At 69.3% G+C, this 56,255-nt stretch carries 53 protein-coding genes (1 of these 53 only partly in view); 20 read left to right on the forward strand and 33 right to left on the reverse strand.

The window, feature by feature from the left end; all coding sequences use genetic code 11:
- Positions 1-724: the 5' portion of an N-acetylornithine carbamoyltransferase gene (locus MNQ95_RS00280; protein ID WP_162409282.1), read on the reverse strand. Its footprint begins 284 nt before the window's first position; only the first 724 of its 1,008 coding nucleotides appear in the window; it begins with the start codon at positions 722-724; its stop codon lies off the left edge, out of view.
- Between the two features lie 325 nt (positions 725-1,049).
- Complete coding sequence (locus tag MNQ95_RS00285; RefSeq protein ID WP_241953461.1) at positions 1,050-1,583, reverse strand: ribonuclease E domain-containing protein; 534 nt, start codon at positions 1,581-1,583, stop codon at positions 1,050-1,052.
- 180 nt (positions 1,584-1,763) lie between these two features.
- On the opposite strand from MNQ95_RS00285, the gene cysS reads away from it, so the two are divergent.
- The 3 genes from cysS (at position 1,764) to MNQ95_RS00300 (ending at position 4,945) form a co-directional block, all read left to right on the forward strand.
- Complete coding sequence (cysS, locus tag MNQ95_RS00290; RefSeq protein ID WP_241953462.1) at positions 1,764-3,140, forward strand: cysteine--tRNA ligase; 1,377 nt, start codon at positions 1,764-1,766, stop codon at positions 3,138-3,140.
- A 124-nt stretch (positions 3,141-3,264) separates the two neighbouring features.
- Entirely contained in the window at positions 3,265-3,702 is a 438-nt protein-coding gene (locus MNQ95_RS00295) for a SufE family protein (protein ID WP_162409278.1), read from the forward strand.
- A 1-nt stretch (position 3,703) separates the two neighbouring features.
- Positions 3,704-4,945: an MFS transporter gene (locus tag MNQ95_RS00300; protein ID WP_241953463.1), complete on the forward strand. Its 1,242-nt coding sequence runs from the start codon at positions 3,704-3,706 to the stop codon at positions 4,943-4,945.
- Positions 4,946-5,113: 168 nt separating this feature from the next.
- Here MNQ95_RS00300 and dksA read toward each other — a convergent pair whose 3' ends face one another.
- A complete protein-coding gene (gene dksA, locus MNQ95_RS15850; protein WP_425501313.1) occupies positions 5,114-5,476 on the reverse strand; it encodes an RNA polymerase-binding protein DksA in 363 nt (120 codons plus the stop codon).
- A gap of 199 nt (positions 5,477-5,675) precedes the next feature.
- On the opposite strand from dksA, the gene MNQ95_RS15855 reads away from it, so the two are divergent.
- From MNQ95_RS15855 to MNQ95_RS00320, 4 genes are read left to right on the forward strand one after another with little or no spacing between them, the layout of a single operon-like run.
- Positions 5,676-6,296, forward strand: a complete 621-nt coding sequence (locus tag MNQ95_RS15855) for a pentapeptide repeat-containing protein (protein ID WP_425605688.1) — start codon at positions 5,676-5,678, stop codon at positions 6,294-6,296.
- A 47-nt stretch (positions 6,297-6,343) separates the two neighbouring features.
- Positions 6,344-6,580, forward strand: a complete 237-nt coding sequence (yidD, locus tag MNQ95_RS00310; protein ID WP_238390297.1) for a membrane protein insertion efficiency factor YidD — start codon at positions 6,344-6,346, stop codon at positions 6,578-6,580.
- Positions 6,577-7,926 carry a dihydroorotase gene (locus MNQ95_RS00315; RefSeq protein ID WP_241953464.1) on the forward strand — a complete coding sequence of 450 codons (1,350 nt, stop codon included), beginning with the start codon at positions 6,577-6,579 and terminating at the stop codon, positions 7,924-7,926. Before yidD ends, MNQ95_RS00315 begins: the two co-directional genes overlap by 4 nt.
- Entirely contained in the window at positions 7,926-8,783 is an 858-nt protein-coding gene (locus MNQ95_RS00320; RefSeq protein WP_241953465.1) for a M23 family metallopeptidase, read from the forward strand. Before MNQ95_RS00315 ends, MNQ95_RS00320 begins: the two co-directional genes overlap by 1 nt.
- Positions 8,784-9,362: 579 nt before the next feature.
- On the opposite strand, the gene folE2 is transcribed toward MNQ95_RS00320, so the two are convergent.
- From folE2 to efp, 8 genes are all read right to left on the reverse strand, one after another.
- Positions 9,363-10,301, reverse strand: coding sequence for a GTP cyclohydrolase FolE2 (folE2, locus tag MNQ95_RS00325; protein ID WP_241953466.1), 939 nt, complete (start codon positions 10,299-10,301; stop codon positions 9,363-9,365).
- A 221-nt stretch (positions 10,302-10,522) separates the two neighbouring features.
- Positions 10,523-11,254: an isoprenoid biosynthesis enzyme family protein gene (locus MNQ95_RS00330; protein WP_241953467.1), complete on the reverse strand. Its 732-nt coding sequence runs from the start codon at positions 11,252-11,254 to the stop codon at positions 10,523-10,525.
- A 30-nt stretch (positions 11,255-11,284) separates the two neighbouring features.
- The gene (locus MNQ95_RS00335; protein WP_241953468.1) at positions 11,285-11,986 is read right to left on the reverse strand and encodes a hypothetical protein; all 702 of its coding nucleotides are present in this window, start codon (positions 11,984-11,986) and stop codon (positions 11,285-11,287) included.
- A complete protein-coding gene (locus tag MNQ95_RS00340; protein WP_241953469.1) occupies positions 11,983-12,561 on the reverse strand; it encodes a hypothetical protein in 579 nt (192 codons plus the stop codon). Before MNQ95_RS00340 ends, MNQ95_RS00335 begins: the two co-directional genes overlap by 4 nt.
- Positions 12,562-12,684: 123 nt before the next feature.
- Positions 12,685-13,365 (reverse strand): phosphoglycolate phosphatase, encoded by a 681-nt coding sequence (locus MNQ95_RS00345; protein WP_241953470.1) that lies wholly within the window; start codon positions 13,363-13,365, stop codon positions 12,685-12,687.
- Between the two features lie 16 nt (positions 13,366-13,381).
- Positions 13,382-14,125, reverse strand: a complete 744-nt coding sequence (gene ubiG / locus MNQ95_RS00350) for a bifunctional 2-polyprenyl-6-hydroxyphenol methylase/3-demethylubiquinol 3-O-methyltransferase UbiG (RefSeq protein WP_241953471.1) — start codon at positions 14,123-14,125, stop codon at positions 13,382-13,384.
- Positions 14,126-14,148: 23 nt separating this feature from the next.
- On the reverse strand, positions 14,149-15,519 hold the full coding sequence (locus MNQ95_RS00355) for a TRZ/ATZ family hydrolase (RefSeq protein ID WP_241953472.1): 1,371 nt from the start codon (positions 15,517-15,519) through the stop codon (positions 14,149-14,151).
- Between the two features lie 4 nt (positions 15,520-15,523).
- Positions 15,524-16,090 carry an elongation factor P gene (gene efp / locus MNQ95_RS00360; RefSeq protein WP_241953473.1) on the reverse strand — a complete coding sequence of 189 codons (567 nt, stop codon included), beginning with the start codon at positions 16,088-16,090 and terminating at the stop codon, positions 15,524-15,526.
- Between the two features lie 106 nt (positions 16,091-16,196).
- Between efp and epmB the strand changes: the two genes are divergently transcribed.
- On the forward strand, positions 16,197-17,243 hold the full coding sequence (epmB, locus tag MNQ95_RS00365) for an EF-P beta-lysylation protein EpmB (protein WP_241953474.1): 1,047 nt from the start codon (positions 16,197-16,199) through the stop codon (positions 17,241-17,243).
- Positions 17,244-17,406: 163 nt separating this feature from the next.
- Here epmB and MNQ95_RS00370 read toward each other — a convergent pair whose 3' ends face one another.
- A complete protein-coding gene (locus MNQ95_RS00370; protein ID WP_162409248.1) occupies positions 17,407-17,814 on the reverse strand; it encodes a type 2 periplasmic-binding domain-containing protein in 408 nt (135 codons plus the stop codon).
- 14 nt (positions 17,815-17,828) lie between these two features.
- A complete protein-coding gene (locus MNQ95_RS00375) occupies positions 17,829-18,959 on the reverse strand; it encodes a porin (protein ID WP_162409246.1) in 1,131 nt (376 codons plus the stop codon).
- A gap of 185 nt (positions 18,960-19,144) precedes the next feature.
- On the opposite strand from MNQ95_RS00375, the gene MNQ95_RS00380 reads away from it, so the two are divergent.
- Positions 19,145-21,331, forward strand: coding sequence for a methyl-accepting chemotaxis protein (locus MNQ95_RS00380; protein ID WP_162409244.1), 2,187 nt, complete (start codon positions 19,145-19,147; stop codon positions 21,329-21,331).
- Positions 21,332-21,378: 47 nt separating this feature from the next.
- Here the strand turns inward: MNQ95_RS00380 and rlmD are convergent, their stop codons facing one another.
- Positions 21,379-22,728: a 23S rRNA (uracil(1939)-C(5))-methyltransferase RlmD gene (gene rlmD, locus MNQ95_RS00385; RefSeq protein ID WP_241953475.1), complete on the reverse strand. Its 1,350-nt coding sequence runs from the start codon at positions 22,726-22,728 to the stop codon at positions 21,379-21,381.
- 138 nt (positions 22,729-22,866) lie between these two features.
- On the opposite strand from rlmD, the gene MNQ95_RS00390 reads away from it, so the two are divergent.
- Positions 22,867-23,556 carry an Hpt domain-containing response regulator gene (locus tag MNQ95_RS00390; RefSeq protein WP_241953476.1) on the forward strand — a complete coding sequence of 230 codons (690 nt, stop codon included), beginning with the start codon at positions 22,867-22,869 and terminating at the stop codon, positions 23,554-23,556.
- 60 nt (positions 23,557-23,616) lie between these two features.
- On the opposite strand, the gene creD is transcribed toward MNQ95_RS00390, so the two are convergent.
- The 3 genes from creD to creB form a co-directional block, all read right to left on the reverse strand.
- The gene (gene creD, locus MNQ95_RS00395) at positions 23,617-25,023 is read right to left on the reverse strand and encodes a cell envelope integrity protein CreD (RefSeq protein WP_241953477.1); all 1,407 of its coding nucleotides are present in this window, start codon (positions 25,021-25,023) and stop codon (positions 23,617-23,619) included.
- A gap of 421 nt (positions 25,024-25,444) precedes the next feature.
- On the reverse strand, positions 25,445-26,881 hold the full coding sequence (gene creC, locus MNQ95_RS00400; protein ID WP_241953478.1) for a two-component system sensor histidine kinase CreC: 1,437 nt from the start codon (positions 26,879-26,881) through the stop codon (positions 25,445-25,447).
- On the reverse strand, positions 26,882-27,589 hold the full coding sequence (gene creB / locus MNQ95_RS00405; RefSeq protein WP_241953479.1) for a two-component system response regulator CreB: 708 nt from the start codon (positions 27,587-27,589) through the stop codon (positions 26,882-26,884).
- 45 nt (positions 27,590-27,634) lie between these two features.
- Here creB and MNQ95_RS00410 point away from each other — a divergent pair, with 45 nt between their 5' ends.
- Positions 27,635-28,492, forward strand: coding sequence for a 23S rRNA (adenine(2030)-N(6))-methyltransferase RlmJ (locus tag MNQ95_RS00410; RefSeq protein ID WP_162409224.1), 858 nt, complete (start codon positions 27,635-27,637; stop codon positions 28,490-28,492).
- A gap of 36 nt (positions 28,493-28,528) precedes the next feature.
- On the opposite strand, the gene MNQ95_RS00415 is transcribed toward MNQ95_RS00410, so the two are convergent.
- The 3 genes from MNQ95_RS00415 to MNQ95_RS00425 form a co-directional block, all read right to left on the reverse strand.
- Positions 28,529-28,987: a carboxymuconolactone decarboxylase family protein gene (locus tag MNQ95_RS00415; RefSeq protein ID WP_162409222.1), complete on the reverse strand. Its 459-nt coding sequence runs from the start codon at positions 28,985-28,987 to the stop codon at positions 28,529-28,531.
- Between the two features lie 68 nt (positions 28,988-29,055).
- Positions 29,056-29,973, reverse strand: coding sequence for a TIR domain-containing protein (locus tag MNQ95_RS00420; RefSeq protein ID WP_241953480.1), 918 nt, complete (start codon positions 29,971-29,973; stop codon positions 29,056-29,058).
- An 82-nt stretch (positions 29,974-30,055) separates the two neighbouring features.
- Positions 30,056-30,976: a cation diffusion facilitator family transporter gene (locus MNQ95_RS00425; RefSeq protein WP_162409218.1), complete on the reverse strand. Its 921-nt coding sequence runs from the start codon at positions 30,974-30,976 to the stop codon at positions 30,056-30,058.
- A 102-nt stretch (positions 30,977-31,078) separates the two neighbouring features.
- Here MNQ95_RS00425 and MNQ95_RS00430 point away from each other — a divergent pair, with 102 nt between their 5' ends.
- Together MNQ95_RS00430 and mfd are read left to right on the forward strand one after the other, a co-directional pair.
- A complete protein-coding gene (locus MNQ95_RS00430) occupies positions 31,079-31,624 on the forward strand; it encodes a GNAT family N-acetyltransferase (protein ID WP_162409217.1) in 546 nt (181 codons plus the stop codon).
- A 552-nt stretch (positions 31,625-32,176) separates the two neighbouring features.
- On the forward strand, positions 32,177-35,710 hold the full coding sequence (gene mfd, locus MNQ95_RS00435) for a transcription-repair coupling factor (RefSeq protein ID WP_241953481.1): 3,534 nt from the start codon (positions 32,177-32,179) through the stop codon (positions 35,708-35,710).
- 128 nt (positions 35,711-35,838) lie between these two features.
- Here mfd and MNQ95_RS00440 read toward each other — a convergent pair whose 3' ends face one another.
- The 8 genes from MNQ95_RS00440 to gpmA form a co-directional block, all read right to left on the reverse strand.
- Entirely contained in the window at positions 35,839-37,662 is a 1,824-nt protein-coding gene (locus MNQ95_RS00440; protein ID WP_162409215.1) for an SLC13 family permease, read from the reverse strand.
- Between the two features lie 22 nt (positions 37,663-37,684).
- Entirely contained in the window at positions 37,685-38,734 is a 1,050-nt protein-coding gene (locus MNQ95_RS00445; protein WP_162409214.1) for an Lnb N-terminal periplasmic domain-containing protein, read from the reverse strand.
- A gap of 156 nt (positions 38,735-38,890) precedes the next feature.
- Positions 38,891-40,453, reverse strand: a complete 1,563-nt coding sequence (locus MNQ95_RS00450; protein WP_162409212.1) for a phospholipase D family protein — start codon at positions 40,451-40,453, stop codon at positions 38,891-38,893.
- Between the two features lie 534 nt (positions 40,454-40,987).
- On the reverse strand, positions 40,988-41,317 hold the full coding sequence (locus MNQ95_RS00455) for a DUF3325 family protein (protein ID WP_238390290.1): 330 nt from the start codon (positions 41,315-41,317) through the stop codon (positions 40,988-40,990).
- Positions 41,310-42,983, reverse strand: a complete 1,674-nt coding sequence (locus tag MNQ95_RS00460; RefSeq protein WP_162409208.1) for a PepSY-associated TM helix domain-containing protein — start codon at positions 42,981-42,983, stop codon at positions 41,310-41,312. Before MNQ95_RS00460 ends, MNQ95_RS00455 begins: the two co-directional genes overlap by 8 nt.
- A 28-nt stretch (positions 42,984-43,011) precedes the next feature.
- Complete coding sequence (locus tag MNQ95_RS00465) at positions 43,012-43,341, reverse strand: iron uptake protein (RefSeq protein WP_202922834.1); 330 nt, start codon at positions 43,339-43,341, stop codon at positions 43,012-43,014.
- 39 nt (positions 43,342-43,380) lie between these two features.
- On the reverse strand, positions 43,381-45,591 hold the full coding sequence (locus MNQ95_RS00470; protein ID WP_241953482.1) for a TonB-dependent siderophore receptor: 2,211 nt from the start codon (positions 45,589-45,591) through the stop codon (positions 43,381-43,383).
- A gap of 275 nt (positions 45,592-45,866) precedes the next feature.
- A complete protein-coding gene (gene gpmA, locus MNQ95_RS00475) occupies positions 45,867-46,616 on the reverse strand; it encodes a 2,3-diphosphoglycerate-dependent phosphoglycerate mutase (protein WP_162409206.1) in 750 nt (249 codons plus the stop codon).
- Between the two features lie 143 nt (positions 46,617-46,759).
- On the opposite strand from gpmA, the gene nfi reads away from it, so the two are divergent.
- The 4 genes from nfi (at position 46,760) to MNQ95_RS00495 (ending at position 50,710) form a co-directional block, all read left to right on the forward strand.
- Positions 46,760-47,476, forward strand: a complete 717-nt coding sequence (gene nfi, locus MNQ95_RS00480) for a deoxyribonuclease V (protein WP_162409204.1) — start codon at positions 46,760-46,762, stop codon at positions 47,474-47,476.
- Positions 47,477-47,569: 93 nt separating this feature from the next.
- Positions 47,570-48,433: a pirin family protein gene (locus MNQ95_RS00485; RefSeq protein WP_162409202.1), complete on the forward strand. Its 864-nt coding sequence runs from the start codon at positions 47,570-47,572 to the stop codon at positions 48,431-48,433.
- A gap of 152 nt (positions 48,434-48,585) precedes the next feature.
- Entirely contained in the window at positions 48,586-49,308 is a 723-nt protein-coding gene (gene aqpZ / locus MNQ95_RS00490; protein WP_162409200.1) for an aquaporin Z, read from the forward strand.
- Positions 49,309-49,465: 157 nt separating this feature from the next.
- Positions 49,466-50,710: a polyhydroxyalkanoate depolymerase gene (locus MNQ95_RS00495; RefSeq protein ID WP_162409198.1), complete on the forward strand. Its 1,245-nt coding sequence runs from the start codon at positions 49,466-49,468 to the stop codon at positions 50,708-50,710.
- A 69-nt stretch (positions 50,711-50,779) separates the two neighbouring features.
- Here the strand turns inward: MNQ95_RS00495 and MNQ95_RS00500 are convergent, their stop codons facing one another.
- Positions 50,780-51,721, reverse strand: coding sequence for a sensor domain-containing protein (locus MNQ95_RS00500; RefSeq protein ID WP_241953483.1), 942 nt, complete (start codon positions 51,719-51,721; stop codon positions 50,780-50,782).
- Positions 51,718-52,083, reverse strand: coding sequence for a PadR family transcriptional regulator (locus tag MNQ95_RS00505; RefSeq protein ID WP_241953484.1), 366 nt, complete (start codon positions 52,081-52,083; stop codon positions 51,718-51,720). Before MNQ95_RS00505 ends, MNQ95_RS00500 begins: the two co-directional genes overlap by 4 nt.
- 201 nt (positions 52,084-52,284) lie before the next feature.
- On the opposite strand from MNQ95_RS00505, the gene MNQ95_RS00510 reads away from it, so the two are divergent.
- Positions 52,285-53,190 carry a peptidylprolyl isomerase gene (locus tag MNQ95_RS00510; RefSeq protein WP_241953485.1) on the forward strand — a complete coding sequence of 302 codons (906 nt, stop codon included), beginning with the start codon at positions 52,285-52,287 and terminating at the stop codon, positions 53,188-53,190.
- 6 nt (positions 53,191-53,196) lie between these two features.
- Here the strand turns inward: MNQ95_RS00510 and MNQ95_RS00515 are convergent, their stop codons facing one another.
- Positions 53,197-54,096 carry a DMT family transporter gene (locus MNQ95_RS00515; RefSeq protein WP_162409190.1) on the reverse strand — a complete coding sequence of 300 codons (900 nt, stop codon included), beginning with the start codon at positions 54,094-54,096 and terminating at the stop codon, positions 53,197-53,199.
- The gene (locus MNQ95_RS00520; RefSeq protein WP_241953486.1) at positions 54,093-54,314 is read right to left on the reverse strand and encodes a cyclase; all 222 of its coding nucleotides are present in this window, start codon (positions 54,312-54,314) and stop codon (positions 54,093-54,095) included. Before MNQ95_RS00520 ends, MNQ95_RS00515 begins: the two co-directional genes overlap by 4 nt.
- Positions 54,315-54,442: 128 nt before the next feature.
- Here MNQ95_RS00520 and MNQ95_RS00525 point away from each other — a divergent pair, with 128 nt between their 5' ends.
- On the forward strand, positions 54,443-55,399 hold the full coding sequence (locus MNQ95_RS00525) for a LysR substrate-binding domain-containing protein (RefSeq protein ID WP_241953487.1): 957 nt from the start codon (positions 54,443-54,445) through the stop codon (positions 55,397-55,399).
- A gap of 77 nt (positions 55,400-55,476) precedes the next feature.
- On the forward strand, positions 55,477-55,770 hold the full coding sequence (locus tag MNQ95_RS00530) for a hypothetical protein (protein WP_162409184.1): 294 nt from the start codon (positions 55,477-55,479) through the stop codon (positions 55,768-55,770).
- A gap of 17 nt (positions 55,771-55,787) precedes the next feature.
- Here the strand turns inward: MNQ95_RS00530 and MNQ95_RS00535 are convergent, their stop codons facing one another.
- Positions 55,788-56,144: a GFA family protein gene (locus MNQ95_RS00535; RefSeq protein ID WP_162409165.1), complete on the reverse strand. Its 357-nt coding sequence runs from the start codon at positions 56,142-56,144 to the stop codon at positions 55,788-55,790.
- Between the last annotated feature and the right edge of the window lie 111 nt (positions 56,145-56,255).

Genomic DNA, 56,255 nt, shown 5'->3' on the forward strand with positions numbered 1-56,255 from the left:
CGCTGTCGATGTCGTGGCTGACCTGGAACGAGCCGCCGTTCTCGGCCACGTTGCGCTCGGCCCAGCCCATGTAGCGCTCGTCGAGGATGTATTCCGGTGTCGGGCACAGCAGGGTCACGTCCATGCCCATGCGCGTGGCGATGGTCAGCGCCGAGTTGGCCACCGCGGTGTTCAACGGCTTGGGGTGGTAGGTCCAGGTCAGCACGTACTTCCTGCCGCGCAGGTCCGGGGTGCCGAAGTGCTCCTGCAGCGCCAGCGCATGCGCAAGCTCCTGGCAGGGATGGGTGATCGTCTCCATGTTGATCACAGGCACGGTCGAGTACTTCGCGAAGGCCTTGAGCACGTGGTCCTCGCGGTCGTAGCTCCAGTCCTTGAACTTCGGGAATGCGCGCACGCCGATCAGGTCGACGTAGCGGGCCAGCACCCGCGCCACTTCGGCGATGTGTTCCTCGGTATCGCCATCCATCACCGTGCCCAGCTCGAACTCGATCGGCCACGCGTCCTTGCCCGGCTGCAGCACGATCGCGTGGCCACCGAGCTGGAACGCGCCCAGCTCGAAACTGGTGCGCGTGCGCATGGACGGGTTGAAGAACACCAGTGCGATCGACTTGCCCTTGAGCTCGCCGCCCAGCTTGTTGCGCTTGAACAGCGCAGCCTGGGTCAGCAAGGCATCCAGTTCGGGACGGCTCCAGTCCTGGGTGTTGAGGAAGTGCTTGAGCGACATCGATCGTTCCCTTGCAGTGGTGGCGGCCGCGACCGTGGTCGCGCGTGGACGGGTTCTACCGGACAGGCCGGGCTTGGAGCGGTGTTCTCTTGCGGGTGAAACTTTTGCCAGGCCGGAAATGAAAAAACCCAGCCTCAGAGCTGGGTTTTCCGAACGGACAGCACGACGCTCCGGTCACCCAGCTGAAAGGTGGGGTTCCGGTCGGCGCGCACGCGACGTCATCCCGGAGGCCATCCGGGCGGCGCTTGCGGCGTGCGGCTGAAGGTCGGTGTTCATTGGTCACGCATGTTCGCACGCAGGCGCGGGCAGGCGCAAGCGCGCGGGGTCAGGGCGGCGGCAGGGGCGGCGCTTCGGCTTCCCAGGGCGTGACTGCGACCCGGACGCGCAGGCGGTTGCCCGGATCCTCGGCCAGGCGCGACCGGTACTTGGTGCCCTTGTAGACATAGTCCACGTCGTAGGCGATCGGACGCTGGAACTGCCGGTCCACCTGGACCAGGCGACAGTTCTCGCGCTTGGCCGGTGCAGCCGGTGCGGCCGGCACCGGCGTGGTGGCGGCCTCGTCACTGGAGAACACGCCCTTGACCGAATCGAACATGCGGGTGAACACGCCGGGCTCGTGCGGCTTGGCAGCGGGCTTGTCCTGCGGCGCTGGCGATGGCTCGCAGTGTTCCTCGGTGCGGGAGGCTCGCAGGGTCTGGTAGACCGGCTCCACGCGCAGGACCTGGGCATAGTCGATCTTGACGTTCTCCGCCGGTACTACCCGGATCCGGCCATCGGCCTGGCCCGCCTCCTGGGCGGCCGCAGGCTGCAGCGCGCAGCAGGCCATGCCCAGCAGTGTGGCTTCGAGCAAGCGGCGCATCGGGACCGGAGGTGACAGGAACAGGCTCACAGTTTAGGCGGCGCGCCTTGCAGCCCGCTGAACCGCACCACACGGGCACTCGATCGACACGCCCGGAAAGCCTCGCGGAGGGGTCGCCCGGCCGACTCCGGGGCACGTCGAGCTAGAATCCCCCGTCTCCGTCACCACCCCACCGTGCCGATGCCCCTGCGCCTGTACAACAGCCTGACGCGCCGGGTCGAGCCGTTCGACCCGCTCGACCCCGCTTCCCCGACGATGTACGTGTGCGGACCGACGGTCTACAACTACGTGCACATCGGCAACGCGCGCGGCCCGGTGGTGTTCGGCGTACTGGCCGCTTTGCTGCGGCGGCGGCACGGCGGCCTGCGCTACGCGCGCAACATCACCGACGTGGACGACAAGATCAACGCCGCGGCCGCCGCGCAGGGCGTGCCGATCACTGCGATCACCGATCGCTTCGCGGCCGCGTACCGCGAAGACATGGCCGCCCTGGGGGTGACCGGGACCTTCGCCCCGGACATCGAACCGGAAGCAACAGCCCACATCGGCACGATCATCGCGATGATCCAGCGCCTGATCGAAAGCGGCCATGCCTACGCGGCCGAAGGCCACGCTCTGTTCTCGGTCGGCAGCTTCGCCCAGTACGGCCAGCTCTCGCGCCGCGATCCGGAGGAAATGCTCGCCGGCGCGCGCGTCGAAGTGGCCCCGTACAAGCGCGACCCCGGCGACTTCGTGCTGTGGAAGCCCTCCACCCCCGACCTGCCCGGCTGGGATTCGCCGTGGGGTCGCGGCCGACCCGGTTGGCACATCGAATGCTCAGCCATGGCCGAGGCCCACCTCGGGCCGACCATCGACATCCATGCCGGCGGCATCGACCTGCAGTTCCCGCACCACGAGAACGAAGTCGCGCAGAGCCAGTGCGCGCACGGCGGCGCGACCTTCGCCCGCTTCTGGCTGCACAACGGCATGCTCAACTTCGGCGGCGCCAAGATGAGCAAGTCGCTGGGCAACGTGGAAAAGGTCCATGACCTGGTCCGCGCGCATCCGCCCGAAGCACTGCGCTACGCCCTGCTCAGCGCGCACTACCGGCAGCCGCTGGACTGGTCCGATGCGCTGATCGAACAGTCGCTGCGCACACTGGACCGGCTGTACGGGACGTTGCGCGACCTGGGCGATGTCGCCGCCACGCCGGTGATCCCGCGCGCGGTCGAGGACGCCCTCGAGGACGACCTCAACACCCCGCTGGCGTTGGCCGAAGTGGCGCGCATCGCCAGCGAGGCGCGCAGGGCCACCGATGCGGCCGAGCGGGCACGCCTGAAGGGCGAGCTGCTCGGTGCCGGGCTGGCCCTGGGCGTGCTGCAGCAGCCCGCGGCGGAGTGGTTCAACCGTGGCGCCTCCGGCGACGACGATGCGCGCATCCAGGCCCTGGTCGAGGAACGCGCGGCCGCGAAGCAAGGCCGCGATTTCGCCCGTGCCGATGCCATCCGCGACCAGCTTGCCGGCGAGGGCATCCTGCTGGAGGACACGCCCCAGGGCGTGAGATGGAAGCGGGGCTGAGCCGGCACGCCCCAGGCATCCCGCGCGGGAAGCGCCGCGGCAGCCAGGACAACGCAAAGGATCCACCGTCGGCGTATGGCCGGCCGGATCCTCCCATGAAAGCAGCAAGGCAAGAATCGACAACGTGAGCGAAACCACTTTCCCCCTCGAACCCACCGCTGTGGCCGCACAAGCCGCGATCAAGGAAGAGTTCGCCTTCTTCGGCGACTGGTCCGAGCGCTACCAGTACCTGATCGACCTGGGCCGCAAGCTGCCGCCTTTTCCCGATGCGTGGAAAGCCGAGGAGCACCGCCTGCTGGGCTGCCAGTCGCTGGTCTGGATCGTGCCGCAGGGCAACCGCGAGCGCCTGGACTTCCATGCCATCAGCGACTCGGCCATCGTCTCGGGCCTGATCTTCCTGGCGCTGCGGGTGTATTCGGGCCGGTCCGCCGCCGAGATCCTGGCCACCGAACCGGACTACATCGCCGACATCGGCCTGGCCAGGCACCTCTCGCCAACCCGCAGCAACGGCCTGGCCTCGCTGCTGGCCTTCATCCGCGACACCGCGCGCCAGCAGGCCTGAAGTGGCGGGCGCGCCGGGCCTGGCGGTGCCCTCGCCCCTGCGCGAGCCCGGCTACCGGGTCCTGCTTGGCTACCGGCTGTGCGCGATCCTCTCCTACCAGATCGTCGCGGTCACCGTCGGCTGGCATGTCTACGAACTGACCCGCAATACATTCGCGCTGGCCCTGGTCGGCCTGGCCGAAGTGCTGCCGTTCATCGGCATGGCCCTGTTCGCCGGCTACCTGGTCGACCACCTGCCCAAGCGGCGCCTGGGTGCGACCGCCTGCGCCGGGCTGGCCACCACCGCGTTGCTGCTGACCCTGATTTCCACCGGCCACCTGGCCCCGGGCCAGACCTGGCCGATCTACGCGGCGATCGTGCTCACCGGCCTGGTGCGTTCGTTCCTCACCCCTGTCTATACCGCCCTGTTCGCCCAGGTACTGCGTCGCGAGCAGTTCGCGCGCGGGGCCAGCATCGGCAGCATCGCCTTCCAGACCGCGCTGGTCTGCGGACCGGCACTGGGCGGAGTGATGGTCGGCTGGGCCGGGAAAACCGCGGCCTACGCGCTGGCCGCGGTACTGGCCCTGGTCGCCGGCGCCGTGCTGCTGTCGTTGCGGGTGGCCGAGCCGCGCGCGGAAGGACCGCGCGCGCCGGTGTTCACCAGCATTGGGGATGGCCTGCGTTTCGTGTTCAACAACCAGATCATGCTCGCCGCGCAGGCGCTGGACCTGTTCGCAGTCCTGTTCGGCGGTGCAATCTCGCTGGCGCCGGCGTTCATCGCCGAGATCCTGCACTACGGACCGGAAGGACTGGGCATCCTGCGCGGCGCACCGGCGCTGGGCGCGGTCGCGGTCGGCATCGTGCTCGCCCGCAGGCCGCCGGGACGCCACGCCGGGCGCCTGTTGCTGTGGGCCGTGGCCGGGTTCGGCGTGTGCATCATCGGTTTCGGCCTGTCGCGGCACTTCTGGCTGTCGGCCCTGTTCCTGCTGCTATCGGGCATCTGCGATGGCGTCTCGGTGGTGATGCGCACGACGATCATGCAGCTGGTCACCCCGGATGGCATGCGCGGCCGGGTCGCCTCGATCAACGGCATCTTCATCGGCTCGTCCAACGAGCTGGGCGCGTTCTACGCTGGCTCGATGGCCCGCTTGCTGGGCCTGGTCCCGGCGGTGGTGCTGGGCGGCTTCGTCACGCTGGGCGTGGTCGCCACCACCGCGGTCAAGGCGCCGAACCTGCGGCGGCTGGACCTGAAGGACCTGCAATGAGGACCACGACCAGGCACGTGCGCACCAGGACCTGACCTTACCGGCGCCCCGGACGGTCACCAACGGGACCATGCGTGGGAGCGGCTTGCGCGCGATGCCGAAAGACGCAGGCCGGAAATGACGAAGCCCGCCGGAGGGCGGGCTTCGTGGATCGCATCGCGGCGGGGCTTATTCGCCCTGCTGCTTCTGCATGTGCTCCCAGCGTTCCTGCGCGTCGATGGTGCGCTCGGCGGTCAGGCGCGCCTCCAGGCGCTCCAGGCCGATCTCCTCGCCGGTATCCACGCAGAAGCCGTAATCGCCAGCTTCCAGCCGCTTGAGCGTGCTGTCGATCTTGCCGATCAGCTTGCGGTAGCGGTCGCGGGTGCGCAGTTCGAGCGAGTTCTCGGTCTCGCGGGTGGCGCGCTCGGCCTCGTCGCCGATGTCGCGCACTTCGTCCTTGAGGTTCTCGATGGTCTGCTTGGATTCCTCGACCAGGTCCGCCCGCCATTGCAGCAGGCGCTGGCGGAAGTATTCCTGCTGCAGCGGGCTCATGTACTCCTCGTCCGCCTTGGGCTTGTAGCCCTTGGGCAGCTGCGGGCGACCGGTGGTTTCATCCACCTTGTAGTCGATGACACGGGCGGTATTGCGCAGGGACGGTGCTTCGGACTTCTTGGACACGATGGCCACGGCGACCTTGCCCTTCGGCCTCGGGGCCGTCTGCGAGGGCGAGACGACCAGGGTGGAGGGCTTGATGGGATTCTTGGCGGGGGATTTCTTTGCGGACACGGGCTTCGATGTGGCTGGAGCGGCCGCCTGCGCCGGCTTTGCAGGAGCAGGCTTCACGGAAGCTGACTTTGCAGGTGCTGGTTTTGCGGGGACCGACTTGGAGGGGACCGGTTTGGCGGGAGCGGACTTGACCGGCGCGGCCTTGGCCACGGCGGACTTCGCCGGAACCGGCTTGGACACCGGCTTTGCGGCCGGCTTGGTGACGGGTTTCGCGGGAGCCTTCTTCGCCGCCGGCTTGCTCGCCGGGGCTGGCTTGGCGCCCTTCTGCGGGGCCTTGGCAACCTTCTTCGCCGCAGGCTTGGCAACGGGCTTGGCCTTGACCGGCGCCTTCACCACCTTCTTGGCAGCCGGCTTGGCCGCCTTCGCGGCTGGCTTGGCCGGAGCAGCCTTGGCCCCCTTTTGCGGGGTCTTGGCCGCCGGCTTCTTGGCGACGGCCTTCTTGGCAGGAGCAGCGGGCTTCTTGGCCGGCTTCGCGGCCTTCTTCACGGGTTTCTTGGCAGCCACGTACGAAGGTTCCTCTCTGGATTTCCCCGTTACCGGGAAAGCGCGCCTTTATAGCTCACCCCACCCTACGCGGCAACCTTGAACGCCGCCGGGTATCATGTCCCGGTGATCGAACGCCTGCTCATCGCGATGTTGCGCGGCTACAAGCGCTTCATCAGCCCCCTGCTCGGCCCACGCTGCCGTTTCGTGCCCAGCTGTTCGGAATACGCGATGCAGGCCATCGCCCTCCACGGCGCCCCGCGTGGCTCCTGGCTGGCCATGCGCCGGCTGGCGCGCTGCCATCCGTTGCATCCGGGAGGCTTGGATCCGGTTCCCGAGCGCCAAGGCCATCCCCCCTCCTGCTCCTGCCCAGGACACCATCGATGAGCACGCTGATCGTCAACGCCCGCCTGGTCAACGAAGGCCGTGAATTCGATGGCGACCTGCGCATAGACAACGGCCGCATCGCGCAGATCGGCCAGGGCCTGCAGGCGCGCGGCGGCGAGAAGGTGGTCGATGCCGCCGGCCGCTGGCTGCTGCCGGGCATGATCGACGACCAGGTCCACTTCCGCGAACCGGGGCTGACCCACAAGGGCGACATCGCCAGCGAATCGGCCGCGGCGGTGGCCGGCGGGCTGACCAGCTTCATGGACATGCCCAACACCAACCCGCCCACGCTCGATGCGGCGGCGCTGGAAGCCAAGTACGCGCTGGCCCGGGGCCGCGCCTGGGGCAACCACGGCTTCTACCTGGGTGCCAGCAACGACAACCTCCAGGCGGTGCGCACGCTGGACCCGAAGACGGCACCGGGCATCAAGGTGTTCATGGGCGCCTCCACCGGCAACATGCTGGTCGACAACCCGGAAACGCTGGACGGCATCTTCCGCGAGGCGCCGACGCCGATCATCACCCACTGCGAGGACACGCCGACCATCGACCGCACCCTCGCCGAGTTCAAGGCGAAGTACGGCGAGGAAGGCCTGACGCCGGAGATGCATCCGGACATCCGCTCGCGCGAGGCCTGCATCAAGTCCACCGAGCTGGCTCTGTCGCTGGCGCGCCGGCACGGCACCCGCCTGCATGTCCTGCACATCTCCACCGCCGACGAGCTGGCGCTGTTCGAGCGCGGGCCGCTGGTGGACGCGGCCGGCAAGGTGCGCAAGAAGATCACTGCCGAGACCTGCATCCATTTCCTGCGCTTCGACCGCGCCGACTACGCGCGACTGGGCAACCTCATCAAGTGCAACCCGGCGATCAAGGACGCTTCCGACCGCGAAGCCCTGATCCAGGCCCTGGTCGAGGACGTGGTCGACGTGCTGGCGACCGACCACGCGCCGCACACCCTGGAAGAGAAGCAGAAGCCCTTCCTGCAGGCGCCTTCGGGCCTGCCGCTGGTGCAGTACGCGCTGCTCGCGGCGATCGAACTGGTCCACGAGAAGCGCATGGACATCACCCGCGTGGTGCAGAAGGTCTCGCATGCGCCGGCGCAACTGTTCGACGTCAAGGAGCGCGGCTATCTGCGCGAGGGTTACTGGGCCGACCTGGTCCTGGTCGACGACGAAGCGCTGACGGTGCGTCGCGAAGACGTGCTGTCCAAGTGCGGCTGGTCGCCGTTCGAGGGCACCACCTTCCGCTCGCGGATCGGCGCGACCTGGGTCAACGGGCGCCTGGTCTGGAATGGCCGCGAACTGATCGGCACCCCGGCCGGGCATCGACTGGAATTCGACCGCTGATGCCATTGCGGATCGTTGCCGGCCTGCGCCGGTTGCGTGCCCTGGCAGGAGCGTCCACGCTGGCCGCGGCGCTGGTTCCGGCCGCCGTCACGGCCCAGTCCGACGACCGCGTCGTGTTTCCCGCCAGCGTGCCGCAGGGCGCCATGGTCCTGGGCAAAGTGCCGCCGGGCAGCCGCGTGGAGTACGCAGGCCGCTCGTTGCGAACCACCGGCTACGGCAGCGTGGTGTTTGGCATCGGCCGCGACGAGAGTGGACCGGTGCAGGTCACGGTCATCCGACCGGACGGGAGCCGTCGCGACGCGAGCATCGCCGTCACTGCGCGCGACTGGCCGGTGCAGCGGGTGGACGGCGTCCCGCCGAAGACGGTGGATCCGCCGCCGGTGATCGCCGAGCGGATCCGGCGCGAACAGGCACAAGTCACCGCCGCGCGCGCGCGCGACGACGATCGCGCCGACTTCGCCAGACCTTTCACCTGGCCGGTGCAGGGCCGGATCAGCGGTCGCTTCGGCAACCAGCGCGTCTACAACGGCAAGCCGGGATCGCCCCACTCGGGCATGGACATCGCCGCGCCCACCGGCACGCCGGTCCTGGCGCCAGCGGCCGGCGTGGTCACCTTCGCCGCGCCGGACCTGTACCTGACCGGCGGCACCGTGCTGCTGGACCATGGCTTCGGGATCAGCTCCAACTTCCTGCACCTTTCGCGGATCGACGTGAAGGTAGGCGACCGTGTCGAGCAGGGCCAGGTGATAGGCGCCGTGGGCGCGACCGGGCGTGCGACCGGGCCGCACCTGCATTGGGGGATGAACTGGTTCGACGTGCGCATCGACCCGCTACTGGTGCTCGAGCGCCCGAAGTAGCGTCGTCGCTTTACCGCCGCAGCGCGCGGCGGCGCGTCTTACGCCCTTGCAACCACCAACGCATCATGGCGCGGTTCGACGTGCGCATCGACCCGCTACTGGTGCTCGAGCGAACGCAGTAGCGTCGTCGTTTTACCGCCGCAGCGCGCGGCGGCGCGTCTTACGCCCCGCAACCACCAACGCATCATGGCGCGGCTCGACGTGCGCATCGATGCGCTCTGGTGCTCGGGCGGACGCAGTAGCGGTGCGCGGCGGCTATTTTGAGGTTCTTCCCCCGACTCCGTGGAGGGTCGCCCGGATCTGGAGTGGCCACGACCGGTGGAGCGGGTCGGCCGTATGCCTGTCCTTCACTGGGGAGTAGAACCTCTTGGGGTCCTGTTCCGTTTCGGTGAGGCCGGGATCTTGGCCTCGCCGCGACCTGCGGTCCACTACGGGGCTATCGGATCGCTGGCGTACATCGGGCTCCTTGTAGGAGCGGGCATGGCCGCGACACCGACGTCATCGGCATGGACGACGTCCGGAGGTTCCGGCGGCCTCGGTGTCGCGGCCATGCCCGCTCCTACAAGGGCACAGCCACGCTCAGGCGGCCGGACCGCTGCCGCTGACCGTGGCGACCGCGTCGTGCGGATGCAGGCTCTCGAAGTGCGAGACGGTGGCCTGGTAACGCTCGATCCGCGGGTCGGCCGACAGCACCGAGGCCACGCGTCGCGCGGCGTCCTCGCAGAACATCAGGTTGTCCGCGTTGAGCATGGCAAAGGCCTGCTCGTCCTCGCGCTTGACCGCGGTCTGCACAGGCGTGCCGAGCGCGGCCTCCAGCGCGTCGACCAGCGCCACCAGCGGCAGCTCGTCGAACTGCGGACGAAGTTCCACCTTCACCTTGGCTTCGCTGCGCTGCGCATGCGGGGTCGCGGCCATGCCGCGCTCCGAAGCCAGCCAGTCCCTGACCACGCCGGTGGAGATGGGATGGGTGCCGGCGAAATCCCCGGCGAAACGTTCGGCATTGGCCTGGCGCGACAGCGCCGCCGAGCACGGGCAGGTGCTGGAGTATTCGACCCCGAAACCGAGCACCAGCTTCAGGTGGCCGTTCTCGAGCAGCGCCTCGATCTCGACCGGATAGCGCTTCCAGCCCGCGTTGTCGCTGCGCAACGCACGGCGCAGCAGCAGCGCCTCGTAGCGCAGGCGCAGGCGCGCGCTGCCGGACAGGCCAGCCTGCGAATCGACGCTGGCCTGCAGGATGTGGCGCAGCCCGGCGGGGGTGACTTCGTGCCGGGCGAGTTCCTCCTGCAGCCGCATGTACAGGCGCGACATGTGGATGCCGCGCTCGCCGGCCTGCTTCAGGTCGACCGACAGGTCGACCTGGGCGGCGACCTGCACGTGCCCGCCGGCGCCGTCGGAGACGCGCACGGGAATGGCGATGCCTTCCATGCCGACCCAGTCCAGCGGCCGCGCCAGGATGGCGGGCTGGTGGGCGACGTCAGGCAACGAGGCGGCGTGGGAACCGGGAACGGGAACGGACATGGGTTTTCGCTTGCGAAGTCGGGGGAGGCTGCAATGCCAGCACCGCACGGCGGCGGGCGCATCGGCGGCGGAATCGTCCCGGGAACCGGGACCCGACCGGGACGGATTCAGGCGGCAATTGTAGCCGCTGCGGTGCTGATGGCCGCCTCGACGGCGTGCAACGGACTGTCGCACGCAGGGGTAAAGCGCCCGCCGGGGAGAATTCCGGGCACCCCCTGCCCTCAGCCCTGCGCCGCGCGCCAGGCCTGCCAGAGCGTGCGTAGCGGCCAGCGGGAAGCCGGTCGTGGCAGCTGCTGGCCGTCCGCGAAGCGGGCCAGGCGGTGGCGCGCGAACGCCGCCCACATGCGGCGCGCCGGCGCCCCCTCCACCCGTGCCGGCCACACGGCAAGCAGCTCGCCCGCCCAGTCGCGCTGGGCGCTTTCACGCCCCGCCGCGGCTTCCGTATCGACCGGCTGGCGGGCCTGCGGCACGGCCTGCAGGCCCGCCTCGGCCAGCCGCGCGGCCAGGACCTGTGCGGCCAGCGCGCGCGGTTCGGCGCGGGGACCGCCCAGCACCGCGGCCTCGACCGCCACCACGGCCTGTGCATAGCCGGCCAGGGCCGCCAATGCCGCGCCGCCGTCGGCCGCGCGCGCGCGCGCCGCGACCAGCGCCGGCAGCGCATCGGCGAGCGCCGACCAGGGCGCCTCCACCGGCTCGAGCAGGCGCCCGAGCGGATGGCGCGAGCGGTGCCCGGCCCAGTCGCGCAGCTCGGTGCCCCACCAGCCCAGCTTGGCGTCCGCCGGCAGCGGGTCGCCAGCGATGTTGAGGATGTCGTCGAACTCCTGCAGCAGCGCGAACCACGCCACGACCCGCTCACGCTGCTCCGGCGGCACGAACACCTCGGCCAGGCGCCACTCGGGCCAGCGTGCGCGCCACTTCTCCAGGAAACCACCCAATGCATCGGATCCGCTCATGCGCCCATTGTAGATGCGCCCCGCAGAAGGTCAGTCCTCGATCCTGTACTTGGTCTTGACCAGGCTCAGGTAGATCGCGGCGTAGCGGCCGAACCAGCGGTCGTCGCCGGCATGTTCGGCCTCGCACTGGCCCAGCTTCTGCATCGAAGCCTCCAGTCCTTCGATGTACGCGTCGTACTTGCCGCGATAGGTATTGCGCAGGCCCTTGAGCGACTGGGTGATCGGTGGCCGGCCCTGCAACTGCCAGCTGAGCCCGGCCACGCCATGGACGCCCGACGCCGAGTCGCCGAAGGCCATCGCCCCCTCGGCGAACTTGCTGTACTGGCTGGTGATCGACCAGGCCCGATGCAGGTAGTAGCGGTTGAAGTCCAGCTTCTCCATCGCCTGCTGGTAGCACTGCTGGCAGTCCTCGTCGTCGCCGCAGGCCGAGGGCGCCTGGAATCCGTCGTCCAGGCCCAGCGGATCGTACTGGCCGTCGTTGGCGTCCAGTCCCTCGTAAAGCTCGGCCAGGTCATCCGCGGAGCGCAGCGCCCTGATCCCCCAGCCCGCGGTCTTGCCGACCTCGCCCGTCTCGCCGGCGACGATGTCCGTCACGCCCTGCACGTCGATGCCGGTGAAGTCCTCCAGGTTGCCGATGAACTGGCTCTGGGCCATCACACTCCCGTGCACCGCGCAGGCAGCCAGCACCAGCACGCGCCAACCCGCCCGCCTGATTCCCGTGTGTGCGTTCATGCGCGCTTCCTCCTCCAGGCCAGGTACGCCAGCGCCAGCAGCACCAGCACCACGCCGGCGACGACCGCCAGCCACACGCCGCGCCCGGGACCGGCCGGCCCCTGGTACTGCGACTGCGGCACCACCACCGGCTTGAGCACCGGCTTGATCTCGTCCCCGACCCAGACCATCAGCTTGTAGGCGGTGCCCGGGTCCGGGCTGCTCACCGCGACCTGGAACTCGCCCTGGGTGCGGAAACGGAAGCTCACCTGCTCGCCCTTCTCCGCCCGCCCCTGTCGCACCGGCGGCTCCCACGGGTACTTGCCGACCGCCAGGTCCAGCCGCGCATCGGGCTGCAGCGGCCGCAGGGTGACCACCACCGGCACCATCATGTGCATGTGCTCGAGGTAGAAGCGGTGCGGCCCGGCAGCGGTCTTGCCGCGCACCAGCGCGGCCCGGCCGTCGGCCAGGTCGGGCACCTTCTTCGGCTCAAGGCGGTAGGCCGTGGCCGGCGGGTCGGCCGCCTGCACGGCGGGCACGCTGGAAAGGGCCAGGCAAACGGCCAGGCAACAGGCGAACGGCAGGCGTACGTGCATGGGAGCCCCTCGAAGGCCGGCGGCAGCGTGCCGCCCACCCGCACGTACGCAAGGACCGGCCCGCAACTGCCACTCCCGACGCCACGATGACGCCATCGCCCCGGAGCCCGTCCGGGGATCGCCTCAGCCGCGGCCGGGACCCGGCCAGGCCGCCGGTGCGAGCAGCTCCTGCGGCTGGTGGGCCATCGCATCGGCCTGCCAGGTTTCCGGATCCTCGCCATCCAGGCGATAGCCCCAGGTCACCGCGATCGACGGCATGCCGGCGGCGCGCGCGGCGACCACGTCGCGCTCGTCATCGCCCACGTAGACGCAGTCGCGCGGATCCACGCCCAGCTGCCGCGCCGCTTCCAGCAGCGGCAGTGGATGCGGCTTCTTCTCCGCGAAGGTGTCGCCGCCGACCAGTACCGCGCAGCGCGACTGCCATTCCAGCCCGGCGACCACGTCGCGGGCCAGGTATTCGGCCTTGTTGGTGATGATGCCCCAGCGCACGCCGTCGCCTTCCAGCGCCTGCAGCATCGCGGCGATGCCGTCGAACAGCACGCTGTGGCGACCGAGCTCCTCGCGGTACACCTTCAGGAATTCGGGCACCAGCGCATCACGCCCGGCCTCGTCCAGTTCGGGGAAGGTCGCGGCCACCATCGCCCGTGCACCCTTGGACACGTGCTGGCGCAGCACGGCCAGCGTCGTCGGCGCGCGGTCGCGCGCGGCGAGCATGCGGTTGGCGGTGGCGAGCATGTCCGGCGCGCTGTCCAGCAGCGTGCCGTCGAGGTCGAACAGCGCCACGCGCGGAAACCGCGGCGTCATCGCGGCATCGGCCACCTCAGGCCTCCGCCTTGACTGCACAGGCCAGGTAATTGACCTCGGTCCGCTTCGACAGGCTCGCCCGCTGGCGCAGCGGATCGTAGAACAGGCCGCTCACGTCCTCGACCTGCAGGCCGGCATCGCGCAGCCAGGCCGCCAGCTCGGACGGCTTGATGAACTCGGCGTAGCGGTGCGTGCCCTTGGGCAGCAGTCGCGCCACGTACTCGGCGCCCACGATCGCCAGCGCGAACGCGGCTGGCGTGCGGTTGAGCGTTGACAGGAACAGGCGCCCACCCGGACGCAGCAGCGTCGCGCAGGCGGCGATGATCGAAGCCGGATCCGGCACGTGCTCGAGCATCTCCATGCAGGTGATCGCGTCGAAACTGCCGGGACGCTCGGCGGCAAGCACTTCGACCGCCTTGACCTGGTAGTCGACCTGCACGCCGGACTCCAGCGTGTGCAGGCGCGCGACCTTGACCAGCTCCGGCGCCAGGTCGAGCGCGGTGACCTGGGCGCCGGCACGCGCCAGCGCCTCGCTGAGCAGGCCGCCACCGCAACCGACGTCGAGCACGCGCTGGCCCGCCAGCGCGGCCGGCGCGAGGCGCTGCTTCACGTAATCCAGTCGCACCGGATTGAGCACGTGCAGCGCGCGCTGCGGACCGTCCGGGTCCCACCAGCGGTTGGCCAGCGCGGCGAACTTGTCCAGCTCGGCCTGGTGGTAGTTGTGCGGCGCCTCGTCGGCGACCGATGGGGTTTCGCTCACGGGTTCCTCCTGCGCGCGCCGGGTCAGCGGCCCAGCGCGGCGATGCGTGCGCGCCACTGGCGCGCGTTGGCGATCAGGGCGGCGGTGTCGATGTCGACCAGCTCGCGCTGGTCCAGCTTGCGGCGCCCGGCGATCCACACGTCGGTCACCTGCTGGCGGCCGGTGGCGTAGACCAGTTGCGACAGCACGTGGTGCAGCGGCTGGGTTTCCAGCACGGACAGGTCCACGCAGACCAGGTCGGCTTCCTTGCCCGGCTCGATCGAACCGGTGCGCTCGCCGAAGCCCAGCGCACGCGCGCCGCCCAGGGTGGCCGCGCGCAGCGCGGTGGCCGCATCCAGCGCGGTGGCGTCGTTGGCCACGGCCTTGGCCAGCATTGCCGCGGTGCGCATCTCGCCGAACATGTCCAGGTCGTTGTTGCTGGCGCAGCCGTCGGTGCCGATGGCCAGGTTCACGCCCGCCCGCTGCAGCGCGCAGGCCGGGCAGAAGCCCGAAGCCAGCTTGAGGTTGGACTCGGCGCAATGAGCCACGTGCACGCCACGTTCGGCGCACAGGTGGATTTCCGCGTCGGTCAGCTGGGTCATGTGCACCGCGATCAGGCGCTCGCTGACCAGGCCGAGCCGGTCCAGGCGCGCCAGCGGGCGCTGGCCGTATTCCTTCAGCGAGTCGCTGATTTCCTGCGCGGTCTCGTGCGTATGCAGGTGGACCTGCATGTCCAGCTGGTCGGACAGCATGCGCACGCGCTCGAAGTTGGCGTCGCTGACCGTGTACGGCGCGTGCGGCGCGAACGCGGTGGCCACCAGCGGGTCGTCGCGCCAGGCGTCGTGGACCTCGCCGGCCTTGTCGAAGTACTCGTCGTCGCTGCGCGCCCACGCCGTCGGGAAATTGATCACCGGCAGGCCGACCAGCGCGCGGAAACCGTGGCGCTTGTAGACCGCGGCCTGCACGTCGGGGAAGAAGTAGTTCTCGTTGGCGCAGGTGGTGCCACCGCGCAGCATCTCGGCGATCGCCAGGGCCATGCCGTCGGCCACGAAATCCGGCCCGATCACCGCCGCCTCGACCGGCCAGATGTGCTGCTGCAGCCAGGTCATCAGCGGCAGGTCGTCGGCGATGCCGCGCAGCAGGGTCATCGGATTGTGGGTGTGGGCGTTGACCAGGCCCGGGATCAGCACCGCATCCGGACGCTGCACCACTTCGGCCGCGGCGAACAGCATCCGCGCCTGCGCGGTCGGCAGCACGGCGACGATGCGCCCGCCGGAAACGGCAACGGCGTGATCCTCCAGGACCACGCCGTGCGGTTCGACCGGGACCACCCAGCCGGCTTCGATGAGCAGGTCGCAGGCCTGCAGGTCACGCGCTTGCAGATCACCCGTCTGGCGCAGGCCGGCTTCGCTCATCGGCTTACTTCACGCGCGAGACGTACTCGCCCGAACGGGTGTCGACCTTGATGACCTCTTCCTGGCCCACGAACAGCGGCACGCGGACCACCGCGCCGGTCTCCAGGGTGGCCGGCTTGCCGCCGCCACCGGAAGTGTCGCCGCGGACGCCCGGATCGGTCTCGGTGATCTTCAGTTCGACGAAATTCGGCGGCTGCACCGCGATCGGCGATCCGTTCCACAGGGTCACCACGCAGGGCTCCTCGCCCTTCAGCCACTTCTCGGCGCCGGCCATGCCGGCCTTGTCGGCCTGCACCTGCTCGAAGGTGTCCTGCTGCATGAAGTGCCAGTACTCGCCATCCGAATACAGGTACTGCATGTCGGTATCGACCACGTCGGCGGCCTCGACCGAGTCGGTCGACTTCATCGTCACTTCCTGCACGCGGCCGCTCTTGATCAGGCGGTACTTCACGCGGGTGAAGGCCTGGCCCTTGCCCGGCTTGACGTACTCGGTGTCGCTGATGATCGCCGGCTCGTTGTTGATCAGGATCTTCATCCCGTTCTTGACGTCGTTCATGCCGTAAGAGGCCATGGGAACTCCTTGGGGTATGGCAGGGCCGCCGCAGGACACCGCGGCCTGGCAGTTAGAATGTGGGGAGCCCGCCGGAGCCCGGCGGGTGTGTCTTCTCAGGCCCCACATGATACCTGCAGCCCCCCTGCCCCTGCAGCCGGAAACCGCTCTGGCCCCCACACCCGCCACGCTGCCCCCTGCTCCGCACTGGCAGCGGCTGTGGCGCGAGGCCGTGCGCGACCCGCGCGAGCTGCTGGCCGGGCTGGGCCTGGACGCCGCCGCAGCCGGAATTTCCGACGCGGCCGCTGCCAGCTTCCCCCTGCGAGTGCCACGCGGTTTCATCAAGCGGATGCGGCCCGGCGACCTGAACGATCCGTTGCTGCGCCAGGTGCTGCCGGTCGGCCTGGAGGAGCGGGTCGTCCCCGGCTTCGGCCTGGACGCGGTCGGCGACGGCGCGGCGAAGAAGGCCGAGGGCGTGATCCAGAAATACCGCGGCCGGGCCTTGCTGGTGGCCACCGGCAGCTGTGCCGTGCACTGCCGCTACTGCTTCCGCCGCCATTTCCCCTACGCCGAGGAGACCGCCGCGCGCGACACCTGGTCTGCCGCAGTGGAGGCGATCGCCGCCGATCCGACGATCGACGAAGTGATCCTGTCCGGTGGCGATCCGCTGTCGCTGGCCACGCCCAAGCTGGCCGAACTGACCGCGCGGCTGGCCGGCATCGCGCACCTGAAGCGCCTGCGCATCCACAGCCGCCTGCCGGTGGTGCTGCCCGAACGGGTGGACGGCGAACTGCTGCAGTGGCTGTCCGCCCTGCCCTGGCCGGTGGCGTTCGTGATCCACGCCAACCACGCCAACGAGTTCGATGCCCAGGTCGATGCCGCGATGGCACGCCTGCGCGGCGCCGGCGTGCAACTGCTCAACCAGGCCGTGCTGCTGCGCGGCGTCAATGACAGCGTCGAGGCCCTCGCCGGCCTGTCCGAGCGCAGCTTCGCCGCCGGCGTGCTGCCCTACTACCTGCACCAGCTGGACCGGGTCGAAGGCGTGGCCCATTTCGAAGTGCCCGACGACGAGGCGCTCAGCCTGCATGCCGCCCTCGTGGCACGCCTGTCCGGCTACCTGGTGCCGAAACTGGTCCGTGAGGTCCAGGGCGATACCGGCAAGCGTCCGCTGTAGCACGGGACCGCCGCGCGACCGGAACGCGGCAACCCGCGTCCCACGCGCGCCGTCGTGATCGCCCGAAGCACCAGCAGGTATCGCAGGAGAGCAAACGAAAACGCCACGGCCCAGGCCGTGGCGTTTTCGTGTTGAGAGTGACAGGCTTCGCGCCCGTGCCGGCTCAGAACTTGAACAGCACCTTGACCGTGCCATCCACCGCGGCGTCGTCGATGTAGCCGACCGCGCCCGGGGTCGAGGCGACCTTCGCCTTGACCGCCGCATCGCTGGCCAGCTCTTCCGGCGCCTTGGCCTTGCCGGTGAAGATCAGCTTGGACCAGTAGCCAGAGAGGTCGGCGCCGGAACGGCCCAGCACCTTGCCCTCGAACGCCTGCTTGGTCGCGCCGGCCTTCTGGTAGACCACCACGGCCGGCTTGCCGCCGACGGTGGCTTCACGACCGAGGAACACGCGCTTGACTGCCTCGGCATCCAGCGCGCCGGCCGGTGAATCGGCACCGACCACGACCGAACCGGCCAGGCAGGGGAAGCTCAGCGCGCACAGCGCCACGCCCACGAAGAACTTGCGATTCATGATCTGCTCCCGGCTCAGTAGGTGAAGACCACGCCGGCCGCGACCAGGTCCGCATCGGAACCGGCAGCGACGGTGCTCTTGAAGTGGGTGTAGTCCACCTTCACCGCGATGTTGGCGTTGACGTCATAACGCACGCCGACGCTGGTGTACTCCTTGTCGCCGTCCTGTCCGGCCAGCAGGCCTGCGACGGTCTGGTACAGCGGATGCGCCGGCGGCACCGGCAGCAGGCCCAGCACGGTCTTGTCCGATTCGCTGCGGCTGCGCGACCAGCTGGCGTTCGGGGTCCAGGCGCCGGCACGGTACGCGGCGTTGACCGCCACGGCCTTCTGCCCGCCGATGTAGTTGTCGCCGTAGTCGATGTCGGTGAACTCGACGCCGACGGTGGCGCCGCCGCGGTTGATTTCCGCGCTCAGGCCCAGGAACGACGCGTCATCGCGGTCGAACGCCAGCGCCGCGCCGGCCTGCGGGTTGACCGCCATGACCGCCGCGACCAGCGGCTCGGCCGCGTTGACCTGCACCGAAGCCTCGCCGACCACGTAGCTGCCGCGCAGCGACAGCCACTCGTCGTACTGCGCTTCGAAGGTGACGCCACCCTGGTCGCGGACTTCCACGTGCAGGGTGTCCTGTTCCTCGTCGACGGTGCCGTAGATCAGCTGGGTGCGCAGGCTCCACTTGTCGAAGTTGCGGCTGCCGATCACGTTGACGCCGTTGTAGTTGCTGTACGGCAGGTTGTAGACGCCCAGCGGCACGCGCATGAACGGATAGGCCGCACCGACTTCCAGGTAGTCCGAATAGTGGAAATACGGCGTGCGCTGGCGACCGGCCTTGACCGACCACGACGGGCTGAACTGGTAGCGCACGTAGGCCCAGGCGAACTCCGGCTCCCAGCCTTCGTCGCCGCGGGCGACGACCTGCGCCACCGCGTCGGCGCGGTCACCCAGGGTGGCCGTGGCCTGCAGGGCGAACAGGGATTCGGGATCGAAGCTGATGCTGTCGTCGTACGACAGGCCGGAGACGGTGCTGCCGTCGTCGAACGTGGCGCCGCCGACCACCTGGCCGAACCCGTTGAAGGTGACTTCGGCGTAGGCGGCGGGAGCCACGGCCAGCGCGAGCAGCGCCACCGCGGGGAAATGCTTGGTCTTCACTTCGTGCTTCCTGACTTGAGGGAGAGGCCCCGGCGGGGCGTCCCCGGTATCGGCGCCTCCCCTCGCGGCTTTAACGGCTTCCTAACGCGTTCATGAACCGCACCCTCAAGACCCGGCCTTCCCTCGCCGATAGCTGGATGCCGGATCGCCCCTGCCCCGGCCGTTCGTCCTATCCGGAGTTACCCATGTCCTCCACGCATGGAAGCAAGAAGAAGCTTCCGCTCCCGAACCTTCGCATCGCCCCGCTGGTGGCCTCGGCCTCGCGGCGCCTGCGCTACCTGTCGATCCGCAGCAAGATCCTGCTGTTGCCGGCGATCGCGCTGGCCGGCCTGCTCGGCTACTTCGTCTATTCCGCCGCGGTGCTGCGTGCGAACACCGGCACCCTCGAAGGCTTCGCCGAGCGCACCCTGCCGGTAATGACCCTCTCCGCCCAGGCCAACCAGGGCCTGATCGAGACCCAGGGGCTGTTCACCCAGGCCCTGGGCGACCGCGACGAATTCCTGATCGAGGACGCCAACAAGCAGGCCTCGATCACCCGCGAGCGGCTGCTCGAGATCAAGGCCACCGATGCGGCCTATGCCAAGCGCGTCGACGCGCTCGCCGCGCTGTGGGACCGCTACGTCGAGCGCAGCGGAACGGCCGTGACCGGCATGATCGCCGGCAACGGCGACATGGAAGCCTTCCAGGCCCTGGCCGCGGAAAAGCAGGCCGCGTTCGAGCAAGTGCGCAACGAACTGGCACGGCTGGCCAAGGACAGCGAGGCGTCCTCGCAGGCCGCGATTGCCGGCGCCACCGCGCGTTCGCGCAGCGCGCTCAAGGTCGGCCTGGGTATCGTCGTCGTCCTGTCGCTGCTGGCGCTGGTCACCGTGCTGCTGGTCGACGCCGCCATCCGCCATCCGATCGAACGCCTGGACCAGGCGATCGCCGAGGTGGCGCGCGGCAACTTCAGCGTGCGGGTGGAAGCCGAAGGCCGCGACGCGATCAGCGCGATGTGCCATTCCTTCAACGCGCTGCTGGTGGCGTTGAACGCCGCCATCGCCGAATCCAACGATGTGCTCGCCGCGGTCGGCCGCGGCGAGTTCGGCCGCCGCGTGGACGCGGACCTGCCCGGCGACCTGGCCCGGCTCAAGAGCGGCGTCAACGCCAGCGCCGACAGCGTGCAGAAGACCATGGACGCGCTGGATGCGGTGATGGACGCGATGGCCCGCGGCGACTTCTCCGCGCGCATGAGCAACGAGGTGCAGGGCGAGTCGCGCGGCAAGGTGGACCGTGCGATGGGCCTGCTGCAGCAGTCGCTGGCGGCGCTGGAGCACAGCCTCAGCGGCGCGGCCGAAGGCGACTTCTCGCGCCGCATCGATACCGAACTCCCCGGCGAACTGGACCAGCTCAAGCGCGCGGTGAACCGCTCGCTGTCCGCGCTGGAAGCGGCGTTCGACGAGATCGGCGCCACCACCCAGGCACTGGCCGAGGGCGACCTCACCCGGCGCATCCGCAGCGACTACGCCGGCACCCTGAAGACCCTGACCGACTCGCTCAACAGCGCGCTGGACAGCGTGTCGCAGGTCATCCTCGAAGGCATGTACAACGCCGAGGAAGTGGGCGTGGGCGTGGAGGAGATCGCCCGGGGCAACGCCGACCTGTCCGGTCGCACCGAACGCCAGGCCAATGCCTTGCAGGACAGCGCGGCCAGCATCGAGCAGCTGCTCGTGGCGGCGCGGAATGCCGCGGACAACAGCCGCCAGACCAGCGGCCTGACCCACGGCGCATTGGACAACTCGCGCCAGGGCGTGGACGTGGCCGCGCAGGCCAGCAGCTCGATGGTGTCGATCACCGAGGCCAGCCGCCGCATCGGCGAGATCATCTCGCTGATCGATTCGGTGGCCTTCCAGACCAACATCCTGGCGCTCAACGCCGCGGTCGAAGCCGCGCGCGCCGGCGAGCATGGCCGCGGCTTCGCCGTGGTCGCCACCGAAGTGCGCAGCCTAGCCCACCGCACCGGCACCTCGGCCAAGGAGATCCGCGACCTGATCGCCGACGCCATCAGCCGGGTCGGCGAAGGCAGCGGCCTGGTCGACGAGTCGCGCCGGCAGCTGCAAGCGATCGCCGAGTCCAACGAAACCATCGCCGGGCTGGCGCAACAGGCCGCCGATTCGGCGCAGGAGCAGTCACAGGGCCTGCAGCAGCTGAGCCGCTCGGTCGGCGACCTGGAGTCGGTGAACCAGCAGAACAGCGCACTAGTGGAGGAAGTGGCCGCGGCCAGCGCCTCGCTGCGCGAGCGCGCCCAGGCGCTGCGCGCGGCGATGGGGCGGTTCCGCGTGCAGCCCGGCTCGGCCGGCGACGCGCACGATCCGTACTTCGCCCAGGCGAGCTGAGCGAACCGGGGCCGTCCTTCAACGGGCGGCCCCTTGCGCACGGGTGATCAGCGCTCGAACAGCGCGATGCTCTCCACGTGCGCGGTATGCGGGAACATGTCCATCACGCCGGCCGACACCAGTCGGTAGCCGCGCTCGTGGACCAGGAACCCGGCGTCGCGCGCCAGCGAGCCGGGATGGCAGCTGACATAGACGATCCGCTCGATGTCCTTGAGCGGCAGCTGCTTGAGCACCTCGTCGGCGCCCGAGCGCGGCGGGTCCAGCAGCAGCCGGTCGAAGCCCTGCCGCATCCACGGCGTGCCGCGCTGGTCCTGGGCCAGGTCAGCGGCGAAGAACTGCGCGTTGGCCAGCCCGTTGCGCTGGGCGTTGGCGCGCGCACGCGCGACCAGCCCGGCATCGCCCTCCACGCCCACCACCTCGCGCACCTGGCGTGCGATCGGCAGGGTGAAGTTGCCCAGGCCGCAGAACAGGTCCAGGACCCGGTGCCCGGGCTGCAGGTCGAGCATCTCCAGCGCCCGCGCGATCATCGACTGGTTGAGCCGCGCATTGACCTGGATGAAATCCAGCGGCTCGAAGGCGAGTTCCACGTCCCACTGCGGCAGCCGGAACGACAGCTTGGGCGCCTCGCCTTCCAGCGGATGCACCGTGTCGATGCCCTTGGGCTGCAGGAAGATGGTGAATCCCTGCTCGCGCCCGAACGCGGCCAGCGCCGCGCGATCGGCTTCGGACAGCGGCTGCAGGTGGCGCAGGGTCAGCACGATGGCCTCGTCGCCGGCGATGAACTCGATCTGCGGGATGTGCTCGCGCGCCTCCAGCCCGTCGACCAGCGTGGCCAGGGCCTGCACCTTCATCCCGATCTCGGGGACCACCGTGTGGCATTCGCGCAGGTCGGCGACGAAGCGCGGATCCAGCTCGCGGAAGCCGACCAGGGTCTTGTCCTTCTTGTTGACCCGGCGCACCGAGAACCGGCCCTTGCGCCGGTAGCCCCAGCTGTCGCCGGTCAGCGGCGGCAGCACCGCGCCGGGGCTGACCTTGCCGATCCGCTCCAGGTTCTCCAGCAGCACGCGCTGCTTGGCGATGATCTGCCGGTCCTCGGCCAGGTGCTGCAGCACGCAGCCGCTGCAGGTGCCGAAGTGCGGGCAGCGCGGCTGGACGCGCTCGGGCGACGCCTCAAGCACCTCCAGCGTGCGGGCCTCGTCGAAGCGCTTGCTGCGTGCGGTGGGCTCGGCCAGGACGGTCTCGCCGGGCAGCGCCCCCGAGATGAATACGGCTTTGCCGTCGTCGCGGCGTGCGACACCGCGTCCATCGTGGCTGAGGTCGAGGATCTGGATCTGGAACGGGGTACGGTCGAATCGGGCCACGTGGCGAAGGCTGCGGGGGCGGTCAGGGCCGGCCATTGTCCCAGATCGGCGCCGTCCGCCGTACCGTCCGGCCACGAAACAGCCTGGGATACCGCCGGCGCACCATGACTATCCGCCGATTGCCCCGCCGAATGTGAGCGCTAATATGGACCCAGCCGACAAGGAGTCAGCCGCATGGAAACGCGAGATCCCGCCCCGCTTCCCCGCGTCCTGCTGGTCGAGGACGACACGATCAGCCAAGCCTACTTCCGCGCCGTCCTCGAGGGACTGCCGACCACGGTCGACGCGGTCGCCAGCCAGGCCTGTGCCATGGCCCGCGCCGATACCACCCGCCACGACCTGTGGCTGATCGACCTGACCCTGCCGGACGGCTCGGGCATCGACCTGCTGCTCAAGCTGCAGGCGCGCTGGCCGCAGTCGCCACCGGCCCTGGCCCATACCGCCGACGCGGATCCCGACGTGCGCCTGCCGGCCCTGCAAGCCGGATTCCGCGACGTGCTGGTCAAGCCGCTGGCGACCGCCGAGCTGTCGGGCGCGGTGCGCCAGGCGCTGGCCGAAGCCGGTGGCCTGCCGGACTGGGACCATGCCGCCGCGGCCGCCGCGCTCAACTACGACCCGACCAACGTGCAGGCGTTGCGCCGCCTGTTCCTGGAGGAGCTGCCGGGCGCGCGCGACGAGGTCCTCAACAGCGCGCAACGCGGCGATGCCGGCACCCTGCGCGCACGCCTGCATCGGCTGCAGGCCGGGTGCGGCCTCGTGGGTGCCAAGCGGCTGGGCGCGGCGGCGGAACTGCTGCGGCGCACCCCGGAGTCGCGCACCGCGCTGGAACGCTTCGACCACGCCGCACGCGACCTGCTCTCCTGACGGCGCGAGGGCGGCGCCGGAACCCGGCACCGCCCAGCCCTTCGCTTCCCGCGTGGCGAATCAACCCAGCGTCGCGGCACGCTCGTACCAGTCGACCTTGCGCGTGATCCACATGATCGCGGCAAGGATGCCGAACAGCAGCAGCGAGCCCATCAGCAACGCGTTGTCTTCCGACACCAGCAGGCTGTAGAGCGCGCCGTAGAGCGCGGTCAGCATCGTGGCGAACAGCCCCGCGTGCCACCAGCTTTTCAGCACGCCCGACAGGTACACGAACTGCAGTCCGATGCAGGCCACGGCGGCGACGAGATAGGCCTTCCAGAACGCCATGTGCTCGGACAGGCCCAGCAGCAGCAGGAAGAAGATCGCCAGGGCCAGCCCGACCAGCAGGTACTGCAAGGGATGGATGCGCAACTGCTTGACCAGCTCGAACAGGGCGAAGCCGACGAAGGTCAGCACCACGAACAGGATCCCGTACTTGCTGGCCCGATCGGCCTGGGTATAGACGTCGACCGGATCGACCAGGCTCAGCACGACGCTGTCCACGCCCTGGTCGGCCTCGCCCGGCAGCGTGTAGGCGCCTGCACTGCCCGGGCGCATCGTCAGCCGTGCGGTGTCCGCGTCGTGGACCTGCGACTGCGCCGCGCTGGCCAGCGACGAGATGTTCCAGGAGGCCTCGAAACCGCTGGTATCGATGCTGCGCTGGTTGGGCAGGAAACGACCACTGAACAAAGGATGCGGCCATGCCGACTGCAGTTCGATCCGGTTGCTGTCGGCGACCGGCACGATGCCCAGCGACTGCGTGCCTGCGACCGTCATCGCCAGATCGACCGTGCTGGCCGGCAACGAGCGCGGCGGGATCGGCAGGCCTTCGACCACGACCTGGCCGGTGCGCGGCGCCGGCAACGCGGCATGCACGCCGTCCATGCGCGCAGCCAGCACACCAGTGCCGGGCTGCAGTTCCAGCGCCCGGCCGTCGGCTTTCAGCGAAGGCGTTCCGACCAGCCCCCGCACATCGGCCAGGCCCAGCACCAGGTAGGGCTCGCCATACTCGCGCCCGTTCACGGCCGGCACCGGCATCGGCGCGAACGCGGCCTGCACGTCGGCTTTCCACTGGAACACGCGCACGTCGTACAGGCCGATGCGGCGCACGTCAGGTTCGATGACGCCGCCGGCGGCCAGCGTGGCGGGGGTCTGCAAGAGGTAGCCTTCGACCGTTTCCTCGCGCAGCTCGAGGCGGCCGTCGCTGCCGGTGGCGTTGACCCGGCGCGTCTCCTTCCACGGCAGCACGCGCATCGGCCCGACCAGCTGCTGCGGCCCGGCCATGCTCTGCGACACGCGTTCGACGGCCTGGCCGCGGTAGCGCTCGCGGTCCTGGATCAGTCCGCGGATCATCGTGAGCGGGATCAGCAGCAACAGCACCAGGCCGCCGACGGTGAGGAAACGCAACAGCAACTTCAACGATTTCATGGATTCGCCCCGGGTGGATTCGGGGCGAATCGTGGGCCGGGCCGGTGCAGCGGGCATGGGTCATATTTGAAGTGGGAGTGAAGTGCGCGTAGACCGACGTCGGATGGCGGACAGGCTTGCCCTGCCCGGGGCGTCGGCTTCGCGGACTGAAGTCCGCTCCTACAAAAGAAGCCAGACCGGCCTCCGTCGCCTGCCTGTAGGAGCGGGCACGACCGCGACACCGAGGCGGTCGGAACCACGAAGGCATCGCCTGCATCGAGGGCGTCGGCTTCGCGGACTGAAGTCCGCTCCTACAAAAGAAGCCAGACCGGCATCCGCCGCCTGCCTGTAGGAGCGGGCATGACCGCGACACCGAGTCCATCGGAGTCACGACGCCATCGCCTGTGTCGATGGGGTCGACTTCGCGGCCCGCAGTCCGCTCCTACAACAGCGGCAGCGCGAGTCCGGCTTCGGCGCCGCCGCCTTCGCGGTTGGACAGCCAGGCTTCGCCGCCGTGCAGGCGCGCCACCTCGCGCACGAACGGCAGCCCGAGCCCGGAGCTGCGCTGGCCATTGCCAGGACGGGCCAGCGAATAGAAGCGCTCGAACACCCGCGCGGCCGCATAGTCCGGCACGCCCGGCCCCTCGTCGCGGACCCGCACCCGCGCCTGTCCCGCCTCGACCTGCAGCGACAGCGTCAACGTGCCGCCATGCGGCGAAAATCCGATCGCATTGTCGAGCAGGTTCGCCAGCGCCTGCCGCAGCAGGAAGGCATCGCCGCTGACTTCGACCGGCGTCGTGGCATCCTCGATGCGCAGTTGCAATTGCATGGCCGCCAGCCGCGGTTCGACCGCCTCGGCCGCCTGCCGGAGCAGCGCGGCCAGGTCCACCGGCTCGCGGCGCTGCAGCCATCCGTGTTGTTCCACCTCGGCCAGCGCCAGCAGCTTGTCGATGGTCTCGGTCAGGCGCAGCTGCTGTTGCAGGATGTTGCGCGCGAAGCGTTCGCGCTCGGCATCGGGCAGCGGCTCCTGCAGCAGCTCGGCCGCGCCGCGGATCGCCGCCAGCGGGCTCTTCATCTCGTGGGTCAGCGACTGCACGTACTGCTCGACATAGGCCTTGCCTTCGAGCTTGCGGCGCATCTGTTCCAGCGCCCGGCCCAGGTCGCCGATCTCGTCGCGGCGCGGCGGCGGCGGCGGTACCGGCTCGCCCGCCGCGACCCCCTGCGCATAGCGGTTCAAGCGCCCGATGCCGCGCATCAGCCACCAGGTCATCAGCACGCCGACCAGCGCCGAGAGCCCGATCAGCCACGCGCCCTGGCGCATGATGCTGCGCTGGCTGGCCTCGATGAACGGCTCGATGCTGCGGTTGGGCTTGGCCACCGTCAGCACGCCGATGAGCGTGCCTGGTGCGTCCGGATCGAACACCGGCGCAGCCACGTGCATCACCGTGCGCTCGCTGCCGGGCGCTTCGGGGCTGGAGCGGGCGCCGTACTCGCCGCGCAGGGTGCGGTACACGTCATTCCAGCGCGAGTTGTCGCGGCCCAGGTCGCGCCCTTCCGAGTCGAACACGACGATGCCGCGTGCATCCGTCACCGTGACCCGGTAATCGATCCGTTCCTTGGGGAAGCTCCAGATCATCGCGTCCGGATCGCGTCCCCTGACCCGGGCCAGGTCGCGGGCGAAATGCCCCCCGGTGATCTCTCCCGCCTTGAGGTCGTCGGCGGCCATCGCCGCCATCACGTTGGCGGTGTCGACCAGGGTGGATTCCATCGCCTGGCGCACGCCCGGCTTGACCTCGTCGACGAACACGCGCATCACGAAGAACGCGGCCAGGCCGACGATCAGGAAGAAGCCCAGGACCAGGCGCAGCCCCAGACGCACTCAGGCCTCGATCGCGTAGCCGACGCCGCGGTGGGTGCGGATCGGGTCGGGCTCGGCGCCGGCCGCGCGCAGCTTGGCCCGCAGTGTTTTCACATGGGTGTCCACGGTGCGGTCGCTGCTGTCGGCGTCGCTGTCCCAGCCGCGGTCCATCAGCTGGGCGCGGCTGAGGATCGCACCGGGCCGCTGCAAGAGCGCTTCCAGCAGGACGTATTCGTAGCGGGTCAGGTCCAGTGCCTGGTCGCGGTAGCGGATGCGGTGGCCGCTGCGGTCCACGGCGAAGTCGCCGCGCCCGGTCCAGCCATCTCCGTCCACCGGAGCGTCGCCGGAGACGCCGGTTGCAGCGTGGCGGCGCAGCCGCGCCCGTACCCGCGCGACGAGTTCGCGCGGCGAGAACGGCTTGGCCATGTAGTCGTCCGCGCCCAGCTCCAGGCCCAGCACCCGGTCGATCTCGTCGTTGCGCGCGGTCAGGAAGATCACCGGTATGTCGCTGAAGCCGCGCAGCCGCCGGCACACGTCGAAGCCGCTGATGTCGGGCAGGCCGACGTCCAGCACCAGCACATCGATGCCGCCGCTGCGCACCCGCTCCAGCGCCTGCAGGCCCAGCAGGCAGTGTTCGGCCTGCAACCCCTCGCTGCGCAACGCGTACAGCAGCGCGTCGGCGATGGCGGACTCGTCTTCGGCGATCAGGACCAGGGGTGCGGGCGGCATGGCGCAAGCATAGTCCGCACCCGGCACCGCGGCTATGCTGGGCGCATGAACTACCGACACGCCTTCCACGCCGGCAACCATGCCGACGTGCTCAAGCACATCGTCCTGCTGGCCATGCTCGATGCGCTGATGCGCAAGGACGCCCCGTTCTTCGTCCTCGACACCCATGCCGGGCGCGGGCGCTACCTGCTGCGCGGCGGCCAGGCCACGCGCACGGCCGAAGCCGCCACGGGCATCCTGCAGCTGGCCGGGGCGAAGAAGCCGCCCGCAGCGATCGCCCGTTACCTGCGCGCGGTGGCCGCCGACAATCCGGTCGATGCCCTGATCGCCTATCCCGGCTCGCCGCTGCTGGTGGCGCAGGCGATGCGCCCGCAGGACCGCCTCGCCGCCTGCGAACTGCAGCCCGACGAAGCCGCCGCGCTCAAGGAACTGTTCGCGCACGATCCGCGCGTGGCCGCCCACGCCCGCGATGGCTACGACGCCATCCGCGCCCTGCTGCCGCCACGCGTCGACGGCGTGCGCTACGCGCGCGGCCTGGTCCTGGTCGATCCGCCGTACGAGGCCCAGGACGAGGAATATCCGCGCGTGGCCAAGGCCGTGCGCGAGGCGCTGGAGCGCTGGCCGCAGGCAACCTGCGCCATCTGGTACCCGATCAAGCAGCGTCGCAGCCTGCAGCCGTTCTTCCGCAAGCTCGAAGCCATTCCCGCGCGCTCGCTGCTGCTGGCCGAACTGCTGGTCCGCCCCGACGATTCGCCGTTGCGCCTCAACGGCAGCGGCATGGCGATCCTCAACCCGCCCTGGAAACTGGACGAGGCGATCGCCCCGGCATTGCCCTTCCTGCAGCAGAAGCTCGGCGAAACCGGCGCTTCCACCCGCCTGGAATGGCTGAAGCGGGAGGCCTAGGCCGATGGCCAGGCCAGGCCGTCCTGCCCGTCCGCTTCAACTCCTCGCGGGGCGGTAGGAGCCCGCTTCGGAACGGAACGCGATGGCCACGCGGTTCCATGCGTTGATCGCGGCCACCGCCCATGCCAGGTCGGCCAGTTCCTTGTCCGTGAAATGGCCGCGGGTGGCCTCGAAGACCTCATCGGGAACATGCCCCTCGGTCACCTTGGTCATCGCTTCGGTCCACGCCAGCGCGGCACGCTCGCGGTCGGTGTAGTAGCCGGCCTCGCGCCAGGCATCGAGCCCGTACAGGCGCTGCTCGCTCTCGCCGGCAGCACGCGCATCCTTCCAGTGCATGTCGATGCAGTAGGCGCAGCCGTTGATCTGCGATGCACGCAGCTTGACCATGTGCAGCAGGGGTGCGCCCAGGCCCGATTCGTGGAGATAGGCCTCCAGGGCCATCATCGCCTTGTAGGGCGCAGGTGCGGCCTTCCAGTATTCCATCCGCGCTTTCATCGCCTTCCTCCGTAGTGAAGCACCGCCTCATGTAACGCCGGGCCATTCCGTCGCCGGTGACGGACGACCTACGCACTGCCGACGGACTTCCAGTGCGCAAGCCGCTCGGCGATGAGCTCGACCCGCCTGCGGTCGTCGCGCCCGTCGAGGATTTCCGCATCGCCGGGGTCGGCACGCAGGTAGACGCCCGAGGTGCGTGCGTTCACCTCGGCCCCGCGTGTGGTGAAGTAACCCGATGCGCGGCCGGCAGATTCCAGGCGGACCTCGCCGGTACCTTCCAGCTGGGGTGCATCCGGATGCCGGGGCCGCTCGCCCTTCCAGTAATAGAAGATGCCCGCCGCTTCCTCCATCTCCCGGGTCGCCTCGCTCCAGTAGCGGGACGACAGCGTGCCGTCCTCCTGCCATCCCCGCCCGCTCATCTCCAGCACCCCCTGGCGGTTGCGCGAGATCTTCAGCAGGCCCAGGGCCGTGGGCTCCTTCTCGGTGCGCTGGGTCAGCGAGAACTGCCACCACATGCCTTCGATGCGGGCGGCGCTGCCCTCGCCCTGGATCGCGTTGCGGAGCTTCTGGCAGATGGCCTTCACCTCGGCCGCCGTGGTCGATCCGTCATAGCGGACGCAGGTCAGGCCGAGGAGGTCGCTCGGCAGCTTCGCGCCGCTGGCATGCAGGATGAAGGTCCTGCGCATCCCCAGCACGCCGCCGAACAGGCCGGCCTCGAAAACGACGTTGTCGCGCGGCGAGGCCTGCCCCGGCGATCCGGCCGCGTGCCCCTGCGCGCTGCTGGTCCAGTCATCCTGGGCGAATATGAAGGCGGCGAAATCGACCTGGCGGGTCAGTTCGAGGAGTCTTCCGAGCGTGGTCGTGCCGGGATTGAACACCGTCGTCCACGGCTCGACGTGCGCGACGTCCTCCAGCCCGCGCGTCAGCGCCTGCAGCAGTTTCGCCTGCGCCCCCGACGATCCCAGGAAGATGCGTGGCTTTCCCATAAGTCCTCCGGATGAACCCTTGCGTGGGCAGGCCCTGGGAGTCCGTTACGCCGACTCCGGCCGGGGAACAACGCCTGGCACGTCAGGCCTGATCGGGCTCCGCACCTTCCGGCTCGAAGAAACTCCAGCGCACCATCGGGAACTGTGCCTTCAGCGCGCGCTCGACCTGGTCGATCTCGCGCAGCATCTGGCGCCCGTCCTCGTCCTGGCGCATGCGCGCATGCACCGACACCAGCACCTCCTCGCCCTGCTGCAGGGTGATCAGGCGCAGCAGTTCGGCGATCTCCGGGCGGCCGCCGAGGAAGCCCCTGATCTCGGCCTGCAGCAGCGGATCCACCGATTGCCCGATCAGCATCGCCTTGACCTCGATCGCCACCAGCACCGCGATCACGATCAGCAGCACGCCGATGGCGATCGTGCCGATCGCATCGAACAATGGGTTGCCGGTGACCACCGTCAGCAGCACCGCCGCCAGCGCGAACACCAGGCCGAGCAAGGCGGCCAGGTCCTCGCCGAAGATCACGACCAGTTCGGCCTGGCGGCTCTCGCGGAACCACTGCCACAGGTTGCGCGAGCCGCGGGCCTTGTCCACTTCCTGCAGGCAGGCGCGCATGGACACGCTTTCGGCGACGATGGCGAAGACCAGCACGCCTACCGCCCACCACCACTGCTGCAGCGGTTCGGGATGCATGAACTTGTGCACGCCCTCGTAGACCGAGAACATGCCGCCGACGCTGAACAGCATCACCGCCACCAGGAACGACCAGAAGTAGATCGCCCGCCCGTAGCCCAGCGGATGTTCGGTCGTCTCCGGCCGCGCGGCCTGGCGCAGGCCCAGCAGCAACAGCAGCTGGTTGCCGCAGTCGGCCAGCGAATGCACCGTCTCGGCCAGCATCGCGCCCGAACCGGTCACATAGGCGGCCATGCCCTTGGCCACCGCGATCGCGAAGTTGGCCCCCAGCGCGAAAAAGATCGCACGGACGGAATTGCCACTGCCTGCCATGGCTCGCTCTCCAGCGTCGGACGCGGCGAGTCTACCAAGCCCCCACCCCCCGTCCGGTCATGCCCGCGTACCAGCCGCGCGCGAATGTGGGACTATCTACCCATGCCCCGAAACCGGCTCCCCCCCTGGCACGAAGAATTCGTCCTGCCCAACCGGCGGGCGATCCTCATCCGTCCGATCCGCCCCGAGGACGCCGCGCCCCTGCAAGGCATGTTCGGCATGCTTGGTCCGGCCGAGCTGCGCGGGCTTTTCAGCGACGGCCAGGAGGCCCTGGACGATGCCACCGCCACCCAGCTGGCCCGGCCCGATCCCAAGGTCGAGCTGGTCCTGGTCGGCGCCGAACCGCTGCCCCCGGGCGAGGCGATGATCGCCGGGCTGGCCCGCGCGCGGATCGTGCCCGGCACCCGCCAGGCCGAATACGCGATCCTGCTCGGTAACTACGTCGCCGGCCTGGGCCTTGGCCGGCACCTGATGCAGAAGCTGGTGAAATGGTCGCGCGGCCGTTACCTGGACCGCCTGTACGGCGACACCCCCGACAGCAACGGGCCGATGCTCGACCTGGCCGCCTCGATGGGTTTCCGCCCCAGCCTCGAAGCGGGCGTACCGCCCGGCCTGACCCGCCTGGTCCTGGACCTCGACGGCTCCTGACCGGTATCGGCCTGCGCAGGAGCGCATGACCGCGACACCGAGGCTGTCGGAATCACGAAGGCGTCACCTGTGCGGGTGATGTCGGCTTCGCGGACTGAAGTCCGCTCCTACAGAAGAGCCCGACAGGCCTCCGCGCCGTCCGTGGGAGCGGGCATGGTCGCGACACCTAAACCGTCGGAATCACGACGGCGTCACCTGTGCGGGTGGCGTCGGCTTCGCGGACTGAAGTCCGCTCCTACAGAAGAGCCCGACAGGCCTCCGTGCCGTCCGCAGGAGCAGACGTGACCGCGACACCGAGGCCGTCGGAAGCACGACGGCGTCACCTGTGTGGGTGACGTCGGCTTCGCGGACTGAAGTCCGCTCCTACAGAGAGCCCGACAGGCCTGCGCGCCGTCCGTAGGAGCGGGCATGACCGCGACACCGAGGCCGTCGGAATCACGAAGGCGTCACCTGTGTGGGTGACGTCGGCTTCGCGGACTGAAGTCCGCTCCTACGGGCTGGGGGTCGCCCGTGACCGGGGTCGCCACGTCGCGCGGCTACAATGCGCGGTCCATGCCGTCTGCGTCCTCCCCCGTGCCCACGACTCCACCGCTGCCCCGCCGCGGCCACACCCGCGCCTGGTGGCAGGCGCCGGCTTCGCCCTCGGCCCTGGCCTGGCACCTGGTCCAGGCTGCCCGCACCCATACCGGCCCCTTGCTGTTCGTGGCCCGCGACAACCAGTCCGCGCACCAGGTCGAGTCGGACCTGCATACCCTGCTGGGCGCCGACGCGTCGCTGCCGGTGGTGCCGTTCCCGGACTGGGAGACCCTGCCCTACGACCGCTTCAGTCCGCACCCGGACATCGTCAGCCAGCGCCTGGCCGCGTTGCAGGCGATCCCGCAGCTGGAACGCGGCATCGTCATCGTGCCGGTGCAGACCCTGCTGCAGCGCCTGCCCCCGCTGCGCTACATCGCCGGCGGCAGTTTCGACCTGGCCACCGGCCAGCGCCTGGACCTGGACGCGGAGAAGCGCCGGCTGGAAAGCGCCGGTTACCGCAACGTGCCGCAGGTGCTGGACCCGGGCGACTTCGCCGTGCGCGGCGGCCTGCTCGACGTCTATCCGATGGGCGCCGAGGCACCGCTGCGGATCGAGCTGCTGGACGACGAGATCGATTCGATCCGCCGCTTCGATCCGGAAAGCCAGCGCTCGCTGGACCGCATCGATTCGGTGCACATGCTCCCCGGCCGCGAGCTGCCGATGGACGAGGCCAGCATCGCGCGCGTGCTCGACGCGCTGCGCGAACGCTTCGACGTCGATACCCGGCGCAGCGCGCTGTACCAGGACCTCAAGGCCGGGCTGGCGCCGGCCGGCATCGAGTACTACCTGCCGCTGTTCTTCGACACCCCGCACAGGGATGGGCGGGCGGTTGCGAAGGATCAGCACCAGAACCAGGACTCCACCGCGACCCTGTTCGACTACCTGCCGATGTCGGTGCTGCCGGTGCTGGCCGACGGCGCCAGCGATGCTGCCGATGCGTTCTGGCAACAGACCCGCAACCGCTACGAGCAGCGCCGGCATGACGTCGAACATCCGGTGCTCGCACCCGAGGCGCTGTACCTGCCGCCGGACGCCCTGCGCGAGCGGCTGAACCAGACCATCCGGGTCGAAGTCTGCGGCCCAGGGCATGCCCGTCGCGACGAGGCCGCGCCGCTGGGCGACCAGCCCGCACCGGCACTGCCGGTGGCCGGGCGCGACCACCACGTCGCCGGCGAGGCGCTGCGCTCGTTCCTGGGCAGCTATCCGGGCCGGGTGCTGGTCGCGGCCGATTCACCGGGCCGGCGCGAAGCACTGCTGGAAGTGCTGCAGGCCGCCGGGCTGCAACCGGCCGTGGTCGCGGGCCTTCCCGCTTTCCTGGCCGGGCGCGAGCCGTTCGCGCTGGCGGTCGCGCCGCTGGAAGACGGCTTCGCCATCGATGCGCCCGCGTTCGCGGTGCTTACCGAACGCCAGCTGTTCCCCGAGCGTGCGACCCAGCCGCGCCGTGCGCGCCGCGCCGGACGCGAGCCCGAAGCGATCATCCGCGACCTGGGCGAACTGACCGAGGGCGCGCCGATCGTCCACGAGGACCACGGCGTGGGCCGTTACCGCGGCCTGGTGGCGATGGACATCGGCGGCATGCCCGGCGAATTCCTCGACATCGAGTACGCCAAGGGCGACCGCCTGTACGTGCCGGTCGCGCAGCTGCACCTGGTCAGTCGCTACTCCGGCGCCTCGCCGGAGACCGCGCCGTTGCATTCGCTCGGCGGCGAGCAGTGGACCAAGGCCAAGCGCAAGGCGCAGGAAAAGGTCCGCGACGTGGCCGCCGAGCTGCTGGAGATCCAGGCCCGCCGCCAGGCCCGCGCCGGCCTGGCCCTGGACGTGGACCGGCCGATGTACGAGAGCTTCGCCGCCGGCTTCCCGTTCGAGGAGACGCCCGACCAGCACGCCGCGATCGAGGCGGTGCTGCGCGACCTGCAGTCCAGCCAGCCGATGGACCGGGTGGTCTGCGGCGACGTGGGCTTCGGCAAGACCGAGGTCGCCGTGCGCGCCGCGTTCGCCGCGGCCAGCGCCGGCCGCCAGGTCGCGGTGCTGGTGCCGACCACGCTGCTGGCCGAGCAGCACTTCCGCAATTTCCGCGACCGCTTCGCCGACTGGCCGCTCAAGGTCGAGGTGCTGTCGCGCTTCAAGACCAAGAACGAAATCGAGGCCGAACTGGAAAAGGTCGCCCGCGGCGAAATCGACGTGATCGTCGGCACCCACCGGCTGCTGCAGGCCGACGTGAAGTTCAAGGACCTGGGCCTGGTCATCGTCGACGAGGAACAGCGCTTCGGCGTGCGCCAGAAGGAGGCGCTCAAGGCGCTGCGCGCCAACGTGCACCTGCTGACCCTGACCGCGACCCCGATCCCGCGCACGCTGAACATGGCCATGGCCGGGCTGCGCGACCTGGCGATCATCGCCACCCCGCCGCCGAACCGGCTGGCGGTGCAGACCTTCGTCGTGCCCTGGGACGATGCGCAGCTGCGCGAAGCCTTCCAGCGCGAGCTGGCCCGCGGCGGCCAGCTGTACTTCCTGCACAACGACGTGGAGAGCATCGGCCGCATGCATAAGCAGCTGGCCGAGCTGGTCCCGGAAGCGCGCATCGGCATCGCGCATGGGCAGATGCCCGAGCGCGAGCTGGAACGGGTGATGGTCGATTTCCAGAAGCAGCGCTTCAACGTGCTGCTGTCGACCACGATCATCGAATCGGGCATCGACATCCCGAACGCCAACACGATCATCATCAACCGCGCCGACCGCTTCGGCCTGGCCCAGCTGCACCAGCTGCGCGGCCGCGTCGGCCGCTCGCACCACCGCGCCTACGCCTACCTGCTGGTGCCACCGGACCGGCGCGCGATGACCCCTGACGCGGAGAAGCGGCTGGAGGCGATCGCCTCGATGGACGAACTGGGCGCCGGCTTCACCCTGGCCACCCACGACCTGGAGATCCGCGGCGCCGGCGAGCTGCTGGGCGAGGACCAGAGCGGGCAGATGGCCGAGGTCGGCTTCAGCCTGTACACCGAGCTGCTCGAACGCGCGGTGCGCAGCATCCGCCAGGGCAAGCTGCCGGACCTGGACGCCGGCCAGGAAGTGCGCGGCGCCGAAGTCGAACTGCACGTGGCATCCCTCATTCCCGAGGACTACCTGCCCGACGTGCACACCCGCCTGACCCTGTACAAGCGCATCTCCAGCGCCCGCGACGTGGACGCTTTGCGCGAGCTGCAGGTGGAGATGATCGACCGCTTCGGCCTGCTGCCGGACCCGGTCAAGCACATGTTCGCCATCGCCGAGCTCAAGCTGCAGGCCAACGTGCTGGGCATCCGCAAGCTGGACCTGGGCGAAGCCGGCGGCCGCATCGTGTTCGAGGCCAAGCCCAACGTGGATCCGATGTCGGTGATCCGGATGATCCAGCAGCAGCCCAAGCTCTACGCGATGGAAGGCCCGGACAAGCTGCGCATCCGCGTGCCGCTGCCGGAAGCCGCCGACCGCTTCAACGCCGCACGCGCACTGCTGACCACGCTGGCGCCGGGCTGAGCCACCCGCGTCGGACTGCGGCGTGCTGTAGGAGCGGGCATGACCGCGACACCGACGCCTCGCCACGGGCAGCGGTCTCGCGATTCCAGCGACGCCGGCATGCCCGCTCCTGCGGAAGACGCAACCGACTACATCCCGAACACCCACGGCACCAGCAGCACGACCAGCAGCAGGGTCAGTACCGCCAGCGGCGTGCCGACCTTGACGAAATCAACGAAGCGGTAGCCGCCCGGCCCCACCACCAGCGCGTTCACCGGCGAGGACACCGGGGTCATGAACGCGGTCGAGGCGGCCAGGGCCACCGTCATCGCGAACGGATACGGCGACAGGCCCAGGTGCTGGGCCACCGCCAGCGCCACCGGCGCCATCAGCACGGCGATGGCGGTGTTGGAGATGAACATGCCGAACACCGCGGTGACCACGAAGATCGCCGCCAGGACCACGCGCGGCCCGGCCTCGCCGACCGAATCCAGCAGCAGGTCCGCGGCCAGGTCCACGCCGCCGGTGCGCTGCAATGCCAGCGAGAACGGCAGCATGCCAACGATCAGCACCAGGCTCGGCCAGTGGATCGAGCGGTACGCGCTGCGCAGGTCCACGCAGCCGGTCAGGCCCATCAGCAGGCAGCCGATCAGTGCCGCGTGCACGTTCGGCACGATCCCGCTGACCATCAGCCCCACGGTCAACAGCAGGCAGGCCAGCGCGAACGGCGCGCGGGCCGCGCTCGGTGCGACTTCCTCCGCCTCCAGCGGCAGGTTCAGCAGGATCAGGCCATCGGGACCCGAACCCAGCGCACGGATCGCGGGCCACGGTCCAGCGACCAGCAAGGTGTCGCCCACTTCGAGCTTTTCCTCGGCCAGGCCCAGCACCTCGGCGGTACGTCCGTGCTTGAGCCCGATCAGGGCGAGATCGTGGCGCTCGTGCAGGCGCGCACGGCTGGCACTGTTGCCGGCCAGTGGCGAGTTCGCCGCGACCATCATCTCGGCCATGCCGATGTCGTTGGCATAGCCGGAAAAGTACGCGCCCTCCAGCGGCAGCGGCTCCAGGCGCAGTTCGCTGAAGCGGGCCTGCGCGTCCACGCCCGCATCGTGCACGTCAAGCAGCAGCGCGTCGCCCGGATCCATGCGCATGCCCAGCGGCGAGGCCAGCATGCGCATGCCGAAGCGGCCGCTCTGCTCGACCGCCAGCACGTTCATGCCCGCCAGCGCGCCGCCTTCCAGGGTCGAGGCCACCTGCCCGGCCAGCGGCGAATCCGCCGCGATGCGCACGCGGAACGCCCGGCCATCGAGCCGGTACTCCGTGATCCAGTCCTCCAGCCGCGGCGCACCCGAGACCATGGCCGATGCGGCGCCAGGCAGCCAGCGCCGCGCAAACAGCATGTACAGCACCGACAGCGCCAGCACCGGCACGCCGAACGGCAGGAAATCCAGGAAGGCGAATCCGCCGTAGCCTTCGCGCAACAGTTCGCCATGCACGACCAGGTTGGGCGCGGTCGCCACCAGGGTCATCATGCCGCTGCACAGCGCGGCCACGCTCAGCGGCATCATCAGCCGGCCCGGCGCGATCCGGCTGCTGCGCGCGATCCGCAGCACGATCGGGATGAAGATCGCGACCACGCCGGTGGAACTCATCACCGAACCGATCGCGCCCACCGCCAGCATCAGCGCGACCAGAAGCACGGTTTCGTTGCCGCCCGCAACGCGGATGATCAGTTCGCTCAGGCGCTGGGCCACGCCGGTGCGGACCAGGCCTTCGCCGATCACGAACAGCAAAGCGATCAGGACGATGCTCGGGTCCGAGAAGCCGGCGATCGCCTCGCCGATGTCGATCACGCCGGTGAACGGCAGTGTCGCCACCATCAGCAGCGCGACCACGTCGGTCCGCGGGCGTCCGATCGAGAACAGGACGATGGCCAGCACCAGCAGGCCGAGGACGAGGACCAGTTCGAGATTCACGGACGCTGCCTGCCTGGGGACATCAGCGGGGTAGCGACGGCAGCGCCGGCGGCACGGGCCGGCCTTCGCGGATGCGCCGGGAGAACGCCGGATCGCGTTCGGCGCCGTGGGCAATTTCGTTTATCCGCGAGCGTCCGCGCAGCTCGGCGAAGGGCATCGAGGTGTCGATCAGCCCGGCGTCGTACAGGTAGCGGTCGCTCCAGCCATTGAGCAGGTGGCGGATGTCCCAGCCGCCGGTGCGGCCGATGCGATTGGCGTAGCGCACGATGTTGACCGTGCAGTTGTTGCTGACGACGTTGTAGAACTCCGGCGCGTCGGCCAGCGCGTTGATCCGCTCGGCGTAGACCAGGAACAGCCGCCGCGCCGACTCGGCCGAAACCCGGGTGCGATACAGGAATACCTCCTCGTCGCGGTGGTTGCTGCGCACCGCGACGATGTCACGCTCGTCGCCGACCACGTAGACCAGTTCGAAATGCCGGAACAGCCCCTGCACCGGGTGGAAGCTCTCGCCCACCTCCGGCCGTATCTCGATGGAGATGGCGACCGGGTCCACCCCGGCGAAATCGAAACTGACGAAGGTGTGCGCGATCGCACCGTCCGGATTCCAGTAGGAGACGAAGAAATCCAGGCCCTGCAGGTCCGACAGGCGCAGCTGCCGCTCCTCCCAGCGCCCGGTGAACTCGTCGCGGGTGCGGTACTCGAAGTGGCGGTAGCCGCTGATCCGGATCTGGTCGCCATCGACGTCGATGCGCGGCATGACCGCGATTTCCGGCCGCCAGGGCCGGTCGTGCGAGGGCCGCACGAAACTCCAGCCGACCATCAGCGCCGCGAACAGCAGGGCCGCGACGACGACCGGCCAGCGCCGCGACGCACGCCAGAGGGCCCATAACGAAAAGACGGCGAACAAGCCGGCGAGCAGCCAGCGACCCGGCACCGGCACCGGCGCGTAGCCGATCGCCAGCGCCGCCCACAGCAGCGGCAAGGTCAGCAGCAGGCCAAGCAGCCAGCGCAGCGGGCGCGGCGCATGCAGCCATGGCAATGGCCCGGTCGTGCCTGCGGAAGCCTTCGCCATCCCTTTCCTCCGGTGGTCCGCAGCCGCTGGGCGGCAGCCGGTTTCGCTTGCGATTTCGGCCCGGGGGCGCCGGTGCGGCGACACCTCGCCTGCCCCGGCTATCGTTGTACGCGCTGCGGCGAAGTTGCAAGCGCGGCCGGGCGTACCCGGGCGACCCTACAGCTGCGACTCAAGCGGCAACCAGCCGATGACCCGCGCCGCGCCGCGGCTCCACACGCTGGATTCAGGCTCATGGTCCCAGGTATGCGGCGGCTTGGCCGCGTCGTCATGCCAGCGCAGCGCGCCGTCGGCCAGCTCCAGCCGGTAGCTGGTCTGGGCGGAGGTCTTGGTCCGGTAGAGCGCTTCAAGTTCGGCGGCCGCGTCCGGGCAGTCGAACAGCAGCCCCATCTCGGTGTTGAGGTTCATCGAGCGCGGATCGAGGTTGAACGAACCGATGAACCCGTGCGCGTGGTCGACGACGAAGGCCTTGGTGTGCAGGCTCGCGCCGCTCGAACCGAACAGGCTGCGGCCACCCTGCGGGCCGTGCGGCTTGAGCTCGAACAACTCCACCCCGGCGCGCAGCAGGGGCGCGCGATAGCCCGCGTAGCCGCCATGCACCGCCAGCACGTCGGTGGCGACCAGCGAGTTGGTCAGGATGCTCACATCCACCCCGCGCTGGCGCAGGCCTTCGATCCAGCGCACCCCGTCGCTCCCGGGCACGAAGTACGGCGAGATCACCTTCAGTTCGTGCTGCGCGCGCGAGGCCCGTTCCAGCAGCACGGGGGTCATCCAGTCCGGTCCCGGCGATGCACCCTGCGCCTTCTCCGGCGGATCGGAGACGACCACCGCGTCGGCGGTCCAGTGCAGCTTGCGCCGGCCCTCGATCAGGTCGCGCACGCCCTGGGCCCGCTCCAGGCGCTCGGCGTACGGACCTGCGCGATCCGATTCCAGCCCGGCATCGATGCTCGCGCGCAGGCGCGGCAGCGCGTCCGGCTCGGCGTGGGCCAGCGCTTCCAGCGGGATGGCCGTCGGGCTGTTCCAGTAGGCATCGAAGATCTGCTCGGCCTGGCGCACCGGCGGCCCGATCACGGCCACGTCGGTATCCATGAAATTGACGTCGGCGGCCGCATCGAAGTATTCGTCGCCGACGTTGCGCCCGCCCACGACCGCCACCTGCCCGTCGGCGATCCAGGCCTTGTTGTGCATGCGCCGGTTGACGCTGAAGAAGCGCAGCAGCAGCTCGATGCCACGGGCCACGGTCCCCTCGCGCGCCCGGGTGGGATTGAACAGTCGCACCTCGATCGAAGGATGGCTGTCCAGCGCCGCCAGCACGGTGTGGCTGCCGTGCACGTTCATGTCGTCCAGCAGCAGGCGCACGCGCACGCCCCGGTCGGCCGCGCGCAGCAGCTCGCTGTAGAGCAGGTTGCCGGTGAAGTCCGGATGCCAGATGTAGTACTGCAGGTCCAGGCTGCGGCCGGCGGAGCGGGCGGTCGCGGCGCGGATGGCGAAGGCATCCAGGTTGTCGGCCAGGATCACCAGGCCTGCCTCGCCCGGGTGGGCCGAAGTCATCGGCGCGACGACCTGGTCGACCGGGGTCGGCTCGCCGGCGATGGGCAGCGCATGGCCCTGCGGTCCGCGCGCGCTCTCGGCGAAGCGGCCATAGGCGTACAGGGACAGCAGCGAAGCGACCACGAATGCAGCCAGGACGATGCCGATCCACATGAACGTCTTCCTCTTCATTGCGATCCCGTGCGCGCCGGTGAAAGCCGGGCCCGCTGATTGTAGGCGCCCGGCGCGATGGCGATGTGGGGACTCCCCCGTTCCCGCCGCTCAAGGGCGGGCTGCTTCGATCATCGGACCCGCCTGCATGACATCGGGCCCCAAGGCCCCTTGAACGGAAAGGCCCGGCGTCGGCCGGGCTTTTCCCTGTGCAGCGCGCGCGGCGGAGATAGGCCAGAAGTCACGGGTCGGGTGGCCGGCGGCCCGGTTGCACCTCGCCGCTCCGGTCATGCCATGCTTTGCCGGTCACCACCACCACGAGGGACGCGGCAATGGCCAAGGGCCTGGACAAGAAGAAAGAGCAGAAGAAGAAGCCTGCCAAGACGTTGAAGGAAAAGCGGGCGGACAAGAGCGAGAAGAAGGGCACGCGCGGCTCGATGCCGGGCTGAAACCCCGCGCAGCGCAAACTGGAAATACCCGGCTTCGGCCGGGTGTTTTCGTTGGGTCGCATCTACGGGATGCGGGCGACGGCATCGCCGGCGCAATGGGGCCGTTCTAGTACTTCCGTACCCACGGCGCGAGCACGCCAAGCCAGTGCGCGCGCCAGGCCAGGAGGAACGCGACCAGCAGCGCTGCGCCAGCAATCGCCATCACCCATACCAGCGACGCCATCGATGCATGGTCCACCGCCAGGCACAGCATCAGCGCGGCCAGCAGCCCCAGCGCACCGAGTACCCGCAAGGCCAGGACCGTGGCGGGCGTCAACGCCCTGCCCCAGACCTGCCGTGCATGCGCCGGCATGGCCAGGGCCAGCCAGCCCATGCCGGCCACACACGCCGCCAGCGCAGCAGCCAGCAGCAAGGCCGATTGTCCGGATTCAGGCACGTGCCGCATCCTCCGCGACCGGCATGTGCGCCGGTGCGCTGGCACGGGCCCGACGACCGAGGGCGTGCGCCGCCAGCGCGGCGATGGCGCCGGTGGTGAGCAGTGCCAGGTCGACACCGGCCACCGGCCAGTAACCGGCCGCCAGCGTGCGCAGCAGGTGGTCACCGGTGGTGATCCAGTTCAGCAGCACTGCAGCCACCGCCAGCACGGCGATCGCCCAGCATTGTTCGCGCCACGCCGGATTGGCCAGGCCGCGTGCGACCGGCGCACTGCGCACCGATGCGTGGACCATTGCCAGCAGCCAGCTGCCCCAGAAGGCGTAACGCTCCCAGTCGCCACGCGCCGGCAGGTCTTCGGGAAGCAGGCGGTTGGCGACCAGGAGAGCCAGTGCGGCCAGCACCATGCCGGTGACGGTGGTGACCGCCAGCGCGTCGACGATGCGCGCGCCCTGGCTGCCTTGCCGCGCGTGCTGGCGCTTGCGCTTTTCCACGAAGAAGATGAAACCCGTGGCGATGCAGACCGCGCCCAGCAATCCACCCAGCACGTACAACCAGCGAAGCAGCCAGTGGCGGAAATGCTGCAGGTGCAGGCCGGTGAGGAACTCGCTGACCTTCTCGACCGGGGTGGCCGCCGGGTCCTGGCGGATCAGTTCGCCGGTGCTGGCCTTGAAGTGGATGCCGTCGCCCACCAGGGCGATGCGGTCGGTACCCGCGCGATAGACGCTGACGTAGCCGTTGGCATCGCCCACGTGCTGCAGCACCAGGAAACCGACGTCGCCGGCCTTGCCGCTGGCCTCCCAGCGTCGCTGGGCCTGGGCCACCATCGCATCGACGTTGGCCAGTCCGGCCGCCACGCCGGCGCGCTCGTGCGGCAGGCCGGTCTGGCTTGCCTCGATCTGCGCATACCGGTCGTGAAGGTCGTGCAGCTGGGTGTGGCCGACCGGGAAGTAGTAGGTCGCGGCGAAGATCAGCAGGCCGGTGAAGGCGAAGAAGAAATGGAACGGCAGCGCGACCACGCCGGTCAGGTTGTGCAGGTCGAGCACGCTGCGCAACCGCGCCTTGCCCGGGCGGAAGGTGAACAGCTCGCGGAAGAGCTTGCGGTGCATGACCACGCCGCTGACCAGCGCGGCCAGCATCACCAGTGCCGACAGGCCGACGATCCAGAAGCCGAGGTTCTTCCAGTCCAGGGTCAGGCTGTAGTGCATCGGATAGAAGAACCCGCTGCCGACCTTGAGCCGGTCGTCGGGCAGCGGCGTGCCGTCGCGCGGATCGATGGTGGCATAGGCCCAGATCTGCTCGTCCGGGTCTTTCGCATTGGGCACGATGTAGCCGGCGAACAACTCCAGCACCGGGTCGCGGTGGGTGGTGTAGGCGCTCCAGCTGCCGACCATGTCGAAGCGCTGCGGCATCGGTCCTTCGACCCGCGGGGCCATCGCCGCCACCGCTGCCGGCAACGGCTGCATGCGCTCGAACGCGGGCCGCAGGATTGCCTCGTACGAGGGCATCGGCTGTGGTTCGAAGCGCGTGGACGGGATCGACCAGCGGTCGATCTCCCGGTCGAACACCGACAGCGCGCCGAAGAAGAACGCGGCCATGAGCACGAAGCCCAGGACCAGGCCGAACCAGGTATGCAGCCAGGCCATCGCCTGGCGGAAGCTCTGGGTCATCACGGATTCCTGCGTAGCGGCCATGGCGTCAGACGATGCTCTTCTGCACGAGCGACGCCAGCGCGGCCATCGCCGCCCCGCCGCCGGCCAGCACCAGCCACGCCAGCGCGACCCGGCGGCAGGCGATCGTCCACAGCAATGCGACCAGGAACACGAGCAGCCCGACCGCGCTGGCCAGGAACTCGGCATCGTGGAAGCCCATGCCGGCCTTGAACAGCAGCGCGGTGGCCAAGGCGACCAGCCCCCAGGTGAAAGCGTACCCGCCGAGCACCGCCGCGCCCACGCGTGCGGCGATGCGCAACCGCGGGGCGCGGACCGTGGCCGGTCCGGAATCGATCAGGGAGGATGGCGTGGACATGGCGTCAGGCTACTGTCTCTTCGTGGCGGATGCGATCGTTCAGAACCGCCAGTTGACGGTCAGGGTGTAGTTGCTCGGCGCGCCGTAATAGCCGCTGTAGCGCAGGGTGTTGATGTACTTCTCGTTGAACACGTTGTTGACGTTCAAGCGCACGGTCGCGTTCTCGACGAAGTCCCAGCCCATGAAAGCGTTGAGCACTGCGTAGCTACCCTGGCGCACGGTGAAGCCACTGCTCTCGGTGTTGGAAATCCCGCTCTGCCAGCGCCCGCCGAGGCCGTATGACAGCGCCGCATAGCCGGGCGCGCGCGCGCTCAGGATCAGGTTGGCGCTGCGGCGCGGCACCCACGGATAGGTGTCATCGCCATTGAGGCCATCCATCTCCAGCGCGGTGTATCCCACTACCAGGTCGACATTGTCGCTCAGCTGGCCGGTGGCCTCGAGCTCCACGCCCTTGGACTTCACGTCGACCGGCGCGTAGATGGTCTGGCCAAACTCGTTGTATTCACCCGTAGGCGTGGCCAGGCCCTGCTGGTCGGCCTTGAACACCGCCACGGTGGTCAGCAGGCGCCCGTCCAGCCACTCGGCCTTGACGCCAGCCTCGTAGTTCACGCCCTTGCTGGGGCCCAGCAGGCGGTCGTTGGCATCGGCCTGGTCCTGCGGTTGGTAGATATCCGAATAGCTGACGTAGCCGAGCACGCGGTCGGTGAAGTCGAAAGTCAGGCCGGCGTAGGGGCTGGTATGGCTGGTGGTGTCATCGAAATCCACGCCATAGGAAACACCCTCGCGGCGGTATTCGGCGTAGTTGGCGCCGATGATCGCCTTGAAGCGGTCGGTCACGGCGATCCGGGTGGCGCCGAACACGCGCTTGAGGCTCTGGTCCAGTTCCGCCGATTGCGAGAATTCGCTCCAGGCGGGCTCGGGAATGGCATCGGTCGGGTACGGGAACGGTGGCAGCAGGCCCCAGGCCGGGTGCGGGAATTCCGCGCTGCGTTCCCAGTTGTCGGTGGTGCTGCGCGAGGTGCTGACACCGACCACCGCCTCATGCTGGCGACCGAACATGGTGTAGACGCCATTGAGGCTGATCGTGCCCAGGTGGCTGGTCACCTCATCCTTGCCGCTCCACGGATAGCCGACCAGGCCCAGGCCGGTGGCCGGATCCAGGCCTTCGGGGGTGCCGTCGAAATCCGCATCCGCCAGGTAGGCGTAGAACATGTCCTCGTCGCCGCTTGCACGGCGGTAGTTGTATGACACGTTCAACCGCCAGTCCGCGCCCAGCTGGTGGACGTACTCAGCGAAGGCGGTTTCGTTGGTCGTATCCCAGTAGGTCCAATCCTGGGTGGTGGTGGCATTGCGCGGCCATTCGTTCTGGGTGCCATCGCTGTTCATGAACAGCAGCGCGCCCCACATGATGCCGACCGAGTTGGCCTGCTGGTGCGAATAGCCGACGGTCAAGGTGCCGTTGTCGCCGATCTGGCCGTCGACCACGCCGTAGAGGAAGGTGCGGTCGTTCTGGTTGGCCTGCAGCCACGAATCTCCGTCCTCGTACGCCGCCACGATACGCCCGGCCCAGCGGCCGTCGTCGGTGAACGGAGTGGAATAGTCGGCTTCGGCACGCACGGTGTCCCACGAGCCGTAGCTCAGGCCCACCATTCCCTGCGCCTCGTTGGTCGGGCGCTTGCGTACATAGTTGATCGTGCCCGAAGCATTGCCCACGCCGGTCAGCAGGCCGTTGGCGCCACGGATCACTTCCACCTTCTCGTAGCCGAACGTGTCCTGCGCGCCGGTGGCGATGCCCCAGCTGTTGGGCAGGCCGACGCCGTCGATCTGGGTGTTGAGGATGTCGAAGCCGCGAGCACTGTAGCTGGTGCGGTTGGTCTCCCACTCGTCCACGCGCACGCCGGTCGCCAGGCGCAGCGCATCGTTGACGCTGTTCGCGCCGAACAGGCTCATCTGTTCACTGGTCACCACGCTGATCGACTGCGGGGTTTCCTTGATGTCCAGGTCCAGGTTGGTCGCGCCATTGCTGACGCGGCTGGCGCGCTGACCGACGACCAGGATCGCGTCCAGCTCGGTGGTGGAGGTGTCGCTCCCGGACGTGCCGCCCGCCGCAGATTCCTGCGCAGCCGCCACGGCCGTTCCGGACATGCAGGCCAGGGCAATCGCGATCGCCAGCGGCAGGCTGCTGCTGGCCGGGGAGCGGAACGCGGGACGACGGGGGCTGGCCTGGCGGGAGGAACGGATCGGACGCATCGGGGGAAACTGCCTTGTCGTTAGAAGAGAGTGGGCAAACGAATCGAGGTGAACCGCTTCGCCCACCTCGCGCGCGGCGGCGCCCTGCCATAAGGGCCACCACCGCTGAGTCTTCGCCTGGCGACCCAGCAAAGGCAGGCCGGACGGAAGTTCCGGCACATTAAATGCGAATCAATCTCATTTTACAAGGCGGGATGCACTGTTTGGTGCCCCCAAACGCAGACACCCGGCCTGGGCCGGGTGTCTGCTGCGGGTCGGCGGGCGGGAACAGTCCCCTACTTCGCCTTGCCCTGGTTGGCCACCGCCTCGGCGGCGCGCCGGGCCGCTTCCGGATCCCCCAGGTAGCGGTACGACTGCACGCGCAACTCGTCGTCCAGCTCGAACAGCAGCGGGATGCCGGTGGGGATGTTCAGCTCGAGGATTTCTTCCTTCGAAACATCGTTGAGGTACTTGTACAGGGCGCGCAACGAGTTGCCGTGCGCGGCCACCAGCACGGTCTTGCCGGCCTTGAGCGACGGCGCGATCGCGTCATGCCAGTACGGCAGCACGCGGTCCAGGGTCGTGGCCAGCGATTCGGTCGCCGGCAGTGCATTGCGGTCCAGCCCGGCGTAGCGCGTATCGTTGGCCGGATGGCCCGGATCCTCCAGCGACATCGGCGGCGGCGGGATGTCGTAGGAACGACGCCAGATCTTGACCTGTTCTTCGCCGTGCTTGGCCGCGGTCTCCGCCTTGTCCAGGCCTTGCAGCGCGCCATAGTGGCGCTCGTTGAGGCGCCAGCTCTTGTGCACCGGAAGCCAGTCCTGGTCCAGCTCGCCCAGCGCCAGGTTGAGCGTGCGGATCGCGCGCTTGAGCGTGGAGGTGTAGGCCACGTCGAAACGCAGGCCTTCCTCGCGCATCACCTTGCCTCCGGCGGCGGCTTCGGCGCGGCCCTGCTCGGTCAGGTCGACGTCGACCCAGCCGGTGAAGCGGTTCTCGAGGTTCCACTGGCTCTGGCCGTGGCGCAGCAGGACGAGCTTGCGGGTCACTGGGGGAATCTCCGGTACGTGCGCGGGTTGGGAACTCCGATTGTAGCGGCAGGCTCCGTCGCGGCGGCGGATGGTTGTGGTCGCAACCAGCTCGGCGCGGAACCTCGCCACGGCTTCACGGGTCGCCCCTGCATACTCGATCCATGGTGGCCCCTTCCTCGACGCATGGTTTCGAAGCCTTTCCCGGTTGGGACGGCAGCGTCGCCGGTGCACGCACGCTGCAGGCGCAGCTGGCCGCGCAAGTGGTGCTGGAGGATGTCTTCCCGCGGCCTTTGCGCACCGTGGCCGGTTTCGACGTCGGATTCGAAGACCAGGGCGACATCACCCGCGCTGCCGTCGTGCTGCTGGATGCGGAGAGCCTGCAGACGCTGGAATCGCATGTGGCGCGGCTGCCGACCGCGATGCCCTACGTGCCAGGACTGCTCAGCTTCCGGGAGCTGCCGGCGCTGCTGCTGGCGCTGGAGATGCTGTCGCAACCGCCGGACCTGGCCATGGTCGATGGACAGGGGATCGCACATCCGCGTCGCCTCGGCATCGCGGCCCATTTCGGCGTGGCCACCGGACTGCCAAGCCTGGGGGTGGCCAAGAGTGTGCTGGTGGGCGATTTCGACGCGCCCGGCCCGGCGCGCGGCGATCGCAGCCCGATCACGCATCGGGGTGAGCTGGTCGGCTTCGCGCTGCGCAGCAAGCTGCGCTGCAACCCGCTGATCGTCTCGCCCGGCCATCGCGTTTCCCTGACGACGGCGGCCGAGCTGGTGGTGCGCTTCCTCGCCGGCTACCGCCTGCCGGAACCGACGCGACTGGCCGACCGGCTCGCCTCGCGACGCGAAGCCGGTCGCTCATCGACACTCCCGCGATAACGCAGCCCGGGCCGCAACACTCCGTCGCACTGCCATGCGATGCCATGGTGGCGGGCCTGTGCCATCCTCGCGTCGTCCCCGACGGAGTCCGCCATGACCACGATCATCGAACCGCGCGTGCACGACCTGGGCGACGGCTTCATCGTCCGTCGTGCGGTGCCCTCGATCCAGGCGCGCAGCGTCGGGCCCTTCGTGTTCGTCGACCACATGGGGCCGGTGGTGTTCGAAGGTGGGCGCGGGCTCGACGTGCGCCCGCATCCGCACATCGGCCTGGCCACGGTGACCTTCCTCTGGTCCGGCGCGATCAACCACCGCGACACGCTCGGCTCCGAACAGGTGATCCGCCCGGGTGACGTGAACTGGATGACCGCCGGCCGCGGCATCGCCCACTCCGAACGCACGCCCGGCCCCGAGCGCGCGACCGGCAGCCAGGCGCACGGGATGCAGACCTGGGTCGCACTGCCGAAGGCACACGAGGAGACCGACCCGGCGTTCTACCACCACCCCGCCGCAACCCTGCCGCAGCAGCACCGCGATGGCGTCTGGCTGCGGGTGATCGCCGGGCGCAGTTACGGCGAGGAATCACCGGTGAAGGTCTTCGCCGACACGCTCAACGTGGCCCTGGACCTGGCCGCGGATGCCGAACTCGTGTTGGACGACGCGCATGTCGAACGCGCGCTCTACATCCTCGAAGGCGAAGCCCAGCTGGACGGGGTGGATATCCCCGCCCGACACCTGGTCATCCCCGACCGCGGCACGCGGCCCAAGCTGCGCGCCAAGACCCCGCTCAAGGCGATGCTGCTCGGCGGCGAGCCGCTCGACGGCCACCGCCACCTCTGGTGGAACTTCGTCTCCAGCTCCAAGGACAGGATCGAACAGGCCAAGCTGGACTGGCTGGAAGGCCGCTTCGGCCGGATCGAGGGCGACGACGAATTCATCCCGCTGCCACAGCGCTGAGGCGGCGGCTCCGTGCGGTCCCGCCCGGCGCATCGCCGGTCGTCGCCTCCTGCCGCATGGCCACGATGATTTAACCGGATTCCAACGCCGCGCCCGCCTGAGAGGCGTAGGCTCGGCCTGCCCGCTCCGGGCACATCCGACTGGGGACGACGATGACTCTCACGAAACGCTTGGCGGCCGAATTCCTCGGCACGCTGTGGCTGGTGCTGGGCGGTTGCGGCAGTGCGGTGCTGGCGGCCAATTTCGGCGGCGACGGCAATCCACTGGGAATCGGCTTCCTGGGCGTGGCGCTGGCGTTCGGCTTGACCGTGCTGACCGGCGCCTTCGCGTTCGGGCACATCTCGGGCGGGCACTTCAATCCGGCGGTAAGCCTGGGGCTGTGGGCCGGTGGCCGCTTCGGCGCCAAGGACCTGCTGCCCTACATCCTGGCCCAGGTGGCGGGTGCCATCATGGCCGGCTTCATCCTGCTGCAGATCGCAAAGGGGGGCGGCGGCTTCACCATCGACCCCAGCGCGGCCGGCACCTTCGCCAGCAACGGCTATGGCGTCCTCTCGCCAGGCGGCTACACGCTCGGTGCGGCGTTCCTGTGCGAGGTGGTCCTGACCGCGTTCTTCCTGGTGGTGATCATGGGCGCCACCCACAACAAGGCTGCCGCTGGCTTCGCCCCCATCGCCATCGGCCTGGCCCTGACCCTGATCCACCTGATCAGCATCCCGGTCACCAACACCTCGGTGAATCCGGCCCGTTCCACCGGCGTTGCGGTGTTCGCCGGTTCCGGGGCGATGGGCCAGCTGTGGCTGTTCTGGCTGGCACCGCTGATCGGCGGCGCCCTGGGCGGGATCATCTACGCTTGGCTGCGCCCGAATAACGAGTAACGCAAGTCATTGATTGGCATGGCCGGGCTGCCGCATGGTGGCCCGGATCATGTTCATGAAGGCCCGCCACGCCGGGCAGGCGGCGCGGCTGCCGCAAACGCACGAATCCGGTTAGCATTGTGCGATGCAGCACCCCAGCCGGAAGCGTGGCCATTCCATGCTCTATCAACTACACGAACTCAACCGCGCAATGATGGCCCCCTGGGTCCATCTGGCCGAAGCCAATTCGCGGATCTTCTCCAACCCTTCCAGCTGGGCGTCGGGCCTGCCCGGGGCCGAGCGCATCGCCGCCGGCAACGAGCTGGTGCATCGCCTCGGCAAGGATTACGAGAAGCCTCCGTGGAACATCCACGAGGTCGAAGTCGAGGGCCACAAGGTCCCGGTGCTGGAACAGGAAGTGGTGCGCAAGCCGTTCTGCCGGCTGGTGCGCTTCAAGCGCTACAGCGACGACGCCCCGACCATCGCCGCGCTGAAGGACGACCCGGTCGTGCTGGTGGTTGCGCCGTTGTCCGGCCATCACGCCACCCTGCTGCGCGACACGGTGCGCACCCTGCTGCGCGACCACAAGGTCTACGTGACCGACTGGATCGACGCACGCATGGTCCCGGTCGAGGACGGCGCCTTCGGCCTGGACGACTATGTCGCCTACGTCGAGGATTTCATCCGCCACATCGGCGCCACCGACCTCCACGTGATCAGCGTCTGCCAGCCGACCGTGCCCGTGCTGGCCGCGGTCTCGCTGATGGCCGCGCGCGGCGAGCCGGTGCCGCGTTCGCTGGTGATGATGGGCGGCCCGATCGACGCGCAGCGCAGCCCGACCGCGGTCAACAGCCTGGCCACGCGCAATCCGCTTTCGTGGTTCGAGAACAACGTGATCCACAGCGTGCCGCAGCCTTATCCGGGCGAAGGCCGCGAGGTGTATCCGGGCTTCCTGCAGCACGCCGGCTTCCTGGCGATGAATCCCAGCCGCCACTTCATGTCGCACTGGGATTTCTATTCGGACCTGATCAAGGGCGACCTGCAGGACGCCGACGGCCATCGCAAGTTCTACGACGAATACAACGCGGTGCTGGACATGCCGGCCGAGTACTACCTGGACACCATCAAGACCGTGTTCCAGGAATTCCTGCTGCCGCGCGGCAAGTGGAAGGTCAACGGCGAGCCGGTGAAACCGTCGGCGATCAAGGGCACCGCGCTGATGACCATCGAAGGCGAGCTGGACGACATCTCCGGCCTCGGCCAGACCCAGGCCGCGCACGACCTGTGCACCGGCATCCCGAAGACCAGGCAGGAGCACCTGACCGTGGAGGGGGCCGGCCATTACGGCATCTTCAGCGGTCGCCGCTGGCGGGAGACGGTCTACCCGCAAGTACGCGACTTCATCGCCAGGTACGCGGGCTGAAGCCACGCCAGTAACGACGAAAGCCCCGCTTCCGCGGGGCTTTCGCTTTCTGCCGCATGTCGCCTGCGGTCAGACCACCGGGTCACGCACCAGCAGCTGCTTGGCCAGCCAGCCGTGGAATCGGCCGACGATCCGCGCCAGGTGCAGGGTCGCGAACAGCAGCAGCACGCCGACCACCAGGCACACCGGCCACAGCCAGGGCGAGTCCGGCGTGATGTTGACGCCATCCAGCGAGAACATGCCTGCATGGCCCAGCAGCAGGGCGACTGGCGCGACGATCAGGCCGGCCGACAGCGCCAGCAGGGTAACGGCGATGCTGAAGTACGCCGTGCCCAGGGGCAGCATCAGCAGCAGGTAGCCCATCGCCGTCCAGGTGCGCCAGTCGGTGAACAGTTCCTTCAGGCGGGTCGGCCACGGCTTGTCGCGCTGCGTGTACAGCGGCCTGCGCGGCATGCGCACGCCCAGCAGCACCTCGACGATGCGTCCTTCCACCAGCGACAGCAGGCGCACCGACATCAGGAACAGCAGCAGCAGCGGGATGCCCACGATCAGGATCAGCAATCCGGCCGACAGGCTGGCGCCGGTGACCACCCAGCTGAAGTAGAACGTGCCCGTCGCCATCGCCAGCAGCATGTAGAACAGCGAGCCGTAGGTGTACGGATCGGCGACTACACCGAAGAACCGGCCGGCCAGTGAACGGCGCTTGGGCGGACGCGGCGGGCGCAGCGCGCGATTCACCGTCACTTCGGTTTCGCGATAGATCTCGGCGACCTCCCCGGGTGCGCCGTAGCTGCCGGCGACCGCGGCGATCACTTCGGCCTCGCTGCGGCCCGAACGCCCCGTCGAGTTGGCGGCCAGCTCTGAACGCAGGTATTCCTCGGCGTCGTACAGGGCGTCCTGGACCATTGCCGGATCGGCACCCCTGAGCGCTTCGCGCAACTGCTCCAGGTATTCGGGAATGGTGGTCGGCATCGGGCGCGTAACCGACGGCGCGTATGCGTTGCTGTTCATGCGGATACTCCCTCCAGCACGGAATCGACGGAATCGCGGGTGGCCCGCCAGGCGGCGGACCATTGGTGGAGGACCTCGCGGCCCTCGCCGGTGATGCGGTAGTAACGGCGCGGTGGACCGGCCACGGACGGCTCGACGTGGCTTTCCAGCAGGCCGGCCCCTTCCAGGTTGCGCAGCACCGGATACAGCGCGCTCTGCTTCCCGGCGAGCACGCCCTCCCCGACCTGCTCCAGGCGCTTGGCGATCAGGTAGCCGTAGAGCGGCTCGGCGGCCTGGGCCAGGACGGCCAGCAGCGCCAGCGAGACCGTGCCGGCGCTGAGTTCCTTCTGGAATTTCTTCAGCTGCGCTTCGTTGTCGCCCATGTCGGCCGCTCCACTAGCGTTGGGTTCGCTAGTCTGGAGGCCAATCTATTCTCAAGTTCGGTATAGCGGATGTGCCGTTAGTCATTCCGACCGTGGACACCGCCCCCGACGGGTTTCGGCTTTACCCCGTGAAGGCGGCCTTGGCGGGCAACGGGCACCGCGGCGAGAATCGGTCCACCTTCCGCCTCTGCCGGCCATCCGATGACCCTGCGCCCCCTCCTGCTCGCCTGCGCCCTTTCGGCAACCGCGCTGGCCGCGACCGCCGCTGCCCCCTACCGGAGCATGCAGCAGATCCTGGACGCCTCCCCCGCCGGCGACTGGCGCACGCCCGACCCGGCCAACACGCTCTACATGGAGCTGGATGCCGGCCGGGTGGTGATCGAACTGGCGCCGGGTTTCGCCCCGCAACACGTGGCCAACATCCGCACGCTCGCCCGCGAAGGTTTCTGGGACGGGACCAGCATCTATCGCGTGCAGGACAACTTCGTCGCCCAGTTCGGCGATGCCGACGCCGACGATGCGGCCAAGGCCAGGAGCCTGGGCAGCGCGAAGCGGAAGCTGCCGGCCGAGTTCGAACGCGACGCCACCGGCCTGGCCTTCGACCGGCTGCCGGACAGTGACGGCTGGTCGCCGCAGGTCGGCTTCGTGGACGGCTTCGCCGCCGGACGCGATCCGGCCACGGACAAAGCCTGGCTGGCTCACTGCTACGGCGTGGTTGGCGCCGGCCGCAACCTGGACGCCGACAGCAGCATCGGCGCCGAACTCTACGTGGTGATCGGCCAGTCGCCGCGCCAGCTGGACCGCAACATCACCCAGGTCGGTCGCGTCATCCAGGGCATCGAACTGCTGAGCGCGCTGCCGCGCGGACCCGAACCGATGGGCTTCTACGCCGAAGCCGCGCAGCGCACGCCGATCCGCGCAGTGCACTTGGCCAGCGAAATCCCCGAAGGCGAACGCACCCGCCTGCAACTGTTGCGCACCGGCACCCAGACCTTCAACGACGTGGTCGAGGCCCGCCGCAACCGTCGCGACGATTTCTACAAGCGCCCGGCCGGCCACATCGACCTGTGCAACGTGCCGCTGCCGGTGCGCGTGGCGAAGGACTGAACCGGCTCAGCGCGCGCGCTGGCTGATCGCCACGCTGCCCAGGATCAGCACGCCGGCCAGCAGCATCTTCCCGGTCACCGCTTCGCCCAGCAGCAGCCAGGCGAACAGCGCGCCGAACAGCGGGACCAGGTAGGTCACCGTCGACGTGCGCGCCGCGCCGATGCGATGGATCAACCCGTAGAAGTAGATGAAGGCCAGCCCGGTGCAGAGCACCCCCAGGCCCACTGCCGCGGCCCATGCCAGTGCCGGCACCGGCCCGGCCGGCCAGTGGGTGATCGCCAGGGGCAGCAACAGCAACGCCGAGCAGCCCAGGGTCACCGCTGCCGACGCGGCCGGCGGCAGGCCGACCATGTAGCGCTTCACCAGGTTCAGGCCGATGCCGTAAAGCAGCGAAGCACTCGCACCGGCGAGCACCGCCGGGCCGAGGGTCAGGCCGGAGACCTTGGCCGTGGCCAATACCACCACGCCGGCGAAACCGGTGAGCAGCGCCAACGCGCGGCGCACGCCGATCTTTTCGCCGAAGGCGAGGAACGCGACCAGTGCGGCGAACAGCACGGTCATCGCATTGCAGATCGCACCGATCGCCGCCGGCGCGCGCTGCGCGGCCCAGGCGAACAGCAGGAACGGCAGGGCCGAATTGATGATCCCGATCACCGCCAGCCGCGGCCACAGTCGCAACGGAAACTGGGTGCGCGCAAGCCAAAGGAAGGGCAGCAGCACCAGCGCGCCGAGGGCCAGGCGCAGCTCGACCAGCGCATAAGGGCCGAACGCAGGCGCGGCCACGCGCATGAACAGGAACGAGCCGCCCCAGATCGCACCGAGCACGAGGATTTCCAGCGGAGTCCGCCAGTCGCGCGTGCCCGCGCCCGCTGCGGCATCGAGCGGCGCCGCCGGCCCGCCGCTCACGGCGCCGCCCCGGCCGCGGCCACGTCGCGCTTGTGCGTTTCCTCGATGACCCGTGCGTTGGCGATGCGCACCGTGCTCACCACCAGCAGGCGCATGTCCTGGACGAGCTGTCGCGCAAGCGCGGACTCGTCGATGGACGCGCCCGGAATGTCCAGGCGAAAACCCCGACCACGCAGGTCGCCGCCATTGGAAAATGCGATCTCGAAATCGAACAGCACCCGGTGTTGCACGTCAGCACTCCTTGAACGGCCAGCCATCCCTGCGGACCGCCAGCATCCGCCGGCCAGCAGGGGCGGACAAGCGCGTAGTATCAGCCCAAGCCACAAATCTGACTCATGCCTCGACCATGAACCTGCGCCCCACCCTGCTACCCGCGCTGGGCGTGTTCGCCGCCGCCGCGCGGCACCAGAACTTCGCCCATGCCGCCGAGGAGCTGCACCTGACCGCCAGTGCGGTCAGCCACCACGTGCGCAAGCTCGAGTCGCTGCTCGATACCCGCCTGTTCCTGCGCCATGCCCGCGGCGTTTCACTCACGCCCGAGGGCCGCCAGCTCGCCGATGCCGCGTCGGCCGCGCTCGCCGACGTGGCCGCGGTAGCCGGCAACCTGCAGCCCGCGGCGGGAGTTTCGGTACTGCGGATCAGCACGCTGCACTCTCTTGCCTACTGCTGGTTGCTTCCGCGGCTGTCCTCGTTCTGCGCGACCCATCCGCACATCCGCCTGGAAGTGGATACCAGCTCCGCGCTGGCCCGTTTCGAGGAGGGCGGCCACGACCTGGCCATCCGCTATGGTCCCGGCCACTGGAGCGGACTGGCCGCGCACCACCTGATGGACGACGAACTGTTCCCGGTCGCGTCACCCACCCTGCCCGGGCTGGCCGGCGCGAAGACCCCGCGCGACATCGCCGCACTGCCACTGGTCTCGGACATGGGCCTGCAGGGTTGGCGCGACTGGTTCCGGGCTGCGGGCGTGCACGGACTCACCCTGCCGCCGATGCACACCTTCGTCGACAGCACCGCCTCGATGCGCGCCGCGGTTTTCGGCATCGGCGCGGCGCTGGCGCGTACCCACCTCGCCCAGCCCTACCTGCAACGCTATGAACTCGTGCGCCTCCCCGGGCCCGTGCTGAAGGCGCGGTTCGCCTATTACGCCGTGTACCCGGCGCAACGGATTCCCGGGCCCGCCGCGACCCTGTTCCTGGACTGGCTCAAGCGCCAGGCCCTGGCCGAACGGGCGCCACGTCCGGAGCCGGTGGCGCGCGCAAAGCGACGCCCGCCGCCGCGACGCGAACCGGCGCGCACATGAGCCCAGGAAGGAACTTCCTCACCGTGCCTTGATCGCACGGAATGCACGCTGGCTGCGTCCCACAAGGAACCCACGCCATGCCCCAACTCCGCATCCGCATCACCGGCAGCGACGACGACCTGCGCGCCGTGTCCGACCTGCTGCAGAGCGTGGAAGGCATCGAGCACGTCGAGGAAGTGGCCGACCTGATGCCTCGCATGGACGACGAGGACTCCAGCTCGGCCGGCCTGTCCGACGACATCGGCCCGGGCACGCACGAGCTGGAAGTCGACGCGCCCAACGACTACACCGCCGGACGCGTGCGCGAGGCGGTGGAAGAACTCGCGATCCGGCTCGGGCTGGTGGTCGAATTCGAGACGGACGAACAATAACCGCGTTCGTTATCCGCTCAGAAACTGGCGCCGTCGACAGTCACAATCTTCAATGCCGCCAGGTCCACCTCGGGCAGGCAGCGGACGTTGACTGCCACCGTCGCTTCGCCGGTCTTCGGGTTGCTGCCCTCGCTGAAGGGTGCGATGCCGCACACCGGACAATGGTGGTGGGCGAGATGTTCCTTGTTGAACCGGTAGGTGGCCAGGTCCAATGCCGGCGTCTTGAGGTCAAGCGCCGTGCGCGGCGCGAACCAGAGCAGGCCGCCGCGGCGCCGGCACATCGAGCAGTTGCAGTCGTAGACCTCGGTGATGCCCTCGCCGGTGTCGACCTCGAACGCGATGCGGCCGCAATGGCAGCCTCCAGCCTGTTTCATGTGCGTGCTCCGTGGCGTGCGGGTAGCAGGAAGCACAGGTTAGCCGGCCCCGTGAACGCACGCACGCCACTCCGGCACGTGCGCAGCCCGGGCAACGGGGCCTATGCTTGG

It is taken from the genome of Pseudoxanthomonas daejeonensis, from assembly GCF_022637495.1.
Taxonomy (GTDB): domain Bacteria; phylum Pseudomonadota; class Gammaproteobacteria; order Xanthomonadales; family Xanthomonadaceae; genus Pseudoxanthomonas; species Pseudoxanthomonas daejeonensis.

Excerpts from the sequence above, each read along its gene's own strand:
- MNQ95_RS00285 (WP_241953461.1), bottom strand. The coding sequence starts at position 1,583 with ATGCGCCGCTTGCTCGAAGCCACACTGCTGGGCATGGCCTGCTGCGCG.
- cysS (WP_241953462.1), top strand. The coding sequence starts at position 1,764 with ATGCCCCTGCGCCTGTACAACAGCCTGACGCGCCGGGTCGAGCCGTTC.
- dksA (WP_425501313.1), bottom strand. The coding sequence starts at position 5,476 with ATGAGCCCGCTGCAGCAGGAATACTTCCGCCAGCGCCTGCTGCAATGG.
- MNQ95_RS15855 (WP_425605688.1), top strand. The coding sequence starts at position 5,676 with ATGGGATTCTTGGCGGGGGATTTCTTTGCGGACACGGGCTTCGATGTG.
- yidD (WP_238390297.1), top strand. The coding sequence starts at position 6,344 with ATGTTGCGCGGCTACAAGCGCTTCATCAGCCCCCTGCTCGGCCCACGC.
- MNQ95_RS00315 (WP_241953464.1), top strand. The coding sequence starts at position 6,577 with ATGAGCACGCTGATCGTCAACGCCCGCCTGGTCAACGAAGGCCGTGAA.
- MNQ95_RS00320 (WP_241953465.1), top strand. The coding sequence starts at position 7,926 with ATGCCATTGCGGATCGTTGCCGGCCTGCGCCGGTTGCGTGCCCTGGCA.
- folE2 (WP_241953466.1), bottom strand. The coding sequence starts at position 10,301 with ATGTCCGTTCCCGTTCCCGGTTCCCACGCCGCCTCGTTGCCTGACGTC.
- MNQ95_RS00330 (WP_241953467.1), bottom strand. The coding sequence starts at position 11,254 with ATGAGCGGATCCGATGCATTGGGTGGTTTCCTGGAGAAGTGGCGCGCA.
- MNQ95_RS00335 (WP_241953468.1), bottom strand. The coding sequence starts at position 11,986 with ATGAACGCACACACGGGAATCAGGCGGGCGGGTTGGCGCGTGCTGGTG.
- MNQ95_RS00340 (WP_241953469.1), bottom strand. The coding sequence starts at position 12,561 with ATGCACGTACGCCTGCCGTTCGCCTGTTGCCTGGCCGTTTGCCTGGCC.
- MNQ95_RS00345 (WP_241953470.1), bottom strand. The coding sequence starts at position 13,365 with ATGACGCCGCGGTTTCCGCGCGTGGCGCTGTTCGACCTCGACGGCACG.
- MNQ95_RS00355 (WP_241953472.1), bottom strand. The coding sequence starts at position 15,519 with ATGAGCGAAGCCGGCCTGCGCCAGACGGGTGATCTGCAAGCGCGTGAC.
- efp (WP_241953473.1), bottom strand. The coding sequence starts at position 16,090 with ATGGCCTCTTACGGCATGAACGACGTCAAGAACGGGATGAAGATCCTG.
- epmB (WP_241953474.1), top strand. The coding sequence starts at position 16,197 with ATGATACCTGCAGCCCCCCTGCCCCTGCAGCCGGAAACCGCTCTGGCC.
- MNQ95_RS00370 (WP_162409248.1), bottom strand. The coding sequence starts at position 17,814 with ATGAATCGCAAGTTCTTCGTGGGCGTGGCGCTGTGCGCGCTGAGCTTC.
- MNQ95_RS00380 (WP_162409244.1), top strand. The coding sequence starts at position 19,145 with ATGTCCTCCACGCATGGAAGCAAGAAGAAGCTTCCGCTCCCGAACCTT.
- rlmD (WP_241953475.1), bottom strand. The coding sequence starts at position 22,728 with ATGGCCGGCCCTGACCGCCCCCGCAGCCTTCGCCACGTGGCCCGATTC.
- MNQ95_RS00390 (WP_241953476.1), top strand. The coding sequence starts at position 22,867 with ATGGAAACGCGAGATCCCGCCCCGCTTCCCCGCGTCCTGCTGGTCGAG.
- creD (WP_241953477.1), bottom strand. The coding sequence starts at position 25,023 with ATGAAATCGTTGAAGTTGCTGTTGCGTTTCCTCACCGTCGGCGGCCTG.
- creB (WP_241953479.1), bottom strand. The coding sequence starts at position 27,589 with ATGCCGCCCGCACCCCTGGTCCTGATCGCCGAAGACGAGTCCGCCATC.
- MNQ95_RS00410 (WP_162409224.1), top strand. The coding sequence starts at position 27,635 with ATGAACTACCGACACGCCTTCCACGCCGGCAACCATGCCGACGTGCTC.
- MNQ95_RS00415 (WP_162409222.1), bottom strand. The coding sequence starts at position 28,987 with ATGAAAGCGCGGATGGAATACTGGAAGGCCGCACCTGCGCCCTACAAG.
- MNQ95_RS00420 (WP_241953480.1), bottom strand. The coding sequence starts at position 29,973 with ATGGGAAAGCCACGCATCTTCCTGGGATCGTCGGGGGCGCAGGCGAAA.
- MNQ95_RS00425 (WP_162409218.1), bottom strand. The coding sequence starts at position 30,976 with ATGGCAGGCAGTGGCAATTCCGTCCGTGCGATCTTTTTCGCGCTGGGG.
- MNQ95_RS00430 (WP_162409217.1), top strand. The coding sequence starts at position 31,079 with ATGCCCCGAAACCGGCTCCCCCCCTGGCACGAAGAATTCGTCCTGCCC.
- mfd (WP_241953481.1), top strand. The coding sequence starts at position 32,177 with ATGCCGTCTGCGTCCTCCCCCGTGCCCACGACTCCACCGCTGCCCCGC.
- MNQ95_RS00445 (WP_162409214.1), bottom strand. The coding sequence starts at position 38,734 with ATGGCGAAGGCTTCCGCAGGCACGACCGGGCCATTGCCATGGCTGCAT.
- MNQ95_RS00450 (WP_162409212.1), bottom strand. The coding sequence starts at position 40,453 with ATGAAGAGGAAGACGTTCATGTGGATCGGCATCGTCCTGGCTGCATTC.
- MNQ95_RS00460 (WP_162409208.1), bottom strand. The coding sequence starts at position 42,983 with ATGACCCAGAGCTTCCGCCAGGCGATGGCCTGGCTGCATACCTGGTTC.
- MNQ95_RS00465 (WP_202922834.1), bottom strand. The coding sequence starts at position 43,341 with ATGTCCACGCCATCCTCCCTGATCGATTCCGGACCGGCCACGGTCCGC.
- MNQ95_RS00470 (WP_241953482.1), bottom strand. The coding sequence starts at position 45,591 with ATGCGTCCGATCCGTTCCTCCCGCCAGGCCAGCCCCCGTCGTCCCGCG.
- nfi (WP_162409204.1), top strand. The coding sequence starts at position 46,760 with ATGGTGGCCCCTTCCTCGACGCATGGTTTCGAAGCCTTTCCCGGTTGG.
- MNQ95_RS00485 (WP_162409202.1), top strand. The coding sequence starts at position 47,570 with ATGACCACGATCATCGAACCGCGCGTGCACGACCTGGGCGACGGCTTC.
- aqpZ (WP_162409200.1), top strand. The coding sequence starts at position 48,586 with ATGACTCTCACGAAACGCTTGGCGGCCGAATTCCTCGGCACGCTGTGG.
- MNQ95_RS00495 (WP_162409198.1), top strand. The coding sequence starts at position 49,466 with ATGCTCTATCAACTACACGAACTCAACCGCGCAATGATGGCCCCCTGG.
- MNQ95_RS00500 (WP_241953483.1), bottom strand. The coding sequence starts at position 51,721 with ATGAACAGCAACGCATACGCGCCGTCGGTTACGCGCCCGATGCCGACC.
- MNQ95_RS00505 (WP_241953484.1), bottom strand. The coding sequence starts at position 52,083 with ATGGGCGACAACGAAGCGCAGCTGAAGAAATTCCAGAAGGAACTCAGC.
- MNQ95_RS00510 (WP_241953485.1), top strand. The coding sequence starts at position 52,285 with ATGACCCTGCGCCCCCTCCTGCTCGCCTGCGCCCTTTCGGCAACCGCG.
- MNQ95_RS00525 (WP_241953487.1), top strand. The coding sequence starts at position 54,443 with ATGAACCTGCGCCCCACCCTGCTACCCGCGCTGGGCGTGTTCGCCGCC.
- MNQ95_RS00530 (WP_162409184.1), top strand. The coding sequence starts at position 55,477 with ATGCCCCAACTCCGCATCCGCATCACCGGCAGCGACGACGACCTGCGC.
- MNQ95_RS00535 (WP_162409165.1), bottom strand. The coding sequence starts at position 56,144 with ATGAAACAGGCTGGAGGCTGCCATTGCGGCCGCATCGCGTTCGAGGTC.